The sequence below is a fragment of the Paraburkholderia madseniana genome, assembly GCF_009690905.1.
Taxonomy (GTDB): Bacteria; Pseudomonadota; Gammaproteobacteria; order Burkholderiales; family Burkholderiaceae; genus Paraburkholderia; species Paraburkholderia madseniana.
Window position 1 is genome coordinate 56,750 of sequence record NZ_VOSW01000010.1, and the last position, 57,671, is coordinate 114,420.

Annotated in this window: 50 protein-coding genes and 1 riboswitch (1 of these 51 cut by a window edge); of the genes, 28 read left to right on the plus strand and 22 right to left on the minus strand. The window is 61.8% G+C overall.

The genetic code is table 11. From position 1 onward, the window contains the following. A protein-coding gene (locus FSO04_RS07415) for an aminotransferase-like domain-containing protein (RefSeq protein WP_154559053.1) crosses the window boundary here: on the minus strand, positions 1-630 show its 5' portion. 762 nt of this gene lie to the left of the window's left edge; the window shows 630 of its 1,392 coding nt (coding positions 1-630); it begins with the start codon at positions 628-630; the stop codon falls past the left edge of the window. 347 nt (positions 631-977) lie between these two features. Here FSO04_RS07415 and FSO04_RS07420 point away from each other — a divergent pair, with 347 nt between their 5' ends. From FSO04_RS07420 to FSO04_RS07455, 8 genes are read left to right on the plus strand one after another with little or no spacing between them, the layout of a single operon-like run. Beyond that, complete coding sequence (locus FSO04_RS07420; protein ID WP_054040483.1) at positions 978-1,460, plus strand: MSMEG_0572/Sll0783 family nitrogen starvation response protein; 483 nt, start codon at positions 978-980, stop codon at positions 1,458-1,460. Positions 1,461-1,479: 19 nt separating this feature from the next. Beyond that, entirely contained in the window at positions 1,480-2,514 is a 1,035-nt protein-coding gene (locus FSO04_RS07425) for a Nit6803 family nitrilase (RefSeq protein WP_154559111.1), read from the plus strand. Then, positions 2,507-3,577 (plus strand): MSMEG_0568 family radical SAM protein, encoded by a 1,071-nt coding sequence (locus FSO04_RS07430; protein WP_154559110.1) that lies wholly within the window; start codon positions 2,507-2,509, stop codon positions 3,575-3,577. Before FSO04_RS07425 ends, FSO04_RS07430 begins: the two co-directional genes overlap by 8 nt. A gap of 2 nt (positions 3,578-3,579) precedes the next feature. Continuing rightward, entirely contained in the window at positions 3,580-4,179 is a 600-nt protein-coding gene (locus tag FSO04_RS07435; RefSeq protein ID WP_154559054.1) for an MSMEG_0567/Sll0786 family nitrogen starvation N-acetyltransferase, read from the plus strand. Further along, positions 4,176-5,162 carry a sll0787 family AIR synthase-like protein gene (locus FSO04_RS07440; RefSeq protein WP_154559055.1) on the plus strand — a complete coding sequence of 329 codons (987 nt, stop codon included), beginning with the start codon at positions 4,176-4,178 and terminating at the stop codon, positions 5,160-5,162. Before FSO04_RS07435 ends, FSO04_RS07440 begins: the two co-directional genes overlap by 4 nt. Then, complete coding sequence (locus FSO04_RS07445) at positions 5,159-6,334, plus strand: MSMEG_0565 family glycosyltransferase (protein ID WP_154559056.1); 1,176 nt, start codon at positions 5,159-5,161, stop codon at positions 6,332-6,334. Before FSO04_RS07440 ends, FSO04_RS07445 begins: the two co-directional genes overlap by 4 nt. Positions 6,335-6,351: 17 nt before the next feature. Then, a complete protein-coding gene (locus FSO04_RS07450; protein ID WP_154559057.1) occupies positions 6,352-6,636 on the plus strand; it encodes an MSMEG_0570 family nitrogen starvation response protein in 285 nt (94 codons plus the stop codon). A gap of 27 nt (positions 6,637-6,663) precedes the next feature. After that, complete coding sequence (locus FSO04_RS07455) at positions 6,664-7,953, plus strand: MSMEG_0569 family flavin-dependent oxidoreductase (protein ID WP_154559058.1); 1,290 nt, start codon at positions 6,664-6,666, stop codon at positions 7,951-7,953. 107 nt (positions 7,954-8,060) lie between these two features. Here the strand turns inward: FSO04_RS07455 and FSO04_RS07460 are convergent, their stop codons facing one another. The 4 genes from FSO04_RS07460 to FSO04_RS07475 form a co-directional block, all read right to left on the minus strand. Next, the gene (locus FSO04_RS07460) at positions 8,061-10,172 is read right to left on the minus strand and encodes a phosphocholine-specific phospholipase C (RefSeq protein ID WP_154559059.1); all 2,112 of its coding nucleotides are present in this window, start codon (positions 10,170-10,172) and stop codon (positions 8,061-8,063) included. Positions 10,173-10,251: 79 nt separating this feature from the next. Further along, positions 10,252-10,578, minus strand: coding sequence for a hypothetical protein (locus FSO04_RS07465; protein ID WP_154559060.1), 327 nt, complete (start codon positions 10,576-10,578; stop codon positions 10,252-10,254). A 137-nt stretch (positions 10,579-10,715) separates the two neighbouring features. Then, positions 10,716-11,177, minus strand: coding sequence for a RidA family protein (locus tag FSO04_RS07470; RefSeq protein WP_154559061.1), 462 nt, complete (start codon positions 11,175-11,177; stop codon positions 10,716-10,718). An 82-nt stretch (positions 11,178-11,259) separates the two neighbouring features. Next, positions 11,260-12,123, minus strand: coding sequence for an IclR family transcriptional regulator (locus FSO04_RS07475; RefSeq protein ID WP_154559062.1), 864 nt, complete (start codon positions 12,121-12,123; stop codon positions 11,260-11,262). A gap of 118 nt (positions 12,124-12,241) precedes the next feature. Between FSO04_RS07475 and FSO04_RS07480 the strand changes: the two genes are divergently transcribed. The 3 genes from FSO04_RS07480 to FSO04_RS07490 all read left to right on the plus strand — a co-directional run bounded on the left by FSO04_RS07480 (position 12,242) and on the right by FSO04_RS07490 (position 16,172). Next, positions 12,242-13,444 carry an aminotransferase class V-fold PLP-dependent enzyme gene (locus FSO04_RS07480; protein ID WP_154559063.1) on the plus strand — a complete coding sequence of 401 codons (1,203 nt, stop codon included), beginning with the start codon at positions 12,242-12,244 and terminating at the stop codon, positions 13,442-13,444. A 158-nt stretch (positions 13,445-13,602) separates the two neighbouring features. Further along, positions 13,603-14,721: a porin gene (locus FSO04_RS07485; RefSeq protein WP_154559064.1), complete on the plus strand. Its 1,119-nt coding sequence runs from the start codon at positions 13,603-13,605 to the stop codon at positions 14,719-14,721. An 80-nt stretch (positions 14,722-14,801) separates the two neighbouring features. Further along, positions 14,802-16,172 carry a GntT/GntP/DsdX family permease gene (locus FSO04_RS07490; RefSeq protein ID WP_154559065.1) on the plus strand — a complete coding sequence of 457 codons (1,371 nt, stop codon included), beginning with the start codon at positions 14,802-14,804 and terminating at the stop codon, positions 16,170-16,172. A gap of 150 nt (positions 16,173-16,322) precedes the next feature. On the opposite strand, the gene FSO04_RS07495 is transcribed toward FSO04_RS07490, so the two are convergent. The 4 genes from FSO04_RS07495 to FSO04_RS07510 all read right to left on the minus strand — a co-directional run bounded on the left by FSO04_RS07495 (position 16,323) and on the right by FSO04_RS07510 (position 20,936). Then, the gene (locus FSO04_RS07495) at positions 16,323-17,153 is read right to left on the minus strand and encodes an alpha/beta fold hydrolase (protein ID WP_154559066.1); all 831 of its coding nucleotides are present in this window, start codon (positions 17,151-17,153) and stop codon (positions 16,323-16,325) included. Positions 17,154-17,161: 8 nt separating this feature from the next. Continuing rightward, positions 17,162-18,754 (minus strand): benzoate-CoA ligase family protein, encoded by a 1,593-nt coding sequence (locus tag FSO04_RS07500; RefSeq protein WP_154559067.1) that lies wholly within the window; start codon positions 18,752-18,754, stop codon positions 17,162-17,164. Positions 18,755-18,849: 95 nt separating this feature from the next. Next, complete coding sequence (locus FSO04_RS07505; protein ID WP_154559068.1) at positions 18,850-20,448, minus strand: 3,4-dehydroadipyl-CoA semialdehyde dehydrogenase; 1,599 nt, start codon at positions 20,446-20,448, stop codon at positions 18,850-18,852. An 8-nt stretch (positions 20,449-20,456) separates the two neighbouring features. Beyond that, the gene (locus FSO04_RS07510) at positions 20,457-20,936 is read right to left on the minus strand and encodes a DUF4863 family protein (protein ID WP_154559069.1); all 480 of its coding nucleotides are present in this window, start codon (positions 20,934-20,936) and stop codon (positions 20,457-20,459) included. Positions 20,937-21,122: 186 nt separating this feature from the next. Between FSO04_RS07510 and FSO04_RS07515 the strand changes: the two genes are divergently transcribed. From FSO04_RS07515 to boxA, 4 genes are all read left to right on the plus strand, one after another. Beyond that, positions 21,123-22,127 (plus strand): helix-turn-helix transcriptional regulator, encoded by a 1,005-nt coding sequence (locus tag FSO04_RS07515; protein WP_154559070.1) that lies wholly within the window; start codon positions 21,123-21,125, stop codon positions 22,125-22,127. Between the two features lie 117 nt (positions 22,128-22,244). Next, positions 22,245-23,915 carry a 2,3-epoxybenzoyl-CoA dihydrolase gene (gene boxC, locus FSO04_RS07520; RefSeq protein ID WP_154559071.1) on the plus strand — a complete coding sequence of 557 codons (1,671 nt, stop codon included), beginning with the start codon at positions 22,245-22,247 and terminating at the stop codon, positions 23,913-23,915. Positions 23,916-24,011: 96 nt separating this feature from the next. Further along, positions 24,012-25,439, plus strand: a complete 1,428-nt coding sequence (gene boxB / locus FSO04_RS07525; protein WP_093643119.1) for a benzoyl-CoA 2,3-epoxidase subunit BoxB — start codon at positions 24,012-24,014, stop codon at positions 25,437-25,439. A gap of 65 nt (positions 25,440-25,504) precedes the next feature. Further along, positions 25,505-26,749, plus strand: a complete 1,245-nt coding sequence (gene boxA / locus FSO04_RS07530) for a benzoyl-CoA 2,3-epoxidase subunit BoxA (RefSeq protein ID WP_154559072.1) — start codon at positions 25,505-25,507, stop codon at positions 26,747-26,749. A gap of 78 nt (positions 26,750-26,827) precedes the next feature. On the opposite strand, the gene FSO04_RS07535 is transcribed toward boxA, so the two are convergent. Next, entirely contained in the window at positions 26,828-27,592 is a 765-nt protein-coding gene (locus FSO04_RS07535) for a TetR/AcrR family transcriptional regulator (protein WP_171927695.1), read from the minus strand. A 302-nt stretch (positions 27,593-27,894) separates the two neighbouring features. Between FSO04_RS07535 and FSO04_RS07540 the strand changes: the two genes are divergently transcribed. From FSO04_RS07540 to FSO04_RS07575, 8 genes are all read left to right on the plus strand, one after another. Continuing rightward, on the plus strand, positions 27,895-29,175 hold the full coding sequence (locus tag FSO04_RS07540; protein ID WP_154559074.1) for a Zn-dependent hydrolase: 1,281 nt from the start codon (positions 27,895-27,897) through the stop codon (positions 29,173-29,175). 136 nt (positions 29,176-29,311) lie between these two features. After that, positions 29,312-30,661 carry an NAD(P)-dependent oxidoreductase gene (locus FSO04_RS07545; RefSeq protein ID WP_154559075.1) on the plus strand — a complete coding sequence of 450 codons (1,350 nt, stop codon included), beginning with the start codon at positions 29,312-29,314 and terminating at the stop codon, positions 30,659-30,661. 67 nt (positions 30,662-30,728) lie between these two features. Next, the gene (preA, locus tag FSO04_RS07550; RefSeq protein ID WP_154559076.1) at positions 30,729-32,063 is read left to right on the plus strand and encodes an NAD-dependent dihydropyrimidine dehydrogenase subunit PreA; all 1,335 of its coding nucleotides are present in this window, start codon (positions 30,729-30,731) and stop codon (positions 32,061-32,063) included. A 124-nt stretch (positions 32,064-32,187) separates the two neighbouring features. After that, positions 32,188-33,699: an NCS1 family nucleobase:cation symporter-1 gene (locus FSO04_RS07555; protein ID WP_154559077.1), complete on the plus strand. Its 1,512-nt coding sequence runs from the start codon at positions 32,188-32,190 to the stop codon at positions 33,697-33,699. A gap of 73 nt (positions 33,700-33,772) precedes the next feature. Further along, entirely contained in the window at positions 33,773-35,224 is a 1,452-nt protein-coding gene (hydA, locus tag FSO04_RS07560) for a dihydropyrimidinase (RefSeq protein WP_154559078.1), read from the plus strand. Positions 35,225-35,578: 354 nt separating this feature from the next. Beyond that, on the plus strand, positions 35,579-36,361 hold the full coding sequence (locus FSO04_RS07565; protein WP_054040529.1) for an amino acid ABC transporter substrate-binding protein: 783 nt from the start codon (positions 35,579-35,581) through the stop codon (positions 36,359-36,361). 22 nt (positions 36,362-36,383) lie between these two features. Next, positions 36,384-37,061, plus strand: coding sequence for an amino acid ABC transporter permease (locus tag FSO04_RS07570; protein WP_154559079.1), 678 nt, complete (start codon positions 36,384-36,386; stop codon positions 37,059-37,061). Next, positions 37,061-37,834: an amino acid ABC transporter ATP-binding protein gene (locus FSO04_RS07575; RefSeq protein WP_154559080.1), complete on the plus strand. Its 774-nt coding sequence runs from the start codon at positions 37,061-37,063 to the stop codon at positions 37,832-37,834. Before FSO04_RS07570 ends, FSO04_RS07575 begins: the two co-directional genes overlap by 1 nt. 404 nt (positions 37,835-38,238) lie before the next feature. Here the strand turns inward: FSO04_RS07575 and leuA are convergent, their stop codons facing one another. Together leuA and FSO04_RS07585 are read right to left on the minus strand one after the other, a co-directional pair. Next, entirely contained in the window at positions 38,239-39,957 is a 1,719-nt protein-coding gene (gene leuA, locus FSO04_RS07580) for a 2-isopropylmalate synthase (protein ID WP_154559081.1), read from the minus strand. 323 nt (positions 39,958-40,280) lie between these two features. After that, on the minus strand, positions 40,281-41,159 hold the full coding sequence (locus FSO04_RS07585) for a class I SAM-dependent methyltransferase (RefSeq protein ID WP_154559082.1): 879 nt from the start codon (positions 41,157-41,159) through the stop codon (positions 40,281-40,283). A 265-nt stretch (positions 41,160-41,424) separates the two neighbouring features. Here FSO04_RS07585 and FSO04_RS07590 point away from each other — a divergent pair, with 265 nt between their 5' ends. After that, positions 41,425-41,754, plus strand: coding sequence for a hypothetical protein (locus tag FSO04_RS07590; RefSeq protein ID WP_154559083.1), 330 nt, complete (start codon positions 41,425-41,427; stop codon positions 41,752-41,754). Between the two features lie 168 nt (positions 41,755-41,922). Here FSO04_RS07590 and FSO04_RS07595 read toward each other — a convergent pair whose 3' ends face one another. After that, positions 41,923-42,693 (minus strand): cadmium resistance transporter, encoded by a 771-nt coding sequence (locus FSO04_RS07595; protein WP_233464765.1) that lies wholly within the window; start codon positions 42,691-42,693, stop codon positions 41,923-41,925. Positions 42,694-42,854: 161 nt separating this feature from the next. Between FSO04_RS07595 and FSO04_RS07600 the strand changes: the two genes are divergently transcribed. Continuing rightward, a complete protein-coding gene (locus tag FSO04_RS07600; protein WP_154559084.1) occupies positions 42,855-43,439 on the plus strand; it encodes a hypothetical protein in 585 nt (194 codons plus the stop codon). Positions 43,440-43,517: 78 nt separating this feature from the next. On the opposite strand, the gene FSO04_RS07605 is transcribed toward FSO04_RS07600, so the two are convergent. Then, the gene (locus tag FSO04_RS07605; RefSeq protein ID WP_154559085.1) at positions 43,518-45,389 is read right to left on the minus strand and encodes a glycosyl transferase family 1; all 1,872 of its coding nucleotides are present in this window, start codon (positions 45,387-45,389) and stop codon (positions 43,518-43,520) included. Positions 45,390-45,650: 261 nt separating this feature from the next. After that, the gene (locus FSO04_RS07610; protein WP_233464766.1) at positions 45,651-46,670 is read right to left on the minus strand and encodes a DUF3443 domain-containing protein; all 1,020 of its coding nucleotides are present in this window, start codon (positions 46,668-46,670) and stop codon (positions 45,651-45,653) included. Between FSO04_RS07610 and FSO04_RS47420 the strand changes: the two genes are divergently transcribed. After that, a complete protein-coding gene (locus FSO04_RS47420) occupies positions 46,669-46,908 on the plus strand; it encodes a hypothetical protein (protein ID WP_233464767.1) in 240 nt (79 codons plus the stop codon). The two genes, FSO04_RS07610 and FSO04_RS47420, sit on opposite strands and share 2 nt — an antisense overlap. 74 nt (positions 46,909-46,982) lie before the next feature. On the opposite strand, the gene FSO04_RS07615 is transcribed toward FSO04_RS47420, so the two are convergent. Then, a complete protein-coding gene (locus tag FSO04_RS07615) occupies positions 46,983-47,447 on the minus strand; it encodes a DUF2844 domain-containing protein (protein WP_154559087.1) in 465 nt (154 codons plus the stop codon). 458 nt (positions 47,448-47,905) lie between these two features. Here FSO04_RS07615 and bamC point away from each other — a divergent pair, with 458 nt between their 5' ends. Both bamC and FSO04_RS46280 read left to right on the plus strand, forming a co-directional pair. After that, positions 47,906-49,126 carry an outer membrane protein assembly factor BamC gene (gene bamC / locus FSO04_RS07620; protein WP_154559088.1) on the plus strand — a complete coding sequence of 407 codons (1,221 nt, stop codon included), beginning with the start codon at positions 47,906-47,908 and terminating at the stop codon, positions 49,124-49,126. Positions 49,127-49,313: 187 nt separating this feature from the next. After that, positions 49,314-49,469: a hypothetical protein gene (locus tag FSO04_RS46280; RefSeq protein ID WP_166618156.1), complete on the plus strand. Its 156-nt coding sequence runs from the start codon at positions 49,314-49,316 to the stop codon at positions 49,467-49,469. 582 nt (positions 49,470-50,051) lie between these two features. Here the strand turns inward: FSO04_RS46280 and FSO04_RS07625 are convergent. The 6 genes from FSO04_RS07625 to FSO04_RS07650 all read right to left on the minus strand — a co-directional run bounded on the left by FSO04_RS07625 (position 50,052) and on the right by FSO04_RS07650 (position 57,324). Next, positions 50,052-50,978: a DMT family transporter gene (locus FSO04_RS07625; protein WP_154559089.1), complete on the minus strand. Its 927-nt coding sequence runs from the start codon at positions 50,976-50,978 to the stop codon at positions 50,052-50,054. A 355-nt stretch (positions 50,979-51,333) separates the two neighbouring features. After that, positions 51,334-52,932, minus strand: a complete 1,599-nt coding sequence (locus FSO04_RS07630; RefSeq protein WP_154559090.1) for an L-lactate permease — start codon at positions 52,930-52,932, stop codon at positions 51,334-51,336. A 400-nt stretch (positions 52,933-53,332) separates the two neighbouring features. Continuing rightward, positions 53,333-53,863: a hypothetical protein gene (locus tag FSO04_RS07635; protein WP_154559091.1), complete on the minus strand. Its 531-nt coding sequence runs from the start codon at positions 53,861-53,863 to the stop codon at positions 53,333-53,335. Between the two features lie 260 nt (positions 53,864-54,123). Then, entirely contained in the window at positions 54,124-54,336 is a 213-nt protein-coding gene (locus tag FSO04_RS07640) for a glycine zipper 2TM domain-containing protein (protein ID WP_097389842.1), read from the minus strand. A 281-nt stretch (positions 54,337-54,617) separates the two neighbouring features. After that, positions 54,618-56,549, minus strand: coding sequence for a phosphomethylpyrimidine synthase ThiC (thiC, locus tag FSO04_RS07645; RefSeq protein WP_154559092.1), 1,932 nt, complete (start codon positions 56,547-56,549; stop codon positions 54,618-54,620). Between the two features lie 91 nt (positions 56,550-56,640). Next, a riboswitch (TPP riboswitch) is annotated at positions 56,641-56,759 on the minus strand. A gap of 154 nt (positions 56,760-56,913) precedes the next feature. Beyond that, positions 56,914-57,324, minus strand: coding sequence for a GreA/GreB family elongation factor (locus FSO04_RS07650; protein ID WP_154559093.1), 411 nt, complete (start codon positions 57,322-57,324; stop codon positions 56,914-56,916). Positions 57,325-57,671: the final 347 nt, after the last annotated feature.

Below are 57,671 nucleotides of genomic sequence, written 5' to 3' on the forward strand. Positions count from 1 at the left end.
CAGGGCTTGCAGACGTACGCCGAGCTGCGCGGCAATTGCCTTGATGCCGGGGTAAGCAAGCGTGTCGAGACAGATCGTGCCGCCGGGCCGTGCTAACTGCGAAACGAGCGCCACCAGCGCGCTATGAATGCCGGGGCACACCAGCACGTTCTGCGCGTCGCAATGCGGCACGCGACGCTTCAGCCATTCGGCGCCCGCGTCCTTGTCGGCGGCCGAGCCGCCGAAATCCTGATAGCGCAGCAACTGATACGGATCGCTGCCGCTCATCAGGCGCGCGGCCGAATCGCGCAAACGGGCCGCGTAATCGGGCGGCTCGGGTGGCGTATTCATCGACATCTCGATGCTGCTGCCGCCGGCGAGCGGCAAGGTAGCGGTGCGGCCACGCACGAAGGTGCCGCTGCCCGCGCGCGAATCGAGCAGGCCGCGCTTACGCGCCTCCGCATACGCGCGCGCCACCGTCGTGTAGTTCAGCGCGAGTTCTTCGGCCAGATCGCGCAGTCCCGGCAAGCGGTCGCGTGGACGCAGGCGGCCGGTGGCGAGATCTTCTTCGATCAGATCGGGAATCGCGAGGTAGGCCGGCTTGCGAGTGTCGGCGAGGCGTTTGATCCAGTGATGTGTCGGGCTGCTCATCGATAGCCTTCGGCTGGGGGTGATGATCATTGATCGCATTCGGATGCGATCAATGATCGGATTGATCGCCCGTGGTGAATGAGTGCACCACGCCGACTCGTCCCGGCAGACAAATCGCACCTGGCTGGTGCGATATCCCGGGGTCGGGGGTGATTGCCCGCGACGCCCCGGCTATATGCAAGCTTCACGCCAAAAAATTTTTCGAGTCGCATGTCGAATCGAGGCGGAATTGATTGCTGATTGATCGCATTTGTGTGAGCGATCAATGGCACGGCCGTTGCATTGAGAGAAGCGCGCACGGATGGAACGCGCCATCTTTTACTTAGCAAACCTGATCGGAGAGTGTTATGCCAGCCGTCAACAAACCGCTGCATCAGAAAGGCGATTACCTTGTCGACTACGAAGAGAAAGTCTTCGAAGACGTGAAGGCCGAACCAGGCGAGAAGGCACTCGTCACGTTTCATACGGTCGCGTTCGAGGGGTCGATCGGCTTCGTCAATCTGTTGCAAGCCACGCGTTTGCAACGCAAGGGCTTCGAGACGTCGGTGCTGCTTTACGGGCCGGGTGTCACGCTTGGTCTGCAACGCGGCTTCCCTACGCTTGGCGACGAAGCGTTCCCCGGCCACCTGAACTTCAACAAGCAACTGATGAAGTTCATGGAAGAGGGCGGCAAGGTGTACGCCTGCCGCTTCGCGCTGCAAGCCTTGTACGGGCACGGCGAAGCTTCGCTGATTGAAGGCATCCGCCCGATCAGTCCGCTCGACGTGCTGGATATCCAGTTACTTCATCGCAAGGACAACGCGCTGATCATCCACACCTGGACGGTTTGACGAGAGGCGAGTGACCACTATGTCCGACAAACGCATCGTGCGTGCCGCCGCGGTCCAGATCGCACCGGACTTCGAACGCAGCGGCGGCACCCTCGAGAAGGTATGCGAGGCCATCGAGAAAGCGGCACGCGAAGGCGTGCAACTGATCGTGTTCCCCGAAACCTTCGTGCCGTACTACCCGTACTTTTCTTTCGTGCGTCCGCCGGTTGCTTCCGGCGCCGATCACATGAAGCTCTACGAGGAAGCCGTGATCGTGCCGGGCCCGGTGACGCAAGCGGTGGCCGAGCGGGCGCGTTTGCATCGGATGGTGGTGGTGCTTGGCGTCAATGAGCGCGATCACGGCAGCCTCTACAACACGCAGTTGATCTTCGACGTGGACGGCCAACTGGTGCTCAAGCGTCGCAAGATCACGCCGACGTTTCATGAACGGATGATCTGGGGTCAGGGCGACGCGGCCGGCCTGAAAGTCGCGCAAACGGCGGTGGCGCGCGTCGGCGCGCTCGCGTGCTGGGAGCACTACAACCCGCTCGCACGCTATGCCTTGATGACGCAGCACGAAGAGATTCATTGCAGCCAGTTTCCTGGTTCGCTGGTGGGACCGATCTTCGCCGATCAGATCGAGGTGACGATCCGGCATCACGCATTGGAGTCGGGCTGCTTCGTAGTCAATGCAACGGGCTGGTTGACCGAAGCGCAGATTGCATCGGTCACACCCGATACGAATTTGCAGAAGGCGCTGCGCGGCGGCTGCAACACCGCAATCGTGTCGCCGGAAGGACAGCATCTGGCGCAGCCGCTGCGTGAGGGCGAAGGCATGGTGGTTGCCGATCTCGACATGGCCTTGATCACCAAGCGCAAACGCATGATGGATTCAGTCGGCCACTACGCGCGGCCGGAATTGCTGAGTCTTGCGATCAACCGGCGGCCGGCGGAAACCGTCGCGCCGATGCCGGCGTGGTCCGGTGCTTCGAGCACGGGTTTCAATTCAAACGAGGGATGGCACGATGAACTCCAGCGAGACACTGTCGGCAGCGAGCCGGCAATTGATGACTGAATTGCAGTCGGCCGGTTTGCGGCTCGTGTCTCCGGATGCGGGCGCGGCGAGCCGGCGCGGCGGCGCGGGACCCTCGGACCACAAGGCGGTGACGGTGGACGGCGTGACGATCATGGTGCCGGTGCATACGAGTACCGCCTGGCACTCGCCGTTCGTCGCAGAGACGCCGGATGCGAACGGCTCGAGCGCCTTGCTGCGCGGTACGATCCCGATTGCCAATATCAGCTTTCCCAAAGCACCACGCTTTTACGGCATGCAGACGCTCGACGGCGTGCCTTACTCGCACATTGCCGCGCTGCATAGTGCGGACGTGCTGGCCACGACGGTGCTGCAAACGTGCATCCGCTACGAGAGCCGTCGCAAGAGTTGCAAGTTCTGCGCGATTGGGCAATCGCTCGCAGCAGGCCGCACGATTGCGCGCAAGACGCCGGAGCAATTGGCCGAAGTGGCACGGGCAGCCGTATTGCTCGACGGCGTCAAGCATATGGTGCTGACCACCGGCACGCCGCCCACGTCCGATCGCGGCGCGCAGATCCTGTGCGAAAGCGCGTTCGCAATCAAAGCGGCGGTCGATCTGCCGATCCAGGCGCAATGCGAGCCCCCCGACGATGATCGCTGGTTCGCACGCATGAAAGCGAGCGGCATCGATACGCTCGGCATGCATCTCGAAGTGGTGACGCCCGCTTTGCGCGAACGCATCATGCCGGGCAAGGCGAGCGTGCCGCTGGCGCGCTACATGGAAGCGTTCAAGGCGGCAGTTGCGGTGTTCGGACGCGGTCAGGTGAGTACGTACATACTCGCCGGTCTTGGTGATAGCGCGGAGGCGATTCTGGCCATGTCGCGCGAGTTGATCGAACTCGGTGTCTATCCGTTCGTGGTGCCGTTCGTGCCGATCAGCGGCACGCCGCTCGAAGATCATCCTGCACCCACGCCTGAATTCATGAAGTCGGTTCTGCAACCGCTCGGCGCAATGCTGAACGTTGCTGCGATGCGCTCAAGCGATATCAAGGCCGGCTGCGGAAAATGCGGCGCGTGTTCGTCGTTGTCGTCGTACGAGGAGTGATCATGTTCGGTGAAGCGATTGCAGGCGAGGCGCTGGAAGGTGACATGAGTTTCGCGCCCTATGCGCCGAGCGAATTCCGCATCAAGTGGACGACGCTCGATTGGGAAGCCGATGAAGCGTACAAGTTGCGGCGCGCGGTGTTCTGCATCGAGCAGGGCATTTTTGTCGGCGACGATCGGGACGATATCGACACGCACGCGCAGCAACTGGTGGCAGTGAGCTGTGTCGCCGGCATGCCGGAGCAGGTGGTCGGCACGGTGCGCATTCATCGCGATGAAGGCAACGTGTGGTTCGGTTCACGTCTTGCTGTGCATGCAGCGTTTCGCCGCCACGGAAAAATTGGCGCGACGTTGATTCGTCTCGCGGTGAGCAGTGCCCATGCGCTCGGCTGCGAGACTTTTCTCGCCCACGTGCAGAGCCAGAACGTGCCGCTCTTTCGCGCGATGCATTGGGATGTGCTTGCAGAGGAAATGTTGTTGGGCCGGCCGCATCATCTGATGCAGGCGCAACTGGACTGGTATCCGCCGTGTGTGGCGCCGTATAGCGGCTTCGTGACTCATACGCAACCACACAGTGCGGCTTCCGCACGGAGCGCGGCATGAGGAGCGTGGCCGATCTCGTCGCCAGCCTGCGCGAAAGTCGCGGGTTTCGGCACAAGACGGATATCGTCGACGTGGTCAGCACACTCGCCCGGCGTCTGCCGGGGGGCACGCAGGATCTCGCGCAGGCTGTTGCACTTGGCGACGATTGCGCGGCCATTGCCGATGGCGATGGTTACCTGCTGTTCGCCATCGAAGGCATGGTCAGCGATTTCGTGAGCGCAATGCCGTGGTTTGCCGGCTACAGCAGCGTGATGGTCAACGTCAGCGATATCTACGCGATGGGCGGGCGGCCGCTGGCGGTGGTCGATGCGCTATGGAGTCGAGGCATCGACGCCGCCGAGGAGGTGCTTGCCGGCATGGCCGCGGCCTCCGTTGCTTATGGCGTGCCGATAGTCGGCGGTCATACGAATACGCGCAGCGATGCTGCGCAACTGGCGGTGTCGATCGTGGGACGCGCGAAAGCGCTGCTGTCGAGTTTCAATGCGAAGCCCGGCGACCGTTTGATGATGGCCGTCGATTTGCGCGGGCACTTCGAGGAACCGTATCCGTTCTGGAATGCGTCGGTGGGTGCGCCGCCTGAACGTTTGAGAGCGGATCTCGAACTGCTTCCGCGGCTAGCGGAAAGTGGCTTATGCGATGCGGCGAAGGACATCAGTATGGCCGGCACACTCGGCACTGCGCTGATGTTGCTCGAGTGCTCGCGGATGGGCGCACGGATCGATCTTGAGCGTATTCCGAAGCCAGCGGACGTCCCCTTGGAGCGTTGGGTTACCGCATTTCCGAGCTTCGGCTATTTGCTGTCGGTTCGGGAGGAGCAGGTGGACGCAGTGCAGGCGCAGTTCGATTCGCGCTCGCTCGCTTGCGCCGTGATTGGTACTGTCGATGCGTCGTCTGAAGTGGTTTTGCATCACCACGATGAGGCAGCGGTGTTGTGGGATTTCAATCGCGAGCCGTTCATGATCGCGAAGGACGGTTCGCGATGAATTCGTTGCGAATCGCGTTGCTGACGCATTCGGTCAATCCGCGTGGCGGCGTAGTGCACACGCTTGAACTGGCGACCGCGTTGACCGCGCTCGGTCATGACGTGACCGTCTTTGCGCCCGCTGCGCCGGGCGAGACGCTGTTCCGTCTGCCGCCGTGCCGCGTGGTCTATGCGCCGATCACGCTATCTCAGGCCGGCACGGTAGCCATGGTGGAGGCGCGTATTCATGCATTCAAGCAGACCTTGATGGAGCACGACGCGTGGTCGTTCGATGTGCTGCACGCGCAGGACAGTATCAGCGGCAACGCACTTGCCGAGCTGAGGGCGCAAGGGCTCATTCGCGGTTTCATGCGCACTGTTCATCACCTGGATCATTTCGACGATCCACGTCTCGCTGCATGGCAACGGCGGGCGTACGAGGATGCGGATCAAGTGTTGTGTGTCAGCGATACGTGGACGCGCGAGATGCGTTCGACTTTCGGTATTGCGGCGCTGACGGTGCCGAACGGTGTCGACATCGCGCGCTTCACGCCTGAGGAAGACGCGCACGATACGCAGATCAGGCGGCGCTTGGGCATTGATGACGGCCCGATCGTACTTTCAGTGGGCGGTATCGAAGCGCGCAAGAACACACTCGCGCTGCTCGAAGCCTTCGCGTTGGTACTACGCACGTTGCCGGGCGCGCAACTTGTGATTGCCGGTGGTGCGAGCCTGCTCGACCACGACGCCTACGCCCGCGGCGTGCTTAAGCGAGCGGCGGAGTTGGGGCTGTCGATTGGTCCACACGAAAGCGTGGTCGTAACCGGGCCACTCGAAGACGCCGCCATGCCCGCGCTCTTTCGCAGCGCGGACGTGTTGTCGATGGTGTCATTGCGCGAGGGCTTCGGCCTGGTGGTGCTGGAGGCGCTTGCTAGTGGCACGCCGGTGGTTGCCTCTGCAATCGCCCCGTTCACCGAATATCTCGACGACAGCACCTGTTACTGGGCAAATCCGGCCGATGTTGAGTCGATAGCGGCGGCGTTGCTACGTGCTCTCAGCGGTAGCGGTAGTCGTATTGATTTCGACCGGGCCGTGCCCGCGTTACTCGCGCGCTTTAGCTGGGCGGCAAGCGCACGGCGTCACGTCGATGTGTACCGCCAGTTGCTCGCAAAGCGCGCGCTAACTATTCATTGATCGATTGAGGATTTGCGATGCCTGTCATGCACTTTCGGATTCAGTGGCCCGATGGCGATGAAGCGAACTGTTATTCGCCGTCGCTCGTCATTGGTGATTTCTTCAAACCTGGCGAGGCTTATGCGTTGGACGATTTCGTCGAACGTTCGCGGCAGGCGTTAGGTATCGCTTCGGAGCGCGTGCGCGAGAAGTACGGCTTTGCCTGCTCGGCAGCGATGGATCAGCTCGCACAGATCGAACGCGATGCGGAGCGCTTTCGCGATCGGCCCGAGGCGATCGTCAAGGTTATCGAATTCAGCTAGGCGTTTATTTTTTGCAGAGGACGCATCATGTCGAATCCAACCCATCATGGGCGCGCTGACGGGCATCACAGCGTGCTCGTCATCGGCGGCGGGCAGGCTGGCCTGTCGGTTAGCTATTACCTCAAGCAGGCCGGCATCGACCATCTGGTTGTGGAAAGGAACACGGTGACGCATACGTGGCGCCAGCAACGCTGGGACGCCTTTTGTCTCGTGACGCCGAACTGGCAGTGTGCGTTGCCCGGTTACCCCTACCTGGGCGACGACCCGCACGGGTTCATGAAGAAGGACGAGATCATCGACTATCTCGATGGTTTCATCGCGCACGTCGAGGCACCGGTGATCGAGCATGCGGAAGTCAAACGCGTGAAGCAGCGCGATGACGGCGTCTATACGATCGTGACCGCGCAAGGCGATTTCACCGCGGATCAGGTCGTGGTCGCCTCGGGTGGGTATCACACGCCGATCGTGCCGCGGCTCGCCGAGCGCTTGCCCGCAAGCATCGTGCAGTTGCAATCGTCAGCGTATCGGAACCCGCAGGCTTTGCCCGAGGGCGCGGTCATGGTGGTCGGCACGGGGCAATCCGGCGCGCAGATCGCGGAGGACCTGCATCTGGCGGGGCGCAAGGTGGTGCTCGCAGTCGGTGAGGCGCCGCGCTGCGCGCGCTTTTATCGGGGGCGTGACGTGGTCGATTGGCTCGCCGACATGCAGTACTACGACATGCCGGTCGAAAAGCATCCGTTGCGCGAAGGCGTACGCGACAACACCAATCACTATGTGACCGGCCGCGACGGCGGACGCGACATCGATCTGCGCAAGTTCGCCGCCGAAGGCATGGAGCTGTACGGCAGGCTCGACGATCTGCGCGACGGGCAATTCCATTTCGCACCGACGCTCGCCGCCAATCTGGACGCCGCGGACGATACGTATAACCGGATCAACGCGAGCATCGACGGCTTCATCGAAAAGCATGGCATCGACGCGCCGGCGGGTGAAGTCTACGAACCGCTCTGGCGGCCAGCGGAAGAACGCACGATGCTCGATCTCCACACTAGCGGCATTTCGGCAATTATCTGGTGCATCGGTTTTACGCCTGACTTTAGCTGGCTCGACGCGCCGGTGTTCAACGGTCGCGGTTATCCGGCGCATACCCGTGGCATTACACCGATCGACGGTTTATATTTCGTCGGTTTGCCGTGGCTGCATACTTGGGGATCGGGGCGCTTCTCTGGTGTCGCACGCGATGCGGAGTTCGTCGTGCAGGCGATTTGCGAGAAAACACGCGAGCGTGAGTCGGTGAGGGCGGCTGTGGCGGCTTAAGATTTCGACTTACACATCACGACGCGAATGCATGAAAAAACGGCCGCTGCTTTTTATCGCAGCGGCCGCTTCTTTTCGTACGGACTGAATCGAAACCGAGCTGAAACTTAGCTCCCCAGTGCAGGATCGCTCATGCTGCTCCGGCCGGTTTCCACGTGTCCGGCGAAGCGTCGCGCGAACGACGGGTCCGTGTCGACGGTAATCACCAGGTCGTACCAGCCGTAGGCGTTGCGCAGATCGAGGTACAGCTGTTCAGTATCGCCGCCGCGCACCGAATGCTTGACCACGTTGTTCGCGTCGTAGGCATTGACGATGGTGAACTGGCAGCGTGCGCTGCCCACATTTTCCAGACGCAATTGCAGGTTGCCGTTGGCGACGTCGTAGCCTTCGGCGACTTCCGGCCGTGCAATATCGGAGCCGTGCCACCAGCTTCTCGCGACCGGCTTGCCCGCGAAGCGGCGCAGAAAGCCGTTCGGGCCGTAGACCGTGTAATCGTACGTGCCGTCGATATTCAACGGCAACTGATCCTGCAGCCGCTTGCCGGCTTCGACCGTATAGGTCAGCGGTGCGGCGAGACCATTGGCGGCATAGACGAGAAACACGGCGCCCGTGCGGCCTGAATTGACGAAACGCATCGTCAGCTTGTTCTCCGCACCTTCACCGTGCACGCGCACGAACAGTTCGTACGGCAGCGCGCGCGCCGGGCGCACGCCGGGTTCCTGCTTCGGTACGGCCTGCACGAGCGGCGGCAGCGGCACATAGTCCGGATGGCGATTCTGATCGGGCGGCACATAGCCGCTCGTGCTCGGCAGCGTCGGGAACGCGTCGTTCGGGGTGCTGAAGTTGAATGCCGACATCAGATCGCCGCACACCGCGCGACGCCACGGCGTGATGTTCGATTCGCCCAGATTGTGCTGCTGGCCGAAGCGCTTTTCGATAAAGCGGATCACCGACGTGTGGTCGAACAGTTCCGAGCACACGTAGCCGCCTTTCGACCACGGCGAGACCACCAGCATCGGCACACGCGGTCCGAGCCCGTACGGACCCGCCGGCGTATTGCCGCTGCCCGCATAGTTTTCATTGCTGGTGTCGACGGTCGACAAACCGTTTGCGCTCGATGCTGGCGCGAACGGCGGCGCCATATGATCAAAGAAGCCGTCGTTTTCGTCGTAATTGATCAGCAGTACCGTCTTGCTCCATACCTCGGGATTCGACGTGAGAATCTGCAGAACCTGATCGATGTACCACGCACCGTAGTTCGACGGCCAGTTCGGGTGCTCGGAATACGCTTCCGGGGCGACGATCCACGAGACTTGCGGCAGGGCGTTGTTCTGCACGTCGCGCTTGAGGATGTCGAAGTAGCCGTCGCCGTTGGCGGCGTTCGTGCCCGTGCGGGCGTTGTCGTACAGCGGGTTGCCCGGCTGCGCGTTGCGGTACTGATTGAAGTAGAGCAGCGAGTTGTCGCCGTAGTTGCCGATGTACGCGTTCTGCGTCCAGCCCCACGAGCCGCTGGCGTTGAGTCCCGTACCGATGTCCTGATAGATCTTCCACGTGATGCCGGCGTTCTGCAGCACTTCCGGATACGTGGACCAGCCGTAGCCGAGTTCCGAGTTGTCGATCACCGGGCCGCCGCCGTTGCCGTCGTTGCCGACCCAGCCGCTCCACATGTAGTAACGGTTCGGGTCGGTCGGGCCCATCAGCGAGCAGTGGTACGCGTCGCAGATCGTGAAGGCGTCGGCGAGTTGATAGTGAAACGGAATGTCGTCGCGCGTGAGGTAGGCCATCGTCGTGGTGCCCTTGGACGGCACCCATTGATCGTAGCGGCCGCCGTTCCATGCTGCGTGCGTGCTGGTCCAGTCGTGCGCGAGGTCTTGCAGGAATTGCAGACCGAGGTTCGGCGCGGTGGGGCGGAACGGCAACACATAGCCGACGTCCGCGGCAAGCGGCTGGTACCACACCGGCTTGCCATTGGGCAGGTTGATTGCGCGCGTGTCGCCGAAACCGCGGACGCCCTTGAGCGTGCCGAAGTAATGGTCGAACGAGCGGTTTTCCTGCATCAGCACGACGATGTGCTCGACGTCGCGGATCGTACCGGTCTTGTTGTTGGCGGGAATGGCGAGTGCGTTGCGAATGCCGAGCGGCAGCATGCTCAACGCGGTGGCGGAACCGGCGGCGTGCGCGGCGGAGCGCAGAAAATCACGGCGATTTTTTGAAGTCATGGTTTTGGCTTTCGATCTTCATAAGAGGAACGAACCATGCGGCGCGAGCGTGAGCTACGCGTCGCGTGGGGCGCGGAACTCAATCTACGGTGTGGATGACGGGTGTGGCGAGCGGCGTCGAAGCGGCAGCGGACAGCGCCGCGTCGGCGCTTGATGCGGGCAGTGCTGGGGTTTGAATCGTGACTGCGGGTAACGCTGGTGAAGCGGAAGAAGGATTCGCTGACAGGACCTGTGAAGCGCCGCCGTTATCGCCGGCGGCGTCGGTAGAACTCGTGGTGCTCGTGTCCGGTGCTTTATCGTCGTCGTTGCCGCAAGCGCCGAGCAGCATGCAGAGCGACACGGCGGCCAGCGCGCCCGCCAAACGTTTGCGATAGAAGGCAATGGACGGCTTCGACACAACAGACATGGCAATGTCTCCGGCACGGGGAGGATGCGCCAGGGCATCCACGTGCCCAGGTCAGCGATGCGCAAGAATAGTCGCTTACCTGTGTAACTTTTGTGAAGATGTGGAAATTTGGGTATTTGTTGAGAATTGGGCGGCCGTCAATCCTGGATCGCGACGATGGCTTCGATCTCGACGGTAATATTGCCCGGCAGCGAGCCCACGCCGACCGCCGAGCGCGAATGCCGACCGGCATCGCCGAATACATCGACGAACAGATCCGAGCAGCCGTTGATCACGCGCGGATGCTCGGTGAAATCCGGCACGGCGTTGACCATGCCCAGCAGCTTGACGACCTGCTTCACGCGCCGCAAATCGCCTAGTTCGTTATGCAGCACGGCGAGCAGATTCAGGCCGACCATCTGCGCGTGCTGGTACGCTTCGTCCGCGCTGACGGTGGCGCCGACCTTGCCGGTCATCAGCGAGCCGGATTCGTCGAGCGGACCTTGGCCCGATAGAAACAGCAGATTGCCCTCGCGCGTGCAGTGCGTGAAATTGCCGATCGGCGTCGGCACTTGCGGGAGCTTGAGGCCGCGCGTGTGCAGCCGGTCGTAGCAGTTCATCGATGGGGAAGTGATGGTGAGCGGTCTTTAAGGAGTCAGCGTTGCGCGCGGGGGGATTTAAGGTTTCGGGTTTGGCGCGGCCTTACGCCGCCGGGTCCTGCTCGCGATGCCGCCAGCCGAGGCGCGCTTCGATACGGGCGGCCACCGCCTGCACAGCTTGTGCGAACCGTTCGGTGCCGAGCTCGGCTTTCGCCTCGGGCATCACGATCGAAATCGTGAAGACGCACGCGCCGGTGTTATCGAGCACGGGTGCCGCGAGACACGCCACGGACGCATCCGATTCGCCGATCTGAATCGACAGCCGCGCCTCCAGCGCCTCGCGGGCAATCTGCGCGAGCACTTGCGGCCGGGTTTCCGCGCGACCGGTGGGCGAGCTTTGCGCGTGCTGCGCGAAAAACGCGACCCGTTCGGCATCCGGCAGGTGCCCGACGAGCAAGCGTCCGGACGCGGTCCAGTTGAGCGGCACGCGGCTGCCCACCCGCGAGGTCACACGGAAATGCCCCGGCCCTTCGGCCATTTGCTGTACGACCATCATGCCGTCTTCGAGTCCGCAGACCTGCACGGTCTCTTCGACTTCGGCGGAGAGCCGCTCCATTTCTTCATGAGCGACCGCGAGGTAGTCGAGCGAGCTGGCGTACGTCAAACCGTAACCGTACAGCCGCGAGCCGAGCCAGATCGTGCCGTCCATGCGCCGCGCCAACAGGTTCTTCTCGACCAGATCGTTAATGATCGAATACACGGTGGACAGCGGCGCACCGACCATGCGTGCGACTTCATACGCAGTAGCGGGGCGGTTTGCCTGCTGGAGCGCGTCGAGAATCTGCACGGCGCGCTCGATCGCACTGGTGCGCGTGCGCGGCGCAGCAGCTTCAGCCTGTGCTTCGGCGCCGGCTGAAGGCGCCGCGGGTACTGCTTCGGACGCGGAAGGTCGGGACGTGCGAGCCATCGTGCTCCTCTGACGCGAGATGTTTTTGTCCAGTTGACGCAGGGTGATTGTATGCTAGACTGATCCGTAATTACAACATATATTCCATAATTAAGAAATACCCGGTCGGAGGCGCTTCATGGACATTCGCTCTCGCTTTGGCTTACGCCCTGTCATCAATGCTTCAGGCACGATGACGAGTCTGGGTGCGTCCATTGTCAGCGCACCGGTAATCGACGCGGTGGCGCAGGCGTTGCCGCAATTCGTCGAGATCGACGATCTGCAACGCAGAGCCTCGGCGGCGATTGCCGAGGCGTGCGGCAGCGAAGCCGGGTATATCACCGCGTCGTGCTCGGCGGCGATTACGCTCTGCATCGCCGCCACCATGACGGGCGACGACCACGGCCTGATCGAACGGCTGCCCGACACGACCGCCCTGCAGCGCAACGAAGTCGTGATTCAAACCGGCCACCTTGTCAATTATGGCGCACCGGTGGACCAGGCGATCCGTCTGTCCGGCGCGCGCGTCGTGCCGGTGGGTGCGGCAACCGAAGCGCACGGCTACCAGTTGAATAGCGCCATCACCGAACGCACGGCTGCAGCGCTTTACGTGGTTTCACATCATACGGTGCAATTCGGCATGATCCCGCTCGAAGAATTTATTGCGGTCGCGCACGCGAAGGGCGTGCCCGTGATCGTCGACGCGGCTTCCGAATACGACCTGAAGCGTTTCATTGCGGCCGGCGCGGATCTCGCGCTCTACTCGGCGCACAAATTTCTCGGTGGACTGACCGCCGGCATCGTCGCGGGTAAGAAAACGCTGGTACGTGCCGCGTATTTCCAGAACGGCGGCATTGGCCGCGGCATGAAAGTCGGCAAGGAAGGCATTGTGGGCGCGATTGCCGCGCTCGAACAATGGCAGCAGCGCGACCATGTCGCGGTTCGCGCTCGCGAACGCGGCTACCTCACGCTGTGGCGCGAGACCTTGAATCGTTGCGACGGCGTCTGGGCTGAGATCGACGCCGATCCGACCGGCAATCCGCTCGATCGTCTGAAACTGCATATCGATCCCAGGCAGGCACGTATCACTGCGTGGGATCTCGCCGATGCGCTCGCGCGGCCACCCGAGGGCGAGGCGCCGGTGATCGTGCGCGATCATGAAGCGGAACTGCATTTCTTTTTCGTCGACCCGTGCAATCTGCACCCGGGCGAAGAGCAGACCGTACTGGCACGGCTTACTGCCGAACTCGAGCGCGCACGACAGTCGCCCGAACCCGTCGTTACGCCGTTTTACCAGCGCGACGCGCGCCGCATTGCCGCGCGTTGTAATTGGCCGGATTGATTCTTCCCCGGTTCATTTCGATTCACCGATGACCGTTGTTTGACCGTAGCGCCGGATTCCATTCCGGTGCCGCTTTGACTTGCCCGCTTAGTACTACTTATATCGCCGGAACATCACCGTGTAACCGGCGTTCGTTTTTCTTTCGACTTGAGGAAACCATGATGCACAAGCAGATTCTTCGTACGGCTATCGCGTTCGCTGCCGCCGGACTCGCCGCGCAGGCCGCCCACGCGCAAAGCAGCGTGACGTTGTACGGCATTGTCGATGCCGGCTTTACCTTCACCAATAACCAGAAGGGTGAGAAGGCTTATCAGGCGACGCAGGGCAACGTGCAGGGTTCGCGCTGGGGCCTGATCGGTAGCGAAGATCTGGGCGGCGGCAACAAGGTCCTGTTCAAGCTCGAAAACGGCTTTAGCCTGGAGAGTGGCGCAGCCGGTCAGGGCGGCCGCATGTTCGGCCGTAGCGCATGGGTAGCGCTCTCCAACAGCAAGGCGGGTACGATCACGCTCGGCCGTCAGTACAACAGCGTGCAGGACTATCTGTCGAACATGCAGATCAATGGCGTCGGCGCGATGAGCCAGTACGGCAATGCGATCTACGACAACGACGATATCAACAACACGTACCGTACCGACAACGCGGTCAAGTACACGACGCCGACGTATGCAGGCTTCACGGCAAACGCGATGTACGCATTCTCGAACACGGCGGGCCAGTTCGCCAACAACCGCGCATGGAGCGTCGGCGCCGACTACGTGAACGGTCCGCTGCACCTTGACGCGGCCTACTCGCTGGTCAATCAGCCGGCTACCAACACCACGGGCGCGGCGCCGTCTGATAACTACTACAGCACCAGTTCGTCGATCATCAGCGGCGTGAAGCGCAACCAGGTGTGGGGCGCGGGCGGTTCGTACGTGTTCGGCCCGGCAACCTTCCTGTTGCTGTACACGAACTCGCAATTCCAGTTGCTCAGCGGCGGCAGCCTGCACTTTGCCAACTATGAAGCCAGCGTGAAGTATCAAGTCACGCCGGCCGCGCTGCTCGCGCTCGGTTACATCTACACGACACAGAACACGAGCCGGACCACGGCCACTAATGCCCATTACAACCAGCTAAGCGTGGGCGGCGAGTACTTCCTGTCGAAGACCACCGATCTCTACCTGAACGGTATCTACCAACGTGCGTCCGGTTCGCACGCATGGGTCGAAGGTATTTCGAATCCGTCGAGCAACAACGGCCAGTTCGTGACCGTCGCCGGCATCCGCCACAAGTTCTAAGTCCGCCGCCCGCGCCGCTGCGCATGCAACATTCCGCTCAACGGAGGCTGCGGCGCGGTTCTTTCTTTTCAGGAGCACCTATGGCGACCGTTCAAGGAAGTCTGTTACTCGTCTATGCATTGATTGCCATCATCGCGCTGGTCGTGCTGATCGCGCGCTTCAAGATGAACCCGTTCATTACGTTGATGATGGTGTCGGTGGCGTTGGCACTCGCCGTCGGCATGCCGGCGACGTCGATTCTCAAGTCGTTCGAAACGGGCGTGGGCGGCACGCTCGGCCACATTGCCATCGTGGTCGGGCTCGGTACGATGCTCGGCAAGATGATGGCCGAATCGGGCGGCGCGGAACGTATTGCGCGTACGCTGATCGACCTGTTCGGGCCGAGGAACGTGCATTGGGCGATGATGTGCATCGCGTTCCTCGTCGGCCTGCCGGTGTTTTTTGAAGTCGGTTTCGTGCTGCTGATTCCGATCGCATTCAACGTCGCTCAACGGACCGGTACGTCGATGATTCGCGTCGGCATTCCGATGGTGGCGGGTTTGTCCGTCGTGCACGGTCTGATTCCGCCGCACCCGGCTGCGTTGCTCGCGGTCACGGCGTACAACGCGGATATCGGTCATACGATTTTCTACGCGCTGATCGTCGGCATTCCGACCGCGGCGGTGGCCGGCCCGCTGTTCTCCAAGCTGATCGCGCGCTTTGTCGTGCTCGACGGCTTTAACCCGATGGCGCAGCAGTTCATCGAACAGGACGCGAAGCGCTCGCATCAGGAACTGCCGGGCTTCGGCATCACGTTGTTGACGGTGTTGTTGCCGGTGTTGTTGATGCTGGTCGGCAGTTGGGCGGATTTGATCGTGCCGGCCAAAACGTCGATGAACAACGCTCTGCGTCTGATCGGCCATCCGGATATGGCTTTGTTGCTGGCCGTGTTGTTGAGCTTCTACACGTTCGGCAAGTCACGTGGCTTTAATCGCGAGCAGATTCTCAAGTTCACCAACGAGTGTCTGGCGCCGACTGCGAGTATCACGCTGGTGGTGGGAGCGGGCGCGGGCTTCGGGCGCATTCTGATCGATAGCGGCGCGTCGAAGGCGATCGTCGATGTGGCGACCGGCGCGCACGTGCCGCTGCTGATTCTCGCGTGGCTGGTGGCGGCGTTGATTCGTGTGGCGACCGGTTCGGCAACGGTCGCGATGGCGACGGCGGCCGGCATCATTGCACCGATCGCGGCAGCGGCGGTGGGCACGGCGGGCGGCGTGCGGCCCGAGTTGCTGGTGCTCGCCACCGGCGCGGGGTCGCTGATTCTGTCGCACGTGAACGACGGCGGGTTCTGGCTGGTGAAGGAGTACTTCGGTATGACTGTGCCGCAAACCTTCAAGACGTGGACCGTTTGCGAAACGATTATTTCGGTGACGGCGCTGGTGTTGACGTTGGGGCTTTCGACCGTGATTTGAGCGGGGAGGCTTTGTCGCGGCGTGTCATTCATTAGACGCGCCGCGATTTCACATTGCGCTCCCATTCGCGCGACTATCGCCGCGATCTGCTGGCTAAAGAAGGCGCGATAACTTGCGCGCGCGAGTGAGAGAGGGGGGGCGTGGCGACGTTCAACGCTGCCGTGAGATGAACGCTGCAATCGCGTCATTCAGCGCATCCGGTGCATCGCGATGCGGCGAGTGTCCGCAAGCATCGAGCTTCACCAGTTGCGCATGGGGAACGCGTTCGCCGATTGCATCAATCTGCGCCATGGTACCGTAGTTGTCGTCATGACCTTGCACCGCGAGCACCGGTTGCCTGATGGCAGCCAGTTCATCGACGATGCGCCATTCCCTGAACGCAGGATTCAGCCAGATATCGTTCCAGCCGTAGAACGCGGAATCGACGTCTGCGTGATAGCGGCTTAGCTTGCTGCGCAGATCAGTGGTTTCGTAGAGCTGCTTGGTTTGCGCAATGCTTTCCACAGAGATGTCTTCGACGAATACATGTGGTGCGATCGCTACCGCACCGGCCAATTCATCCGGATGCTGCGCCGCGTAGAGCAGCGCGATCGACCCGCCGTCGCTATGCCCGATCACCCACATGCGCCTGCGTTCCTGCGTGCCGATATCGAGCGCATCGAGCAAAGCGGGCAGGATATCGCGCGCTTGTGCGGTCATGAAGTCGACCGGCCATTTGACGTCGTGCGCACGCGGTGTGGATAGTCCATAACCGGGTCGCGAATAAACGAGACCACGCATGCCGAGCCGCTCGCACAAGGCTTGCGGCCAGTCGCGCCACATCGCGATGGAACCCAGTCCTTCGTGCAGGAAGACGGCGATAGGTGCATCGGCCGCCGCTTCATTCACCCAACGATATTCGATGCGCAACGGCCCGTGCGATGCCGTGGCGGCCAATTCTGCGAATTCGCTAGCAAGGGTTGCGGTTGCGGGCTTCTGCATGGATCACCTTATGACTGTTCGCGCAGTTTGAAGCGTTGAATCTTGCCGGTAGCGGTTTTAGGCAAATCGTCGATGAACAGGATATCGCGCGGATACTTGTGCGGCGCGAGCCGTTCCTTGACGAAAGCCTTCAACTCATCCGCGAGTATCTCAGACGGCGTGAATTCACGCTTCAACACTACGAATGCGCGGGTCTTCACGAGGCCGCCGTGATCCACGCCGACCACCGCGGCTTCCAGCACTGCGCCGTGCTGCACCAGGACCATTTCCACTTCGACGGGCGATACGTATTGACCGCTCACTTTCAGCATGTCGTCGCTGCGGCCCGCATACACGTAGCAGCCGTTCGCGAGACGGCGGTATTTATCGCCGCTGCGGATCCATTCGCCAAGGAACGTCGCGCGCGATTTCTCGCGATTGCTCCAGTACATGAGTGCCGCACTCGGTCCTTTGATAAACAGATCGCCGACTTCGTCGTCGGGCACCGGATGTCCGGCTTCGTCGCGCAGTTCAACTTCGTAGCCGGGCACGGGGCGCCCCGTGGTGCCGTACTCGACTTCACCCGGGCGGTTTGACAGGAAGATATGCAGCATCTCAGTCGAGCCGATGCCGTCGAGAATTTCGCAGCCGAAGTGCGCGGTGAAGCGCTCGCCAATTTCGCGCGGCAGCGCTTCGCCCGCCGACGTGCACACGCGCATCGCGACATCGGCGCGCGCGGGCAGGTTGGGTGAGACGAGCATGCTCGCGTAGAGCGTCGGCACGCCGTAGAAAATGGTCGGACGATGCTGTACGAGGCGAGTGAAAATCGCGTCGGCGGTGGGACGTTCAGCCATCAGTACGGCCGTAGCGCCGACCGAAAGCGGGAACGTCAAACCATTACCCAGACCGTATGCAAAGAACAACTTGGCCGCAGAGAAAACCACATCGCTTTCGACGATCCCAAGAATCGGCTTCGCGTACAACTCGGCAGTCCAGTAAAGATTTGCATGCGTGTGGACGGTGCCTTTCGGTTTGCCAGTCGACCCGGACGAATACAGCCAGAACGCGATATCGTCGCAACCGGTCGTGGGTGCCTTGATGGCCGGCGCGGCTGCATCGATCAGATCTTTAAGCAACGGCGCCGTCAAAGACTCGCCTTCAGGCGGCTGTGAAACGATCAACTGGCAACCGTCGTGTTCGGTGGTATCCATCGCCTGCGTGACATTCGGCAGCAATGCGCCGGATGCGATCACGGCGCGCGCATGGCTGTGCGTCAGCATGTACACATAGTCGGCCGTGGTGAGCAACGTGTTCGCGACGACCGGCACGACGCCTGCATAGAGCGCACCGAGAAAGGCAATCGCCAGTTCGACGGTATCGAGCATCACCAGCAGCACGCGTTCTTCCGGATGCACGCCGAGTGTGCGCAATGCGCTCGCGAAGCGCCTGGCCCGTTCTTCGAGTTCGCCGTAGGTGGTGGTGCCGGTGTCGTCGATATAGGCGGTCTTGGCGGCGCGCGCTTCATTCAGTCCAAACAGATAGGCCGCGAAATTGAATACCGCGGGCGGCGGTTCGACAGTCGGGGCGGGCCGACTCGCAGCCGTTTCCAGCAGGGCTTCCATGTGTCTCCTCCATCGGGTGGGGGCGGTCCGGCGGTTATGTGCTCTTGATCCGCGCGATGCTTACTGTCTGATTGCTTGAAGCCTGTCTCGTCCCGCTATGCTGCGGGCAAATGGGTGGTTTGCGTCAGTGCGTCGATTGCAGCGCTCGATGCCTGAACGGCAGAGCGCCTGTGATAGAACCCCAGTGCGCGCAGCCCGCCGAGTTCTTCTCCGCCACCCGCGCGGCCCGGCCCGCCATGCAGCGACATCGGCATCACGTTGCCGTGGCCGGTTTGACTCTGCTGGACTGCAGGCGAGATCGCGTGGACACGTCCGTGCGAGTCGGCGAGTTCCAGTGCGAGCTTGGCGAGATGCGCGTCGTCGTTCGAATAGATCGAGGCGACGAGCGAGCCTTGGCCGCGTCGCGCGAGTGCGACGGCGTGCGCTTCGGGAAGGGCGCCGTTTGCTGCGGTGGCGACGCGATAGGGCGCCACGGTCGCCACTGGCCCGAATACTTCGACGTCGTGCAGCAGCGTCGCGCTATCGGGATCGTTGACCACGAACAGATGCGGCGCGACGCAGGCGGCAATCGTTGCGTCCGCATCGATAAGCGGCGCAGCCGAGCCGTCGTATGCGAGCACGGCTTCCTCGCGCAACGCCGCGACGCCGGCCAGAACGTTCTCGTATTGCTCGCGGCTGACGAGCGAACCCATCCGCACGGCGTCGTTGCGTGGATTGCCGACGGTAATTTTCGCGAGCTTTGCTTTGAGCGCTTCGAGTACCGCTTCGAGCGATGCTTCAGGCACGAAGGCGCGCCGGATCGCCGTGCATTTCTGACCGGACTTCACGGTCATTTCCCGCACCACTTCCTTGATGAACAGTTCAAAGGCCGGCGTATCGGGTGTTGCGTCGGCACAGAGAATTGCGCTATTGAGGCTGTCGGCTTCGACATTCAGACGCGCACCATGCTCGACGAAAGCCGGATGCGCGCGCAGTGTCGCGGCGGTTTCCGCTGAGCCGGTGAACGACACCACGTCGAATGCCTGAATCTGATCGAGCAGACCTGCGGAACTGCCGCAGATGACGGACAACGCGCCGGGCGGCAGAATGCCTGCGTCGACCACATCGGCAACCATGCGTTGCGTGAGCCATGCCGTCGCCGTGGCGGGTTTGATAATGACGGGCACGCCGGATAACAATGCGGGCGCTGCTTTCTCCCACAAACCCCACGATGGAAAATTGAACGCGTTGATGAAGAGCGCGACGCCGCGCGTTGGCGTGAGCACGTGCTGCACGCTGAACGATTGGTCCTTGCTCAACGAAGCGGTATTAGCGTCGCGCAGCGCATGTACATCACCGAGCGACGCACCGAGTTTCGCGTAGTACGACAGTGTGAAGATGCCACCGTCGATGTCGACCGCCGAATCATTGCGCGTGGTGCCCGAGTTCGCAGTCGCGATTGCATAGTAATCGTCGCGTTTGGACTGCAGCAGTTTGACGATCTCGGCCAGACGCGCAGCGCGCTGTGCATAGGTCAGTGCACGCAGGGCCGTGCCGCCTTCTTCCCGAGCGAAACCAAATGCATGGTTGAGATCCAGGCCCTGGCTCGACACGCGCACGAGCGCTTCGCCGGTGATCGGGTCGGTCAGCGTCACGCCTTCACCGTCGCCCGCGACCCACTGGCCCGCAACGTAGTTCTTCAATAGTTCGGTCATAGCGAGTCTCAGGCGGAAGGTGAGCTGGGAGTGAATTCGATCGCGCCTTGCGGCAGCAGATACAGCACCAACGCCTGCCCATTCTCAACGGTCGGTCGATGCGCGCTGCCGGGGCCGTACACGCACCAGCCGGCCGGATGACCGTCGAAGGTAGCGCCTTCGGTGAGCGGCATGATCAGATCGATTTCGCCGTTGGGATGCACATGATGCGGACCGGCAATATCCTTCATATCGACCACGTCGACGGAAAAGCCGTGGGTTTCCGGCAAGGCCTTGAAGATCCGGCCATAACGAATGCCGCCGCCTTCGCGGTTGCACAGCCAGCCTTCGGCCACGCCGGCGCGGCAGGCATCCGCCAGTTCGCGGAAGGTCGCGCCATCCGCGGGATACGTGTCGTTGAGCCACGTGGCCAGCGTGCCGTCGAGCGGGCGGCCGGCGAGTTGCTCGGTCACGCCCGCAATCAGGCGTTGAAAGTCATGTGGGGACATGCAAGCCTCCAGATCAGCGCGCGCGCACGCACCTTAATTCATACGTGCTGTTGCGCTGTCTCCGTGACGCTGCCGAAAAACCTCGACAGCGTTTGTTATTAGATCAATATTTGGCGAAAATTAACTGTTCACCAGAGCCCTGTCAAGCACTATAGTACATGTAACGTATTCAATAGGCAGTTAAACATGAATCAAAATTACTCTTCCGCGCCGCTGGACGATCCTGCCGATGAGGACGCGAGCCGCTCCGCTGGGGCCAACCGCGGAGCGGACAGCGGGGCCGAGCGTGGGACGGAGCGCGAGGAACGCGATCCTTTTCTAACGGCAATGGGTGATCGCGTGCGCTTGCTGCGTGCGCGCCGTGGCATGACGCGCAAGACGCTGGCGACTGAAACCGGCTTGTCGGAGCGTCATCTGGCGAATCTGGAATCGGGCGTGGGCAACGCATCGGTGCTGGTGTTGCGGCAGATCGCGGCGACGCTGAACTGCCCGCTGGCCGAAGTGATCGGCGACGAAACCACTTCTTCCGCCGAATGGCTGCTGATCCGCGAACTGCTGCAGGGGCGCGACCAGGCGGCGCTACAGCGCGCCCGCGTGGCGCTTGCCGAGATGTTCGCGCAGGCGCCGCGCGACCCGCATCGCAAGGACCGGATCGCGTTGATCGGCCTGCGTGGGGCTGGTAAGTCGACCTTCGGCCGGATGCTGGCGCAGGAGCGCAAGGTGCCGTTCGTCGAGCTGACGCGCGTGATCGAGCAACTCGCCGGTTGTCCGCCGTCGGAGATTCATTCGCTTTATGGTGCGAGCGCTTACCGGCGTTATGAACACCGCGCGCTGGAGGCGGTGATTCACGAGCACGAGCGCGCTGTGATCGCGTCGCCGGGCGGGCTGGTGTCGGAGTCGGGCACCTTCAACGCATTGCTGTCGCACTGCTTTACCGTATGGCTGCAGGCCACACCGGAAGAGCATATGCGCCGCGTCGTCGCGCAAGGCGACCTGCGGCCGATGTCCGGCAACAAGGAGGCGATGGATGATCTTAAGCGCATCCTGGCGGGGCGCAGCGAACTATACGGCCGCGCCGACATGACCTTCGACACCAGCGAAAAAACCTTGGCCGACGCCTACTTGCAGTTGCGCGACCGGCTGGCTGCAAGGCTCGCGGCGGAATCGCCGGACGAAGTGCGGGTGAGCTGAAATGCAGTGCGAGCCTAGGGTTTACTAGCAAACATGCACTAAAGTGCTTTACTCGGGGATGACGATGCACTATTGTTCAAAAAACAAGTTTTGCATCGTCCAGTCAGGAGACGCCCCATGTCCACAGCAGAAACCGCCATCGCGCCGGTCGACTACCGCACCGATCCTTCGCAGTACAAGCATTGGAAGCTGAGTTTCAACGGTCCTGTCGCGACCCTTGGCATCGATATCGCCGAGGACGGCGGGATCCGGGACGGCTACAAGCTAAAGCTGAATTCATACGACCTTGGCGTCGACATCGAACTGCACGACGCGATACAGCGCATCCGCTTCGAGCATCCCGAAGTCAAAACGGTGGTGCTAACGAGCCTGAAGGACCGCGTGTTCTGCTCGGGCGCAAACATCTTCATGCTGGGACTGTCCACGCATGCGTGGAAGGTCAACTTCTGCAAGTTCACCAACGAAACGCGTAACGGTCTCGAAGACTCGTCGCGTCATTCAGGTCTGAAGTTTCTCGCCGCCGTGAACGGTGCATGCGCCGGTGGCGGTTACGAACTCGCGCTCGCTTGCGACGAAATCTATCTGGTCGATGACCGCTCGTCGTCGGTTTCGCTGCCGGAAGTGCCGCTGCTGGGCGTGCTGCCGGGTACGGGTGGCCTGACGCGTGTTACCGATAAACGCAAGGTGCGTCACGATCGTGCAGACATCTTCTGCACGGTGGTCGAAGGCATCCGCGGTGAACGGGCGAAAGCATGGCGTCTCGTGGATGAAGTCGTGAAGCCGAATCAGTTCGATCAGACGATTCATGCGCGCGCGCTGGAACTTGCCGAACAAAGCGATCGTCCGTCGGACGCACAAGGCGTCATGCTCACGCGTATCGAACGCACCAACCGCGAAGACGGCCTGACTTATAAAACGCTCGACGTTACGATCGATCGTGCGAAGCGCATCGCCACCTTCACGGCGAAAGCCCCGCAAGCGGGACAACCCACGGAGATCGACGCGATCGTCGCCGCAGGCACGAGTTGGTGGCCGCTGCAGTTCGCCCGCGAACTCGACGACGCGATTCTGTCGATGCGTACCAACGAACTCGAGGTCGGCACCTGGGTCTTCAAGACCGAAGGCGACGCCCGTAACCTGCTCGCTACCGACGCCACGCTGATGCAGCACAAGGACCACTGGTTCGTGCGCGAGACCATCGGCCTCCTGCGCCGCACGCTGGCACGTATCGACGTGTCGTCGCGTTCGCTGTTCGCACTGATCGAACCGGGTTCGTGCTTTGCCGGCACCTTCGCGGAACTCGCGTTTGCTTGCGACCGCAGCTATATGGCCGCACTGCCGAGCAACGAAGACGAAGAGCCGGCGATCACGCTGTCGGAAGTCAATTTCGGTCTCTATCCGATGGTTACGCATCAATCACGTCTCGCTCGTCGCTTCTATGAAGAAGTCGAACCGCTCGACGCGGTGCGCTCGAAGATCGGCCAGGCGATCAAAGCTGTTGAAGCCGAGCGCCTTGGTCTCGTGACCGCATCGCCCGACGATATCGATTGGGCCGACGAAATCCGCATCGCGCTCGAAGAACGCGCGGCGATGTCGCCGGATGCATTGACCGGACTGGAAGCGAATCTGCGCTTCAACGGCCCGGAAACGATGGAGACGCGTATTTTCGGGCGTCTCACCGCATGGCAGAACTGGATCTTTAACCGGCCAAACGCAGTGGGCGAGAAGGGCGCGCTCAAGGTGTACGGCAAGGGCAGCAAGGCGCAATTCGACGTCTCGCGCGTTTGATTCTTTCGACGCGACGCAACGTAACTGAAAGCGACGCCACCTGCCTGATACGCGCCTCTCATCCGCAAGCTCTGTATTCCGACCAAGGAACCGACCATGTCTACGATCAACTACAGCGAAAAGATTCCGAACAACGTCAATCTCGCCGACGACCGTGCACTGCAACGCGCGCTCGAACAATGGCAGCCGAATTTTCTGTCGTGGTGGGGCGATATGGGCCCGGAAGGCTCGCACGGCTATGACGTGTATCTGCGCACGGCGGTGAGCGTCGACGCGGGCGGCTGGGCGCATTTCGATCACGTGAAAATGCCCGACTATCGCTGGGGCATTTTCCTCACCCCCGGCGAACAGGATCGCAAGATTCATTTCGGCGAGCACAAGGGTGAGGCCGCGTGGCAGGACGTGCCCGGCGAGCATCGCGCGAATCTGCGCCGCATCATCGTCACGCAAGGCGATACGGAGCCGGCTTCGGTCGAGCAACAACGGCATCTGGGTTTGACCGCGCCGTCGATGTACGACCTGCGCAACCTGTTTCAGGTGAATGTAGAAGAAGGGCGACACTTGTGGGCGATGGTGTACCTGCTGCATCGCTACTTCGGCCGCGACGGTCGCGAGGAAGCCGAAGCGCTACTCGGCCGCCGTTCGGGCGACGAAGACAATCCACGCATTCTCGGCGCTTTCAACGAGAAAACGCCGGACTGGCTCGCGTTTTACATGTTCACGTACTTCACCGACCGCGACGGTAAGTTCCAGTTGTCGGCGCTCGCCGAGTCGGGCTTTGATCCGCTTGCACGTACCACGAAGTTCATGCTGACCGAAGAAGCGCATCACATGTTCGTTGGCGAATCGGGTGTGTCACGCGTGATCCAGCGCACGGCGCAAGTGATGAACGAACTGGGCACGGACGACGTCGCGAAGATTCGCGCTGCTGGCGTGATCGATCTGCCGACCATCCAGCGGTACTTGAACTTCCATTACTCGGTGACGATCGACCTGTTCGGCGCTGATCATTCGTCTAATGCGGCCACGTTCTATAGCTCGGGCCTGAAGGGCCGCTATGAAGAGAACAAGCGCGACGACGACCATCAACTGAACGGCCAAAGCTACAAGCTGCTCGACGTGCAGGACGGCAAACTGGTCGAGCGTGAAGTGCCGATGCTCAACGCCATGAACGAAGTGCTGCGCGACGACTACATTAAAGATTCGGTGGCGGGTGTCGGCCGCTGGAACAAGGTACTCGAAAAGGCCGGCATCGATTTCCGCATGACAGTGCCGCATAAAGCGTTCAACCGGCAGATCGGCACGTTTGCAGGTACGCGTGTGTCGCCGGACGGCCGCGTGATCAGCGAAACCGAATGGGCCGCCAATGAAGCGAAGTGGCTCGCTTCACCGGAAGACCGCGCGTATGTCGCCTCGCTGATGGGCCGCGTCGTAGAGCCCGGCAAGTTCGCGAACTGGATTGCGCCGCCGGCAATGGGTGTGAACCGTCAGCCGGTCGATTTCGAATACGTGCGTTTTAACTGAGCACGGCGATTGAAAACGTGCGGCGTGCGGCGTCGTATTCGCACGAATATCTGGTGGAGGATGTCATGAACGGCCCAGTATCGATCGAAGTTCTCAGGCAGCATCTGATCGATCCGGAAATCTGCATTCGCTGCAATACCTGCGAAGAGACGTGCCCGGTCGATGCGATCACGCACGACGAGAACAACTATGTGGTCAAGGCGGATGTCTGCAACGGCTGCATGGCGTGCGTGCCACCGTGTCCGACTGGCTCGATCGATAACTGGCGCACCGTGCTGAAAGCCAATGCGTATTCCATCGACGAGCAGTTCAAGTGGGACGTGTTGCCCGAGCAGAACACGATGGCTGTGGCGGCTGCTGAAGATGAATCGGTTGCGGCCGGAGCGTCAGGCGATGCGCCGACGGACGCAAGCGGTATTGACGTCGATACCGTACGCGGGTCGGTCGTGCCGCCGTGGTCCGCGGCGAAACCGTACGTGAATCTCTACACGCACAAGGCGCCGACTACCGCGACGGTGGTCGGCAACTACCGGCTCACCGACGGCTCCACCGATAGCGACATCCATCACATCGTGCTCGATTTCGGTTCGATGCCTTTCCCTGTGTTGGAGGGGCAGTCGATCGGCATCCTGCCGCCAGGCGCGACCGCCGATGGCCGCACACATCACGCGCGGCAGTATTCGATCGCGAGTCCGCGCGATGGCGAACGGCCCGGCTATAACAACGTTTCTCTCACCGTGAAGCGCGTGTCCCAGCAGCACGGCGACGCGCTCGATGGAGTCTGCTCGAATTATCTGTGCGATCTGAAGAAGGGCGACGTGGTCAGCGTGATCGGCCCGTTCGGCGGTACCTTCCTGATGCCGAATCATCCGAACTCGCATTTGCTGATGATTTGCACGGGCACCGGCTCGGCGCCGATGCGCGCGATGACCGAATATCGCAGGCGTCGTCGTCTGAAAGGCGCAACCGGCAAGCTGATGTTGTTCTTCGGCGCGCGTACGAAAGAAGAGTTGCCGTACTTCGGGCCGCTGACGAATCTGCCCAAGGATTTCATCGATACGAATCTGGCGTTTTCGCGCACGCCGGGCCAGCCGAAGCGTTACGTGCAGGACGCGATGCGCGAGCGCGCGGTCGATGTCGCGCAGATGCTCAAAGACGACAACACGCATATCTACGTGTGCGGGTTGAAGGGGATGGAAGACGGCGTGCTGCAAGCGCTCAAGGATATCGGCGAACAGCACCAGCTCGACTGGGAAGCGTTGTGGTTGAAGTTGAAGCGGGAAGGGCGGCTACATCTGGAGACGTATTGAGCCGCTAAGTCTCGGGAGAGGCATCACACAGCGGCGCGAAGGCCCGGCTGCTTTTAAAAAACGCAGCCGGACTTTTTTTTATCTCGAGGGATCCGCGCCGTCTTCGTGCTGCGACGGCGACACCGCCCCACACGCACGAATCACCAACTGCACGACTTCCTCCGTCGTCACCTCAAACGCTTTCTGCGTCAGCGCGCGTTTGCCTTTAAGCGCGCGAATCTGCGCGTCGAAGTCGGCGTAATGCTGGGTAGTCGCCCAGATCATGTACATCAGCGTTTGCGCATCCACCGGCGCCAGCAGCCCGCGCGCGATCCAGTCGTCGATCACCTTCACCCGGCTGTCCAGCCACGGCTTCACGCGCCCCGTGAGAATGTCCTCCATATGCTCCGCGCCGTGAATGATCTCGCTTGCCCACACCTTCGAGCCTAACGGCCGGCGGCGCGACAACTCCATTTTCGCGCGTACGTATCCGCCAATCGCTTCGACCGGATCGTCGCTGCATTCGAACGTGTCCGCCGCGCGATGCCAGTCTTCGAACAGATCTTCCAGCACACGCCGGTACAACGCGAGTTTTGTCGGGAAGTAGTAATGCAGGTTAGCTTTCGGTAAGCCTGCACGCTCCGCGATCATCGCCGTGCTGGTTCCGTCGAGTCCTCGTTCGGCGAAAACCGCTTCGGCGCACGCCAACAAATGCGCTTCATTCGACTCGCGAATGTGCGCCTTGCGCCGCCGCAAAGGTGCGCGAGTTTCGTCCAGTGTCTCGTCGTTTTCCGTGATGTCGGCAGCCACGTTGTCGTCTCTCATGTTGGCCTGCATCGGCATGTGTGCCGCGTCGCGCTTCATTCTAGTCGTTTGAGCGCGGATGGACACGCGCATTCGAGGTCGTCGAAAAATGCGTGCTGCAGTGCAATGGCACGCTTCTCGCTATGTTTCCTACCGTACGAAAGGTGTTGATTTGGCGGGCTTAATCGTCTACAACCTGTCCAACTGGACAGGATTGAGAGAGCGGGAGATGCCCCAGGGTTTGCCCTCTGTAAAAGAGGCGATCAAAGGCATCGAGTGTGCACCGCCGCCGTGCGGACACGCCCCAAAACCCGCCGCCGATGCACCAGTTTCATGTCGATTCACCGAAAGGAGCGAGACGAATGAACGCGGTATCCGAAGCGCTGAAGCACGCAGAACCCGCTACGTCGATCAAGGTCGACGGCAAGCGGCTGTGGGACAGCCTGATGACGATGGCGAAGATCGGCGCGACGCCCAAAGGCGGCGTCTGCCGATTGGCGTTGACCGACCTCGACAAACAGGGGCGCGACCTGATCGTCAGTTGGGCGAAAGAAGCGGGTTGCACGGTCAGTGTCGATCAGATGGGCAATGTGTTCATGCGCCGCGCTGGGCGTAACCCCGATGCGTTGCCGGTCATGACCGGTTCGCATGCGGACTCGCAGCCGACCGGCGGCCGCTTCGACGGTATCTACGGTGTGCTCGGCGGACTCGAAGTGATCCGCAGTCTGAACGATCACGGCATCGAGACCGAGCATCCGGTTGAAGTGGTGATCTGGACCAACGAGGAGGGCTCGCGCTTTGCGCCCGCCATGGTTGCCTCAGGAGTGTTCGCCGGCGTCTTCACACTGGACTACGGCCTCTCGCGCAAGGACGTGGATGGGAAGACCATCGGCGAGGAGCTCAAACGTATCGGCTATGCGGGCGATCTTCCTTGCGGCGGTCGTCCCTTGCATGCCGCGTTCGAATTGCATATCGAGCAAGGGCCGATTCTCGAAGCCGAGCACAAAACCATCGGCGTGGTGACCGATGCGCAAGGTCAGCGCTGGTACGAAATCACGCTGACGGGACAGGAGGCTCACGCGGGTCCGACGCCGATGCCGCGCCGTCGCGATGCATTGCTCGGGGCCGCGCGCGTGGTCGATCTGGTCAATCGAATCGGGCTGGATAACGCGCCGTTCGGCTGCGCAACGGTCGGCATGATGCAGGTCTATCCGAACTCGCGCAATGTGATTCCGGGCCGCGTGTTCTTCACCGTCGATTTCCGTCATCCGGACGACGCGGTGCTCGCAAAGATGGATGTGGCGCTACGTGAGGGCGTGGAGAAAATCACCAGCACCATCGGTCTGGAAACCGAACTCGAGCAGATCTTTTACTACGCGCCGGTCGCTTTCGACGAAGCCTGCGTGAAGTCAGTACGCGCCGCGGCCGAACGCTTCGGCTATCCGCATCGCAACATGGTTTCAGGCGCGGGACACGACGCCTGTTATCTGTCGCAAGTCGCGCCGACTTCGATGGTGTTCGTGCCGTGCGTCGACGGGATCAGTCACAACGAGATCGAGGACGCGACCTTCGAATGGATCGAAGCGGGCGCCAACGTTTTGCTGCACGCCATGCTCGGACGAGCGTGCGAGCCGGTTTCATAACGCTTTAGCGGTTGTAGTTGCGGGTTTTAGTTGATTCCCTAGCCTCACCGTAGTGCCCATAAAACATGCCGCCCCGGCTCCGCTTCAGCGCAGCCGGCGGGACCGGCTACGTCCTCACATCGAAGAAGGAACGTGTATGGCCATCAAGCAAACCGGCGATATTGCGGCTCAACGCCTATCGGCCGCTCAACTCTCGTGCGAGTTCTCCGATATCGCACCGTTGCTCGACGCGAGTGCCGCGGCTGCAGCAGCGAGCCGCTGTCACTACTGTTACGACGCGCCGTGTGTGAACGCGTGTCCGACACAGATCGACATTCCCAGTTTCATTCGCAAGATCAGCAACGGCAATCTGAAGGGCGCGGCCGTCGACATTCTGTCTGCGAATCCGCTGGGCGGTATGTGCTCGCGCGTTTGCCCGACCGAGATTCTTTGCGAGGGTGCTTGCGTGCGCAACCATCAGGATGCGAAGCCGGTGGCGATCGGCGCGCTGCAACGTCATGCGACCGATTGGGCGATGGCGCGCGGCGAAGTGCTGTTCAAACGTGCGGCTGAAACGGGTCGGCACGTCGCGGTGGTCGGTGCGGGACCGGCTGGACTGGCGTGTGCGCATCGGCTTGCATTGGCCGGCCATAACGTGACCATCTACGACGCGCACGAGAAAGCGGGTGGTCTGAACGAATACGGCATCGCTGCCTATAAAACCGTCGATGATTTTGCGCAACGCGAAGTGGCGTGGCTGTGCTCGATCGGCGGCATCGAGATCAAGCACGGCGTGGCGCTTGGACGTGACGTGGAGCTCGACGCGCTGCGCAAGCAGCATGATGCGGTCTTCCTCGCGATCGGTCTCACGGGCGTGCGCGCATTGGCGATGGACGGTGAGGACCTGAGTGGCGTGATGAACGCAGTGGATTTCATCGAACAGGTGCGCACGGCGAGTGACTTCGGCACGGTGCCGGTGGGCCGGCGAGTCGTCGTGATCGGCGGCGGCAATACGGCAGTGGATGCAGCCGTGCAAAGCCACAAGCTTGGCGCGACGTCGGTGACGATGGTGTATCGGCGCGGCGTCGAGTCGATGAGCGCGACGTGGGCCGAGCGCGATTTCGCGCAGACCAACGGCGTCACGCTCGTCACGCATGCAAAGCCGATGCGTTTGATCGGAGACGGCGGCGTGGTGACCGGTGTCGAATTCGAGCGCGCGTTAGGCGATGGCAGTCAGGAGCGCTTCGTGGTCGAGGCCGACATGGTGTTAAAGGCAATCGGGCAGACGCTGGTGCCGGTCGGCATCGAGCGCGAACTGTTGACACTGGACGGCAGCCGTATCGCAGTCGATGCCAACGGACAAACCTCGTTGCCCGGCGTATGGGCGGGTGGCGATTGCGCGGCGACTGGCGGGGTCGATCTGACGGTACAAGCGGTGCAGGACGGCAAGGTCGTCGCCGCCGCGATTGACGCCCAGTTCGCCCGCACAGCAGTCAAAGCCGCGTGAGACTGCACAGAGCCGCTTAAGCCACGCATCACACCAAGATAAAACAGAAGTCCCCAAGGAGCCGAACATGGCCGATCTGCGCTGTACGATTGCCGGCATTACGTCGCCGAATCCCTTCTGGCTCGCTTCCGCGCCGCCGACCGACAAAGCCTATAACGTGAACCGCGCGTTCGAAGCGGGCTGGGGCGGGGTCGTGTGGAAGACACTGGGCCTCGACCCGCATGTAGTGAACGTCAGCTCACGCTATGGCGCGGTGCAATGGAACGGCCAGCGCATCGCGGGCCTGAACAATATCGAACTGATCACTGACCGTCCGCTCGACGTCAACCTTAAGGAAATCGCCCAGGTCAAACGCGACTGGCCGGATCGCGCGATGATCGTCTCGCTGATGGTGCCGTGCAACGAGCGCGACTGGAAGTGGATTTTGCCGCTTGTCGAAGACACCGGCGCCGACGCGGTGGAATTGAATTTCGGCTGCCCGCACGGCATGAGCGAGCGCGGCATGGGTGCGGCGGTCGGTCAGGTGCCCGAGTACATCGAGATGGTCACGCGCTGGGTCAAGGAGGGCTCGAAGTTGCCGTGCCTCGTCAAGCTCACGCCGAATATCAGCGACATCCGCCTCGGTTCGCGCGCGGCCTATAAAGGCGGCGCGGACGGCGTGTCGCTGATCAACACGATCAACTCGATCGTCGCGGTGGATCTCGACGCGATGTCGCCGCTGCCGATGGTCGACGGCAAAGGCACGCACGGCGGCTATTGCGGTCCGGCGGTCAAGCCGATCGCGCTGAACATGGTGGCCGAAATTGCACGCGACGTGGAAACGCCGAATCTGCCGATCTCCGGCATCGGCGGTATTTCGACGTGGCGCGATGCGGCCGAATTCATGGTGCTCGGCGCAGGCAGCGTGCAGGTCTGCACGGCGGCGATGCACTATGGATTCCGTATCGTCTCCGATCTTGCGGATGGTCTTTCAAACTGGATGGACGAAAAAGGCTACGCGACGCTCGACGACATTCGCGGCCGCGCTGTGCCGAACGTCACCGACTGGAAGTACCTGAACCTCAAATACGACATCAAGGCGCGCATCGATCAGGACAAATGCATCCAGTGCGGCCTCTGCCATATCGCCTGCGAAGACACCGCACACCAGGCGATCATGAAAGAAAAAGATGGCGTCCGGCATTTTGAAGTGATGGACTCCGAATGTGTCGGCTGCAATCTGTGCATGCATGTGTGCCCGGTCGAGCAGTGCATCACGATGGAGCGCGTGGACAGCGGCGAGTATGCGAACTGGACCACGCATCCGAACAACCCTGCACGGGTGGATGCTGGTGAAAGCGACAAGTCAGACGCCGTTGAAACCGCCGAGCATGCCCATGCCCACGCAGCAAAAGCAGCTTGAAACCTGAGCTACCAGTAGGAAAAGAAACGAAGCGAAGCGCTTGTACTGAACCTGTAATTTTCCCTCAAGGCCTGACGCGCCATCAGAAGCCGCGCAGGCCTCAACGATCAGTGGAGATCTTTCGATGAAGCAGACAGCGCAACCCGTCGATCCGCAGTTTGCGGCCGGCGCGCAGGGCAGCAGTCTTTACAACGACGACCTTGCGCCGACCGGCGTCGCACAGCGCACGTGGCGGTGGTATCACTTCGCCGCGCTGTGGGTGGGGATGGTGATGAACATCGCGTCGTACATGCTCGCGGCCGGTTTGACGGAAGAAGGCATGTCGCCGTGGCAGGCGGTGGCAACCGTGTTGCTCGGCAATCTGATCGTGCTGGTGCCGATGCTGCTGATCGGGCATGCGGGCGCGAAGCACGGCATTCCCTACGCAGTGCTGGTGCGTTCTTCCTTCGGCACGCAAGGCGCGAAACTGCCGGCGATGCTGCGGGCGATCGTCGCGTGTGGCTGGTACGGCATTCAGACATGGCTGGGCGGCAGCGCGATCTACACGTTGCTGAACATTCTGACTGGCAACGCGCTGCACGGCGCGGCCTTGCCTTTCCTTGACATCTCGCTCACGCAGCTCGCGTGTTTCCTGGTGTTCTGGGCGTTGCAGATCTATTTCATCGTGCACGGCACCGACTCGATTCGTTGGCTCGAAAGTTGGTCCGCGCCGATCAAGATCGTGATGTGTATCGCGCTGGTGTGGTGGGCCACCTCGAAGGCGGGCGGCCTCGGCTCGATGTTGTCCGCGCCGTCGCAGTTCGTGCCGGGCGGCAAGAAGGAGGGCATGTTCTGGGCGACTTTCTGGCCCGGCCTCACGGCGATGGTGGGCTTCTGGGCGACGCTCGCGCTGAACATCCCCGACTTCACACGCTTTGCTAAAACGCAGCGCGACCAGATTATCGGCCAGTCGATCGGTTTGCCGGTGCCGATGGCCTTGCTCTCGGTGATCTCCGTGGTGGTGACGTCGGCGACCGTGGTGATCTACGGCAAGGCGATCTGGGACCCGATCGACCTGACGAGCCGCATGACCGGCATCGGCGTCGGCCTTGCACTGATCATCCTGACGCTGGATACGATGTGCTGCAATCTGGCGGCTAATCTTGTTGGGCCGGCTTATGATTTTTCGAGCCTGTGGCCGAAGGGCATTTCGTATCGCGTCGGTGGCATGATTACCGCGACCATCGCCATTGTGATGATGCCGTGGAAGATTCTTGCCACCACGCAGGGCTATATCTTCACGTGGCTGGTTGGATACTCGGCTTTGCTCGGTCCGGTAGCGGGCATTCTGATGGTCGACTACTTCCTCATTCGCGGCACACGGCTGGACCCGCGCGAACTGTTCGACGAGCATGGCGAGTACAGCTACACCGGCGGCTGGAATATCGGCGCGGTGGTGGCGCTCGTGATCGGCGTGCTGCCGAATTTGCCGGGTTTCCTGCACACCGCGTTTCCGGCGTCATTCCCGAATGTGCCGGCGATTTTCAACACGCTCTATACGTATGCCTGGTTTGTCGGACTCGCGTTGGCGTCGATCGTATACAGCGCGTGGATGAAGCTGAGCAAAGGACCGAGTGCGCGCGTGGCGAGTGCCTGAGTGTCCATAAGCCACGCACGAGGCAAATGAAGTACGTAGCACCAAAACCAGCAGTTCATAAGGAGGCGGCACCATGACGACCCTGATTCGCGGCGGCACGATTATCGACGCGGAGAACACGTATCGTGCGGACGTGTTGTGTGCGGACCCGCAGGACGGCGGCACGATCCTGCAGATCGGAACGGACCTGGAGGCGCCGGCCGGCGCCACGATCGTCGATGCGGGCGGGCAGTATGTGATGCCCGGCGGTATCGATCCGCATACGCATATGGAATTGCCGTTCATGGGCACCACGGCCAGCGACGATTTCTATACAGGCACGGCCGCGGGTTTATCCGGCGGCACGACCAGCATCATCGACTTCGTGATTCCGAGCCCGAAGCAATCGCTGATGGAGGCCTTCAAGGAATGGCGCGGCTGGGCCGAAAAAGCGTCGGCGGATTATGGCTTTCACGTTGCGGTGACGTGGTGGGACGATTCGGTCTATCGCGACATGGGTACGCTGGTACACGAACACGGCGTGTCGAGTTTCAAGCACTTCATGGCCTACAAGAACGCGATCATGGCCGACGACGAAGTGCTGGTGAACAGCTTCTCGCGCTCGCTCGAACTCGGCGCGTTGCCCACCGTGCATGCGGAAAACGGTGAGCTGGTGTTTCAGTTGCAGCGTCAGTTGCTTGCCAAGGGCTTCACGGGACCGGAGGCGCATCCGTTGTCGCGACCGCCTGAAGTGGAGGGCGAGGCCGCCAATCGGGCGATTCGCATTGCGCAAGTGCTCGGCGTGCCGGTGTATATCGTCCACGTGTCCGCGAAGGATGCGGTCGACGCGATTGCGCGTGCCCGCAGCGAAGGCCTTCGGGTATTCGGTGAAGTCTTGCCGGGTCATCTGGTGATCGACGAAGCGGTGTATCGCGATCCCGACTGGACCCGCGCGGCGGCGCACGTGATGAGCCCACCGTTCCGTTCCGCGGAGCATCGCGAAGCATTGTGGCGGGGTTTGCAAGCGGGCCAATTGCACACCACCGCGACCGACCACTGCGTGTTCTGCGCGTCGCAGAAGGCGATGGGCCGTGAGGACTTTACGAAGATCCCGAACGGCTGCGGCGGCGTGGAAGATCGTATGGCGGTGCTCTGGCATCACGGCGTGAATTCGGGGCGTCTCACGCCGAACGAATTCGTGCGTATTACCTCAACCAACGCCGCGCAGATTTTCAACCTGTATCCGCGTAAAGGTGCGGTCCAGGTGGGCGCGGATGCCGACCTGGTCGTGTGGGATCCGCAGGCAAGCAAGACGATTTCGGTGAAGACGCATCACCAGAAGGTCGACTTCAACGTGTTCGAAGGCATGACGGTGCAGGGCGTGGCGATGCACACGCTCACGCGCGGCGCGCTGGCATGGACCGATGGTGAACTGCGGGCAGTGCGTGGCGCAGGGCGTTATCTGAAGCGCCCGCCGAATCCGGCTTACTTCGACGCGATCCGGGTGGCCAATAAGCGGAAGGAGCCGCATCCAGTGGAGCGGTAAGCCGTTTGCAATCTGACGGGCGGCCTCGCAATGCCGCCCGTACCGACTATTTTTCAACGCCGCGCGTTCGCCGCGGCGATACCCCTCCCGCGTTTTCCCCGATGGCGCCCGGCACGTGTTCCGTGGTGCGATGCATGCCGCGTCTGCCATATCTGCTGTAAAGTCGAATTCGACGTTGTATGAGCCACCTTGGCTGTCCGCTTAGCACGCAAGCGCATATTGATCGGAAACCTGATCCTTTGTAAAAACGCAAACCGTTTGCTACAGTCCGCCCACTCTGCCGGGTCTGACCGCCGACGGAATGCCGCACACAAAACCATGCAACTGACGTAGCAAACTTTACGGAGCCACCAGATGAAGTCGATTCGTTCCATTCTGCTGATCGCGCTGCTGCAAGCGGTGACCCTGAGCCCGGCCTTCGCTGCTGACGAGCTCGCGCAGATCAAGTCCGCGGGCGTGTTCAAGATCGGCACCGAAGGCACCTACGCACCGTTCACGTACCACGATGAATCCGGCAAGCTGACCGGCTTCGACGTCGAGATCGGCACCGAGATTGCAAAGCGCCTGGGCGTCAAGCCGCAATTCGTCGAAGGGAAATGGGACGGCCTGATCGCCGGTCTCGATGTGAACCGCTACGACTCGGTGATCAACGAAGTTGCTGTCACCGACGCACGCAAAGCGAAATACGATTTCTCGGACCCGTACATCACCTCGCACGCGGCGCTGATCGTGCGTTCGGACAACACTACGATCAAGACGTTTGACGACCTGAAGGGCAAGAAGTCGGCGAATACGCTGACCAGCAACTTCGGTAAGATCGCGGCTGCACACGGCGCCGAGGTGATTCCCGTGCAGGGCTTCAACGAATCGGTCGACCTGCTGACCTCGGGCCGCGTCGATGCGACCGTCAACGATTCGCTGTCGTTCCTCGACTTCAAGAAGCACAAGCCGGATGCGAAGGTGAAGATCGCCGCGCTCGATACGTCGGCTGATAGCAGCGACAAGTCCGCGGTGCTGATCCGCAAGGGCAGCCCGGAATTGCAGGCGGCCATCAACAAGGCGCTCGCCGACATCAAGAAAGACGGCACTTACGCGAAGATTTCGCAGAAGTACTTCGGCAAAGACGTCTCCCAATAAGCGTCATCTGCGAGTCTGAATCATGCCGGCATGGTTGCATCTGATGGCGCAGTCGCTGTGGCCCCTGCTGTATGCGGGGCTCGTCTTTACCGTGCCGCTCACGCTCGCGTCGTTCGCGATTGGAATCGTGCTCGCGTTTATCGTCGCGCTGGTCCGGCTATTCGGGCCGCGGTGGGCGATCGCGTGCGTACGCTTCTACGTATGGCTGTTTCGCGGCTCGCCGTTACTGGTGCAACTGTTCGTGATTTTCTACGGACTACCGAACGTGGGCATTGTGCTCGATCCGTTGACGGCGGCGATCATCGGCTTTTCGCTGAATGTCGGCGCATATAACTCGGAAGTGATACGTGGCGTGATCGAGTCGATCCCGAAGGGCCAGTGGGAGGCGGCGTACTCGATGGGTATGACGCGTGAGCAGGCGCTGCGTCGCGCGATCTTGCCGCAGGCGGCGCGCGTCGCGCTGCCGCCGCTGTCGAACTCGTTCATTGCGTTGGTGAAGGACACATCGCTTGCCGCGGTGCTGACGGTACCTGAGGTATTTCAGGCGGCGCAGCGAATCGCGTCCGTGACCTATGAACCGTTGATTCTCTACACGGAGGCGGCGCTGGTTTATCTGGTGTTCAGTTCGGTATTGTCGTCGGCGCAAGTCCGGCTCGAGCGCAAGTTCGGCCGTCACGCACTTTTCCATGCGGGCAACTGATGATTCGACTGGAAAAAATCGACAAGTACTTCGGCGAGAATCGGGTGTTGAACTCGGTGGATCTGCAACTCGCCTCGGGCAACGTCACCGCGCTGATTGGCCCATCCGGCAGCGGCAAGAGTACGCTGCTTCGCTGCGTGAACCTGCTGGAAATCCCGGAAGCTGGATCACTTCAAGTTGGCGACCAGCGCCTCGAATTCAGCCGCGACCACAAGCCGCCGCGTGAGGAGGTGCTGACGATCCGCCGCCGCACCGGCATGGTATTCCAGAACTTCCAGTTGTTTCCGCACTTGACGGTACGACAGAACGTCATGGAGGGCCTGCTGACCGTCCTGAAGTGGGACAAGGAAAAAGCGCGCGTACGTGCGGACGAATTGCTGGAGAAAGTCGGCATCGCACAAAAAGCGGACGCATGGCCCTCGACACTGTCCGGCGGCCAGCAGCAACGCGTGGCAATAGCGCGGGCGCTAGCCCCGTCGCCGGAGGTATTGTTGTGCGACGAACCCACCTCGGCCCTCGATCCCGGACTGGCCGCGGAGGTAGTAGACGTACTCAAGCAACTCGCGACAGAAGGCATGACGATGTTGATGGCAACGCACGATTTGCGTCTAGCCGCGACGATCGCGCGAGACGTGGTATTTCTGAACAACGGCGTAGTGATCGAGGCGGGCCCATCACGGGACATTTTCATGAATCCGAGCCAACCGGAAACAGAGCGCTTCGTATCGACGCTGACGCACAGCTTGCCGGACGCATGGACAGAGCGGGGCTGACCGGAGAGAGGGAAGGGCGGGAACAAAAACCCGTGCATCGATCTCCAGCGGCGTAGCAAAAAAGAGGGGCGCCGAAGCGCCCCTCAAGAAAAATGTACAACAGTCCCAAACCTAGCCCACTGGTTTTCTAGCAGACTCTTCCGACGAGCACACAGTGCGAGTCGGGAAGTATGACTCCCTTGTCACTAGCGTATGCAGGGGCACAAACACAGATTCCAGATGCACCACTACCCGTTGCAAACCACGGTGCCCACTTAGTCAGTAGCGGTTTGAGCCGCTTTCTTTTGCCTACTTTTCTTTGCGGCATGCAAAGAAAAGTAGGTGCCGCCCCGCACAGGGGCAACGCTAATAGACCACTAACAATTCAAGGAAAGGCACCAAAGGCCAGACCAGGGAAAAAAACCTCAAACCGCCACACGCTCCGCGTCATTAGCGAGCGCGACCTCAAAAAACCGCTCCTGCGCAGCGGAACTAGCGCGTTCATAGGCCCGATTAACCCCACTAATAACAGCCCGAATAGAAGCAGTCACCAGATTGGCATCAATCCCAACCCCAAACGCGCTCCCAGCCACATCAGCCCCAGCCATTTCAGCGACAGCAACAGCCCGCGCATCAGCGCCTTGAGTCAGAGCCCGCTCCTCATAGTGCTGAATCCGCACCGGCACCCCAATAGCATGCATCAACGCATCAAGCGGCCCATTCCCTTCACCGCTCAACACGCGCCGCGAGCCATTAATATCGACAGTGAGCTTGATATGCTCCCGATCGCCACGCTCCGACAGACTATGCCCAACATAATGAATCGGCTCAGCACTATGCACATACTCCTGCTGGAACAATTCCCAGATCTGCGAGGGCGTCACTTCCTGCCCGCTATCATCCGTATAGCGCTGCACGGCCGAGCTGAAATCAACCTGCAAGCGCCGCGGCAACACAACCCCATAACCCTGCTCGAGCAAATAAGCGATTCCACCCTTGCCTGACTGGCTATTCACCCGAATCACCGAGTCATAGGTGCGCCCAAGATCGCTAGGATCGATCGGCATATAAGGCACTTCCCAGACCGCGTCCGGTTTCTGCACGGCAAAACCCTTCTTGATCGCATCCTGATGGGAGCCGGAGAACGCGGTGAACACCAGATCGCCGACATACGGATGGCGCGGATGCACCGGCAACTGCGTGCATTCCTCAGCAGTCCGCGCGACTTCATTGATATTCGAAAAATCGAGCTCAGGATCGACACCCTGCGTGTACAGATTCAACGCGAGCGTCACGAGATCGACATTGCCGGTACGTTCGCCATTGCCGAACAAACACCCTTCGACACGATCCGCTCCCGCCATCACCGCCAGTTCCGCGGCAGCCACGGCCGTGCCCCGATCGTTATGCGGATGCACGGAAACGATCAACGAATCGCGACGCGCGAGATTGCGATGCATCCATTCGATCTGGTCCGCGTAGACGTTCGGCGTAGCCATTTCGACGGTAGCGGGCAGGTTGACGATCGCCTTATGCTCGGGCGTCGGTTGCCAGATATCGAACACCGCATCGCATACTTCCTTGGCGAATTCGAGTTCGGTGCCACTGAACACTTCCGGGCTGTATTGCAGCGTGAAGTGCGTTTCCGGCGTGGCGTCGGCGAGACGCTTCATTGTGCGCGCGGCGTTTTGCGCGAGTTCTTTCACGCCGCTCTTTTCGAGGCCGAACACGATGCGGCGGAATTCCGGCGCGGTGGCGTTGTACAGGTGGACGATAGCGCGCGGCGCGCCACGCAAGGATTCGAAAGTGCGTTCGATCAGGTCGTCGCGAGCTTGCGTCAACACTTCGATGGTGACGTCGTCGGGGATATGGCCGCCTTCGATCAACTCACGCACGAAATTGAAGTCGGTCTGCGAGGCAGACGGGAATGCGACTTCAATTTCCTTGAAGCCGATCTGCACCAGCGTCTTGAACATGCGCATCTTGCGTTGCGCGTTCATCGGCTCGAACAGCGCCTGGTTGCCGTCGCGCAGATCGGTACTCATCCAGATCGGCGCACGCGTGATGACGCGCGACGGCCACTGTCGGTCGGTCAAATTGATGGGCTTGAACGAGTGGTACTTGGCAGCAGGGTTCTTCAACATTTTCATCATCCTTGGGATCGATCAACCTGGGTTGTCGACCGGACGACGAAAAGACAAAGCATGGCCGCCGGTCGGAAACCGGGGCTGGGTCAGTTACTGGGGAATTGAGCGGTGCTTCGGGTGTATCAGATGGAAGCGCGCAGCAGCAGACCTAGCCCGGTAGAGCGGGCTAGTAGTAGCGATAGGATGGTCTGGGCGCGGTACATGGTGCGCAATAGGAACATATTATTGGGATCGCGTCAAGCGCAGTGCGGTGAGGCGCACGCCGGCCGGAAGCGCCTATCCCGACCGGCGCGCGCTGAAAGCCAGGCCGGTCATGCGTGTCACCTGGGTTTCACGAAGCGCAAGGTCATGCGATCCGATTCGCCGATCGCGGCGTACTTCGCCCGGTCGACGTCGTGGCCTTCATACGTGGGCGGCAGCGACCACACACCGTGTGGGTAGTTTTTCGTGTCGCGCGGGTTGCTGTTCACCTCGCTTTGGGCCGCCAATTCGAAACCTGCCGCTCGCGCATGTTCGATGACATAGGCTTCGGTGACATAGCCGCTGTCGATGGTCTGTTGCAGTGAAGTGCCCGGCGCCGCGCGATGTTCCTCGACCCCGAGGATGCCGCCCGGCTTGAGTGCCGTGTAAAAGGCGCGCAGATTGGCGTCGATCTGGCCGTCCTTGATCCAGTTGTGGATATTGCGGAAGGTCAGCACCTGGTCAACGCTGCCGTCGGCCGGAAAGCCGCTGAATTGACCTGCTCGCAGCGTACCGACCACGACATTGCCGTAAATAGCCGGTGTGGCCGACAGCTTGCGCGCGAATGACGCCCGGCCAGCCTGCTCTTCTGCCAACGACGCAGCGTCCGGGCTGTCGTATTGCGCCTCGTACAGCTTGCCGTGGTCGTGCAGATAGGGCGCGAGTATCTCCGTGTACCAGCCGCCGCCGGGCGCGATCTCCAGGACGGTTTGCGACGACGCCACGCCGAAGAACTGCAGCGTTTCCTTCGGATGACGGTAGACGTCGCGTGCACGATTCTTGTCGCTACGCTGCGGCCCCGAAATGGCGGCATCGAGCAAGGCGGAATCAGTTGCCGAGAAAGAGGTCGATGCCGTCGGAGCAGCGCAGGCGGCCATGAGCAGCGCCGCGCTCAGTGCCACGAGCGCGGAACGCAGCGCGCGGGCTTGGGGAGTGGGGTGGGTGTTCATGGCAGCCATTATCGGGCGCGATCCGCCTGAAAAGAAATCGCCAATCGGCATAACGATATGCGCTTGCGGTATTTGCTGTGATCCCGTGTCCCCATGGCTTCGGTCAGCGCACGGGGCGCGCCAGTTCGGCATTTTGCGGTGGGCGGGCAGATTTTGCCGAATCCGAAAGACGAGGTAGCGCGTATAAATGATGTGATCAGCGTCTGGGGCGCCTGGACTGGAATCGCGGACATGATCGCCTTTCATTTCACTTTGCACTTTGCCGGAGGTCGGTATGAAACGAACATCGGGGACGTCGAGGGTAGCGGGGGTTCTGCTGTGCGCGGTCGCTTGCGGCGTCGCCGCGCAGGCTGGCGCACAGGGCCTGAGCGTTCAGGACGACATCAACGCGCCGCAAAACAGTACGCGCGTGATGCCGAACGCGGCGCGCGGCAGCGAATATCCGACGCACGGCAACCAGCAGGCGGGCGAGTTGAATCTGAATCCGACCGATCCGCGCGCGCAACTGGTCAATGGGTTGCCGAACAACACCCAGTCAGGTGGCTACGGTTCGCCGCTCGCCGGCGTGCGCACCTACGTGCAGCCGCAAATGCCGTCGAACTGAGCGTTCGCGCGGGCGACAGTCGGTCGTGCTGCATCGCGCGCTGGTAGCAGCGCATCCCGGCACGGACCGTAGTGTTTCTGTTTTGGACTCAGGCTCAGGCCCAGGCTTTCAGGCCGAGGCGTGGCCACCCCACCGCCCGGCGACTGGATCGCCGGCTGCAGGTCCGCCTCACATACCGAACACGATCCGCAAGGTATCGTTCTGCACGATCACCGAGACGCCAATTACCAGCAGGATCAGTGGCAGCAACGCGGTACCGTAGCGCCGGATCGGCGCGCCCAGCAACGGATGCGCCACCAGCCACACGGCGCCTGCGCACCAGAGACCGATCATGGCGACGAACACCAACGAGATGAACATGCCCTCACTATGCGAATGACTCGCGTACAAAGGCACGTAGACCGCGAGATTGTCTGAGCCGTTGGCGACCGCGACGCACGCGACTGTCCACCATGACGAGCCTGCGCCGGCCGTAGCCGGCGCGGCGGCTGGTGAACGCGTGCACGCCTTGGCCCGCGCCTCTTGCACCTGATCCGCGTTGCCTGGGCGCAAGCGCGCCCATGCTTTGCTCAGCCCCACGCCTATCGGCAAGATACCGAGCAGACCGACATAGCCGGCAGGTAATCGCGTCAACAGGGCGGCGAGCAGAATCGAGCCTGCGATCAAGGTCAGCGAACCGGCAAACTGCCCGGCGATCACGCGCCGACGCTGGCCGCCCGTTTCCGCAAGGAAGGCGAGCAGCACGAAAAGGTTGTCGATATTGGTGGCGGCGTAAGCCGCGACGGCGATTAGGGCAAGGCTGAACATGCGGGAAAGCCGGTCAATGCGCAGTGGGAAAACGGATCCGCGCCCATGAAGCGGGTACGGCTGAAGAGGCTGCGGCGCGCCGCAGGCATGGCGGCCGGTCAACACGATGCCGATACGAAGCGTCGCGGTCAAGCTGTCTCGTTGTCTTGTGCGATGTGTGGTTTGGCACGTCCTTGCGCGGTGCCGCGTCACTGTCTGTGTGCTTATCCCTGTGCCGTCCCCGTGGGCGGCGGCGGTGCCGATCCCCCAGCCCGTAAGCTACAATTGCCGACGGCTTGCAAAACGGAACATCAATGAAGATTCGGATTCTCTCTATCGCCTGCGTCACGACCGCTGCCGCGCTGCTGGCGGCCTGCACGGCCGTCTACAAGAACTCGGATGCATGCGAGCAGTTGATGCGAAGCAAGCTGGCTGAAACATCGTCGCCGGATACGCTGAAGATCGCTCATACGGGCGCCGGTATCGACGGCTCGCGGGTGGTCGTCGAAGGATCGATCGAGCATGTGATGACGGCTTCGGAGGTTGCGGCCGCCTCGGCGGCCTCAGCGGCTTCCGCCGCGAAACTGGCGAACGCGCCTCATCCGACTTCGGGCGTGCGCGCGGCGTCCGTGCCGCAGGGGGCTTCCTCGGCTTCGGCCGCTGCGGCTGCCTCCGGCGTGATGGCTGGAGCGGCTTCAGGTGCAATGGCCGCTTCGGCGAGCCTCGCTGCCTCGGGGGGCGACGCAGCTTCGCTCAAATCGACCAAGCCGAAGAAGATCAATACGGCCGCGGCCGCCGAGTGCACATTCCACGGCTCCGCGCTGAGCGTATTTAGCTGGTTGGCGCCGGCAAAGCTCGCCACGCCGGCCCCTGCTGCTGCGAGCGAAGTCGCCGAGTAAAGCCTTGCTCGAAACGGGCGCAGGCAGTTTTGGCCAGCGCCCGCTTGACCGCAAACCGCAAACCGCGAATCTTAACCCTCAAGCCGCCCCATTCGCGAGGCGGCTTTTGTTCTCACGCATCAGTTTCAGCACGCTTTCGCCGAAGGCCTGCGGCCGCCCCTCGAAGCAGCGCTGCACCGCCTGCGTATCGATCAGGCGTTGGCGCAGCGCCGCGCGCTCGTCGTGCTGGTCGATCATGCGCACGGCCGCAGCGACATACGTCTCGACGCTGTCCGTGGTGGTCCACGAGGGCATGCCCACGCGCTCGAACAGCGCGCCGTCGATCCGCTCGAACACTTCCGGCCCGCGTTTGCATACACCTGGCAAGCCGAGCGTCAATGCATCGACGATACCGTTGGTGTTGCCGAACGGAAACGGACTGAGGAACAGGTCGGCCTGGTTGACGCGCGCCAGATACGCGGCGTAGTCGTGAAAGTCGTGCACGATGGCGCCCGGCACCGCGCGCGCGATGACGTCGCGCAGACGGTCGAACGGCAGAGCCGACGGCACACCGGTCATGAAGTGAAACTCAACGGGCGTCGCAGCACGCGCGCCGATCTCGCGGCACGCGTCGAGAAAGCCGGGATTGAGTTTCATCGCGCTGGCGGTGATGACGATCTGCAGCGCCTCGCGCTGTGACGGAATCTGCGCGACGATGTCCGGCAACGCGACGGACGGGCGGTACGGTTGACCGTCTTTCGGCAACTTCATCAGGCGTTCGCTGAAGCAGGCCGGGTCGCCGACATAATCTTCCTCGACGCTGATGTAGTCGATCTTGTCTGAATGCGTGGTAGCGGGATGGCCGAGCGCCGCGATTTGCAACGGCGCGATGCGTAGATTGGACATGAACACCGTTAGCACGAACATGCCGACGCTCGGCATGTACAACACGTCCGGCTGCTCGGCCTCGGCGAAGTCGCGAATCGTTTTCAGGCACTCGCCGATGTAGTCGGGCTGTTCCAGTTCGATGAAGCGGTCGAAGACGTCCTGCCCCACGTCGTCGAGCGCGTAGCCGAAGCCGAAGCCCACCACCTCGAAATGTTCGCGTGCGGCTTCGAGCGTACGCGAGTGCGTGCGGTAGATCGAATGGGCGCCGCTGAACCATTCCAGCACCACCACCATCAGCGGCTTCTTGCCGCGCTGCGTTTTGCCTCTGGCACGCTTGGGTTTCGATGCGGACAAGTCAGTCAGGCCGAGTTGTTCCAGCTTGCGACGCACCAGCACGTTGATGTCCTGCTTGATCGCGTGCCGCCGCGGCGTATCGGCATAGCTGCAGAACATATAGGCGTTGTGCAGCACGGCCGATGGCAGATCGTCGAGATCGTCGATGAGCTGCAGCCTGCCGGGCAGCCACTCCAGCAGCGCCTCGCGTTTGAGATGCGCGCTTGGCGAGCCCTTGAAGACCGGTGCCAGCAAAGCGAGGGCGAGACAGGCCGCGATGGTTTTGTCGTACGCCCAGAGCGCGGCGAAGTCGAGTTCCAGTTCGGACTCGGTCGAATAGAGCACGCATAGCTTCTCGATGAAGCTGTCTCCCGGCAGAAACTGTGCGTCCGCCGCGCCGCGAGGATTCAGATGACGGATGACGTGGTCCGCATTGCCAAACGCCGTGGCCGAGAACAGCGTGCCGATCCATTCATGCAGCGTGAAAAACAATCTGAGGCACGCGGTGGGTGGCCGGAAATCCGGGTCGGCGAACAACGTAGACGCCGCGCTTGTCAGACGCGTGCAGAAACGCTGGCGTTGCTCATTGGGAGACAGGTCGATCATGCCCGAGGCTTTGAAGCTCGCGTTCAACTCGCCGCGCGTTTGTTGAAGGAGTGCGAGTGCCGCGATGAGCTGAAGCGAGGCTTGCGTATGCTGCCGCGTGTAGACGAGTTGCTCGAAATCGTCGAGCGAAAAGGTGACTTCCATCGTTTCACTATTATTAGATTATGCAGAGCTAACGATATCGAGATCACGCTAGCCGGAAACGACGATTATTGCAGTCAGGGCATATCAAATAAGCGGGGGATGAGAATTTGGGAATTTTCCGCGCGGAGAAATCCGAGCGGACTGTAGGATTTTTCTGTTTGAGGCGGGAGTTTGGCGCTCGATACGCCACGTATGCTCGGGCACTCAATCGAACCCGCCCAACGCGGCTGTCTGCGCAAGGCGGGCCCCGACATCGAGCACTCAGAACGCGTAATACGGACCTGGCCCGGCCGACGTCACGCTCGATGCAATCGCCGTGTAGACGCGTCGTCCGAAGAAGAAGGGCAGGCCCCAGCCGAAGCTGTTGCTGGCAATGCCGGCCAGGTTGTCGAAGGCGTTATTCGACGAGCCAAACAGTGCGCTCGAATTGCCGATCGAAAATGATACCGTACTCGACACGCCATCCGTGCCGGAGATCGAGGCGCTTGCTGTTTGCGTGGAACTCGGGCAGTACCAATAACCGCATCGGGGCAATTGGCTATTGTTGAAGAACAGGCCGTTCGAGCCACTGTCGAGGTAGCTCTGCCCATAAGTCTGGCCGGCGCTGGTAGTGCGCACATAGCCCCTCTGCGTGTTGGTCCTGAAGACGGTCGCACCGCCCAGTGTGTTATTCGCCTGAGTGCCGATGCCGAATATCAAGGAGCCTGACACGCTGGGCGCGCCCGCGTCGGCGATTGCCGGCAGGTCGATCACCACGCCGTTGTTGTCGAGGGCGAAGCGGCTGACTGGATTGGTCACCTGCAGGGCGAGCGCTTGCGTGCCCGCGAGGCAGGCGCCACTGGCGTCGCAGTTGTAATACCAGCGTGGCAGGGCCGAATTGACGCAGCCACTGCCGCAATCGGCCGAGAACAGGCCGACGCCGAGAATGCCGTTGGCGCGCAGGCTCGCGACGGTCAGCATCGCGGGTCCGGAGCCGGCACAGTCGGTGGGCACGTTGGGCAGGGTGGGGTCAGCGATCAACTGGATCGGAATCGAGGCGGCCAGTTGGCCGGCCATGTGTACGTCCGCGCTGCGGACCGCGCCCCACGCATAGCCGCCGCCGAATACCGCGCACTCGCCCGTGACGCCGCTGCCTGAGGCCACGGCAGCAAGCGGAAGGCCGGCCGGCAGCGCCGAGGCGAGAATCCGCAAGCCCTGCGAGCCAGTGTCGACCTGAATATTGTTGACAGTCGCGCAGTTGCTGGTGCCGGGCTGGCAGACGGTGACGCTAGTGGTCAGCATGTTGCGCGTCAGGCCAGGCGCAGCGCTAACGGTGATCGGCTGGACATTCGGCGTGCTCGACTGCGGCACGGAGTTCGTCACGCTGGCGCCAGCGGGTCCGGACGGCGCGCTCGCGGCGTTCGGGCTGCTGGCCGGGCTCGTCGAGCCCGCCTGGGTGGAAGCCGCCGGCGTACTGCTTCCACCGCCGCCACCGCAACCAGTGAGCACGGCGCAAGTCAGGAACAGGGCGCGGAGATGAGAAGAGGTCTTCATGGCGTGTTGACGGTAGTTTTTCTGGGCGGTTTATTGCTGGCCTGCCCGCGTCAGCGGAGGTCAGCGGAGGTCGTCGGAGGTGACGCCGGCGGGCAGCGCCGCCGGCAGCCACGCGCGTCCGACATAGCCGCGCATCGGACCACCCGATTCCACGATCACATCTGGCCTGACAACCCGCGAGGCGTGCAGATTGCCGTCTGGCGCCGACGCGGCAGCGCCCGCCCTGTAGGAGTCGGCGTACTTTCCCAGCAGCGCGCGCAGATCCGGCATGGTCGGGCCTTGCCATGTGTAAGCGATGATCTGGCCGGTATTCGTCGCGTACTCGTTGAGGGTCGTGTTGCCTGCGTCGGTCAGCGTGCGCAGGCGTAAGGCGCCGTTCAGCAGGGTTTGGGCCGCCGCGGCCGTCGAATTCGCCTGGCTGGGCATTGTGCCGCCCAATTCGGCATGCGCGTCGGCACTGGCACACAGCAGGGCGGCCACCATTGCCGGGACGGCGAAGGCTGGTAAGAAAGAGGCATTTGGCATGGCAACCTGTCTCGCAGTTGGGGCGCTCAAGTTTTATTGATATGTCCAATTCAAGATAACACTCAGGTTTCCTGATCGTTGTCATGAGGGGCTCGCGGCGCTTCAGCCAATCTCGAAAATAGCGTGTGGCGGGGATGGAAAGTGTCTTTTAAAACAATGATCTGACAAGAAGCTGGGTCATGCCCTACAGGCGTTTGAGAAGTGTTGTGAACTGTTAAATTTGCCGCTGATGGGCATGATCGCCGCCGTGAGGCAGGGCGTTTTTCTGCGAAAGGAGGGGCGCGCTTCGCAGCGATTCATCGGTATGCCGACCCTTCGATGCAACCCGGGATTTGCCGTCCGCGCTCTGCTCAATTCACGGGCAAACCCGGGTTTTTGCACATGACTCGCCGGGATCGGTAAAATGTTGGGTTGATCCACGGAAACTTGCCGTGGCGTAGCGGAAGGATTCCCCGAACATGACTGATCTTCGTCTTACCAAGCGGTTTGCAGTAATGCTGATGGCAGGCGGTCTGGTCGCCGGCTGCGGCACCTCGTCGCCGACCAAAATCGACTACAAAAGCGACTCGAAATCGAAGCAAGTGTCACTTGCCGTACCGCCGAACATGATCGATGAGACGTCCGATCAGCGTTCGTTGCCCCCGCAAGGCGGCCAAACCTCGCTGTCCACGCTCCAGCAGGTCCAGGCGCAAGCACCGGCCGCCAACACCCTGACGGTGGTGCCGCAGGTGAACGGCATGCACATCCAGCGCGACGGCACGGAAAGCTGGCTTGTGATCGACAACAAGGCGCCCGACCAGGCCTGGGCGCCAATCCGCCGTTTCTGGCAGGAACAGGGCTTCCTGCTGGTGGTCGACCAGCGCGACAAGGGTGTGATGGAAACGGACTGGAACGAAACGCACGCTTCGATCAACGAGGGGCTGATCCGCGATACGTTGTCCAAGGCAATGGGCAACAGCTATGTGAGTTCTGAGCGCAACAAGTACCGCACGCGTCTCGAAACGGCGCCGAACGGCGGTACCTATGTGTTCATCAGCCAGAAGGGCATGCGCGAGGCGATCAGCGGCACGAACAACGAGTCGACCAAGTGGGAAGCCAAGCCGAACGATCCGGGCCTCGAACAGGAATATCTGAAGCGCTTGATGGCAGCGCTGGCGCTGGCCGATTCGCGCAACACGCAAAGCGCCGACCTCTCGCCGGCGGGGTCGCAAACTGCGCCGAACGCGGCTACGGCGGGTGCGAAATCGGCGGCTGCGGCCACGGCGGCGCGAAACGTGGCGTTGTCGGCGCAACAGCCCATGCCGGATGACGCGGCGAACACCACGGCGGCACAGTTCTCGTCCACCGAGCTGACGCTGAGCGAGCCGTATGACCGTGCATGGCTGCGCGTGGGCCTCGCGCTCGATCGCAGCAACTTCACGGTCGACGATCGCGATGCGAGCCGCGGTCTGTACTTCGTGCGCTACGTCGATCCGAAAGATCTGACATCGGCAGAGCAGGGCTTCTGGAGTCAGGTGTTCCACGGCAAGAAGGAAAAGGTCGCCAAGCAGTATCTCGTGAACGTGCGCGCGGTGACGCCTGACCAGACCCGCGTGGCGGTGGTTGACGACAAGGGGGCTATCGATCAGAGCTCGCAGGCCAAGCAGATCATGGGTCTGATGGTCGACCAGTTGCACTGAACGAAGGTATAGCAAGCAGCGAACGCTGTCTGAAAACCCGCCCGGAAGGCAATTCCGGGCGGGTTTTTTTATGCCCGCAATTTATCGCCGGCGCAGTAAGCCGTAGACCGCTATCGCGGCGTGCACGCGTTTTGCTTTCCGTCTGAAACACCGGTATGAACCGGCGACGCTTAACGGGGAGATGGCCATGTTCGACGTGATTCCTTACTGGATGTGGGCGGCGAGCTTGCTCGTCCTGGCGCTTGTCTGCGGCGCGGCCCTGGAGCGGCGCGAGACGCAGCGGCCAACGGGCTTGCGGGTCCGGCATACGGCCACGCAACGCACGAAATGGCCGGTGCGGTGATGGTCGACTCGCTTCAAACGCATGAAGCGAGTTCGCGCGGCCGCCCCTGTGCGGCCGCATGTAACGTGACGTTACCCCGGTGACGTAACTCGCGAAGCCCCTTCCGCAGACCCTGTCAATATTCCTTCTTCGCAAAATAATGTAATAAAAATCAATGATTTGCGAACAATTTCTTGTAAATCGCTATAACTGGCACGCAAGCTGCTTTTAAAGACTCATGGGGCCGGATTCGTAACATCCGACGTGAGTTTGCGGCGAGTGTCCAATCGGCGATTCCCAGACCCTTTCCGCACCGGCGAACGAACCGGTGCTTAGCCCGATGATGGCCTGCGCGCATGGCGCGCGGCCTCGGTGGCCCCGTCGCCTATCCTCGTAGGGCGACGGTTTCGCCCGCACTCCAACGGAGTGCGGGCTATTTTTTTGGGTGCCCGGAATGGGTCGCCAGGCCGCTGACGCGGCGAGCGGTGCAAGACGGGAAGGCCGCGACCTTGAAGGCGTCGCGCGAGGCGGTGTTCCTGTGTCCGCGCGGCCCTCGCGGGGGCGGGAAGCGGACTGCGCCGAACGTATCGTGCGAGGCGGCGTTCAGGTGTCGGCGCGGCGCGGCCCGACCCACGGCAGACGTTTGACCACGCCGGTGGCAAGTGCGGTGCCGACGAGAATCACGCCGCAGCCTTCCAGCATGCCCGGCGACACGGTTTCGCCGAGAAACAGGGCACCCCAAAGAATGCCGAAGATCGGAATCACGAAGGTCACGGTAATCGCGCGTGCCGGCCCGGCCACCGCGATCAGATGGAAGAACAGCATGTACGCGACGCCGGTACACGCGATGCCTAGCGCGATGACCGCGCCCCACGCGTGCAGCGAGATCGGCGCGGCAGGCCAGTAGATCACCGCGAGCGGCAGCAGCACGATGGTGGCGCCGGTCATCGTGCCGGTCGCGACGGTCAATGCGTCGACGCCGGTCAGATGGCGCTTCGTGTAATTGGCGGCGATGCCGTAAAGCAGCGTGGCACCGAGCGCGGCGGCGGCCGCGAGCGCGGTGGTCACCGGGGTGGCGGCCGAGCCGTTCGGCGTGGCGATCTGATCCCACACCAGCATCAGGACGCCGAGAAAGCCGATCACGAGACCGAGCGTGCGCAGCGCGCTCAGGCGGTCGCGCAGCCACAGGAAGCCGACGAGCGCGCCCCACAGCGGGGTGGTCGCATTGATCACGGACGTTACGCCCGCCGACAGCGTCAACTCGGCATACGCGAACAGGCAGAACGGCGCCGCCGAATTCAGGATACCGACCACCAGCAATGGAAACGCGCGCGTGCGCAGGATCTTCGCGGACTCGCGCAGCGGCCGCCGCGCAATCAGGACGACGGCTAGAAAGGCCGCGCCGATGCCGACGCGCAACGCCATCAGCGGCGCGACGCCGAAGTCGGTTACGCCGACGCGGATAAACAGAAACGAGGCGCCCCACAGGGCGGCCAGGATCAGCAGTTGCAGCAGGTTTTTGGCATTCATTGTGTCGTGCGCCGCGCGCGGTTGAGTCGAGACGCCTGTGCATCGTAGCAGCGCGATTGCGCGAAACGTTTCAGGCTGGAATGAAACGGCAAGATTCGGGGGATGGAGGACGTCTGGTAGTCGTTATCGTATGCGCGGTCGAGCCGACCGCAAAACGAGCAATTCTCACGCTAATGTGAGAAAAATTGCGATGAGATCGGTGAGGTGAGTTATCAGGTGTAGGCCCGACGGGGTTGGCGCCTGTGAAGCGTGAATTATATTGCGGCAACGCACCAGTGATCCTGGCCCATCACGCAAGTTGCCGCTTCAAGGAATTAGCAGGCGCGTGCCATTACGTCGATGGGCCAGGCGCGTCTCAGTGCGGGATCATCCCCTGCAGGAAGTTCTGCTGCAGCCAGACCAGCACGCCGAGGATCACCGTCAACAGAATCGAATGCTTGAAGGTCTTGGCGAACACGACGCCTTCCTTGCCTTTGAGGTCGGTTGTCGCCACGCCGGTCGAGATGTTTTGCGGCGAGATCATCTTGCCCATCACGCCGCCCGACGAATTGGTCGCGGCCATCAGGATCGGGTTCAGATTCAGTTGATGGGCCGCTACCACCTGCAGGTTGCCGAACAGCGCGTTGCCCGAGGTGTCGCTGCCGGACAGGAATACCGCGACCCAGCCGAGGAACGCCGACACCAGCGGAAAGAACGGTCCGACCGACGCGACGCCGAGCCCGAGCGTGTAGGTGAGGCCCGAGTAGTTCATCAGATAGGCGAGCGCGACGATGGTCGCCACCGTCAGAATGGCGATGCGCGTCTGGACCCACGTGTCGGCAATGGCCTTGCCGAATTCGCTCGCTCCCAGACCCGTCACGAACGTCGTGATGATGGCGGCCACCAGAATCGCCGTGCCGGTCGCGAGCGGCTGGAAGTCCCACACCGCGCCGTATGGCGTGTTGTACAGCGTGATGAACACGGCCTTGTCGAGGCCCGGCCACGGTACCTTGACGTCGCCGATCAGGAAGATTTTGGCGATGGTCCAGACGATAACGACCGCCGAGACGATGATCCATGGATACCAGCCCTGGCCGCCGCTGATCTTGCCGCGTACCTCGCCCACGCGATCGATGTTGATCGCGAACTTTGGATCGACGGCGGGCCTCCATACGCGCAGGAACGCGATGGTGAGAATCAGCGACACCATCGACGACAACACGTCGGTCAGGCTGTAGTTCACGTAGTTCGACGCGACGAACTGGGTCAGCGCGAAGCTCGCACCGGACACCAGCAGGACCGGCCACACGCGCAGCATGTTACGAAAGCCCGCATAGACGCCGATCACATAGAACGGCAGCAGGAAGGCGAAGAACGGCAACTGGCGGCCGACCATCTTGGCGAGCGAATCGGCCGGCAGGTGCGTGACCGCGCCGAGCACGGTGATCGGCACGCCGAGCGCGCCGAAGGCAACCGGCGCGGTGTTGAAGATCAGCGTGAAGGTGAGTGCTTCGAGGGTCGGAAAACCGAGCAGGATCAGCAGCGAACTGGTGATCGCGACCGGCGTGCCAAAGCCGGAAATGCCTTCTAGCAGCGCGCCGAACGAAAAGCCGATCACCACCAGCACGACGCGGCGGTCGTTCGGCAGGTTATCGATCATCCACATGCGGAAGGCGGCGAAGCGGCCCGAGCGCTGCGAGATGTTGTAGAGCAGGATCGCGGTGAACACGATCCACATCACCGGCCAGCAGGCGAACACCGCACCGTTGGCCACTGATGCGGCCGCGAGTCCGACCGGGAACTGCCAGACGAAAATCGCCACGATCAGCCCGACGATCAGGCCCGCGAGCGAGGCCTGCCAGGCTGGCCGGCGCGCCCAGCCGAGCAACAGCAACACGACGATGATCGGCAAGGCCGCGACCAGGAACGAGAGCGGTAGCGAATTGCCGACGGGTGTGAGTAGTTGGTGAAACATCACGTCTCCTTCTTTGTTGTTCGATTCGACGCGGGACTACGCACTACGGGGCGCGTCGCTCTGGCAGGACCGATGGGCGCCGGCGGCGCGTCGAAGACGTGCCGGGTCGCTTATTTAAACAGGTACTGCGTGTGGCTTTCCCAAGCATAGGGCCCGATTGGAGCGCGTCAAGAAGGGAAAGTACGGGCGAAGGAGAGAAAGGGGCGCCGCGTCTTGCTTGGCGGGATCGTCGCGGCGTGATGCGCGTGAGGCCCGTCTGGCGCGGCATGGCCCGTGCTGGCGGGTAGGCCGACTTTCGGGCAGCGGGGTTGCGCGAGTTGTGAGGCATGGGTCTGTCCCGCGCCTGACAGTCGCGGGCACGGGACAGTCAAAGCAGATCAGCAAGATCCGGCTGCGAGACTCAGTGCCAGTGACCGTGGCCACCCCAGCCACCATGGCCACCCCAGCCACCATGGCCTCCCCAGCAGCAGCCGAAACCGACGCCGATCGAAACCGACGGGCCATACCAGCCCGGATAGCCGTAATAAGCCGGATAGGCCGGGTAGACCGGCGGCGGATAGTAGACGGGATAAGCGGGGGCAACGTACACGGGCGGCGGCTGAGCCACCGCGTAAGTGGCCGGCTGGGATTGCGAATTGGCTCGCGCCTGCTGCGCCGCCTGAGCCTGCGCCTCGGCCTGCTGCTGTTGCGAGGTGGCCGAATCTCCGGCCGTCCCGAGGGGGACTTCCTGCTGGACGCCATTGGCCGGAACGGTGCCGTAAGCGTAATAGGGGTAGTAGCCTGGATAGTAGCCGTACGGGTAGTAGCAGCCGGACAGCGTCAGCACACAGGCCACGCCGGCCAGCGCGATGCCAGTTTGGGAAAGACGGGGCAAGCCGCGCGGCAGCCGCTGGCTGATTGCGCAAAGAGAGTTGATGACGGGGGACTTCATGACGTGCTCCTGGTTACATCGGACGCCGCCATCCGGGGCGTAGTGGCTTGAGCTTACGCCGCGGCAGCGCCAACAGGATTGCAAAACCGTAACGGCTTATTTCACGTCATTGCAAAGCATTTTGCGAAGCACCCGGCATGGCGCTGGTCGCGTACGCAATGTGCCCGCACGCCCGTCGGTGCGGGCAAGTTCGTTGTTGGCAGTTGATACATTTGATGTCCTGCGCGGGCGTCCCTTGAACGCGTCGCCAGTGCTTGCGCTTACTTGCCGACCTGATTACCTATGATGCCGCCTGCTGCCGCACCGCCAATCGTCGACAATGCATTGCCGCCGATCAGCCCGCCTGCGGCGCCGCCTACACCCGCGCCGATCACCGTATCGCGTTGCCGCGTGGTCATGTTGTCACACGCGGAAAGACTTGCGACAACCGCGACGATCGCAGCGAACGTACCGAGTTGACGAATCGATTTCATGATGCTGACTCCATTCATTGTGTTTGGAAAATGCTTCGTGGAAGTGGACAAATCACCCCCGTCCTTACATTTGATCTTATCGCCGCAGCCCGTATCCGGATGTGTGAGCTTGTCAGCAAGGTGTCGGTTTCGTAATCAAATGTTTCCCTTCTATCAGCATGCGGCGTGCCTGCCCGCGCAGAAACGCAAAAAGCCCGCCAGTGGCGGGCTTCGGTGCTGCAATACCGTGACGCAGAAGGTTCGAATGGCGGGCGCGCGCTAATGCGCCCGCGATCCCTACCTTACTGCCGCTGATAGATCTCAGCGCCTTTCTTCATGAACTCGATCGACTTCACTTCCATGCCTTTTTTCAGCGCGTCGTCGTCGGAGAGACCTTGTTGCGCGGCGAATTCGCGCACGTCCTGCGTGATCTTCATCGAGCAGAAGTGCGGGCCGCACATCGAACAGAAGTGCGCGACCTTGGCCGAATCCTTCGGCAGCGTTTCGTCGTGGAATTCGCGTGCCTTGTCCGGGTCGAGACCGAGATTGAACTGGTCTTCCCAACGGAATTCGAAACGAGCCTTCGACAATGCGTTGTCACGCACCTGAGCGCCCGGATGGCCCTTCGCCAGATCGGCGGCGTGCGCGGCGAGCTTGTACGTGATGATGCCGGTCTTGACGTCGTCCTTGTTCGGCAGCCCAAGGTGTTCCTTCGGCGTGACGTAGCAGAGCATCGCCGTGCCGAACCAGCCGATCATCGCAGCGCCAATGCCCGAGGTGATGTGGTCGTAGCCCGGCGCGATATCAGTGGTCAACGGTCCCAGCGTGTAGAACGGTGCTTCGTCACACCATTCCAGTTGCAGGTCCATGTTTTCCTTGATCAACTGCATCGGCACGTGGCCGGGGCCTTCGATCATCGTCTGCACGTCGTGCTTCCACGCGATCTGCGTGAGTTCGCCGAGCGTCTTCAACTCGCCGAGTTGCGCTTCGTCGTTGGCATCGTAGATCGAGCCGGGACGCAGGCCGTCGCCGAGCGAGAAGGCTACGTCATACGCCTTCATGATTTCGCAGATGTCTTCGAAGTGCTCGTACAGGAAGCTTTCCTTGTGGTGAGCGAGGCACCACTTCGCCATGATCGAGCCGCCGCGCGAGACGATACCGGTCATGCGTTTCGCCGTCAGCGGCACGTATTGCAGACGCACACCCGCGTGAATCGTGAAGTAGTCGACGCCTTGTTCGGCCTGTTCGATCAGCGTGTCGCGGAAGATTTCCCACGTCAGGTCTTCAGCCTTGCCGTTGACCTTCTCCAAAGCCTGATAGATCGGCACCGTGCCGATCGGCACCGGCGAATTGCGGATGATCCACTCGCGCGTTTCGTGAATGTGCTTGCCGGTCGAGAGATCCATCACCGTGTCGCCGCCCCAGCGGATCGCCCAGGTCATCTTGTCGACTTCTTCGCCGATGGAGGAGGTCACCGCCGAGTTGCCGATGTTCGCATTCACCTTCACGAGGAAGTTACGGCCGATGATCATCGGCTCGCTTTCCGGGTGGTTGATGTTGTTCGGGATGATCGCGCGGCCGCGGGCGACTTCTTCGCGCACGAATTCCGCGGTGATTTCTTTCAGTCCGTCGGGACCGAAGGCGCTCGCGCCGAACGCCTGGCCCGGATGCTGGCGGCCCATCATCGCGGCGAGCTTTTCGCCGTTCGGACCGCTCGTCTTCAGGGTCTCCAGATACGCGGCGCGTTGCTGGTTCTCGCGAATCGCGATGTATTCCATCTCCGGCGTGATGATGCCTTGACGCGCGTAGTGCATCTGCGAAACGTTCTTGCCGGCGATGGCGCGGCGCGGCGTGCGGTGCAGGCCTTTGAAACGCAGATCGGCGGTCGCGGTATCGGCGGCGCGTTCGCGGCTGAAGTCGCTCGACAGGCCCGTCAGCGCTTCGGTGTCGCCGCGCTCTTCGATCCAGGTTTGACGCAGCGCGGGCAGACCGGCGCGGATGTCGATTTTGGCTTCCGGGTCGGAGTAGGGGCCCGACGTATCGTAGACGAAGACCGGCGGATTCTTCTCGCCGCCGAAGCTATCCGGCGTATCCGCCTGGGAAATTTCGCGCATCGGCACGCGGATATCGGGGCGCGAGCCGGTCACGTAGACCTTGCGGGAATTCGGCAGCGGCGCGACAGCGGCGGCATCGACGTGGGCGTCGGCGGAAAGGAACTTCGGATTGGCGTTCATGCGTATCTCCTCTGCAAAGCAATGTAGGGCCGCTAAGCAGGAGACGAGACGGAAGTTGTCGGAATTCGCGAGGGATGAAACGGTAGACCAGGTGCGAAATCCGTACGCTTCCCTGCGCTGGCATTATCCAGATCAGGTTCAAAGGGTATTTCTCACCCACGCAACACGGACCTCCAACCTCCGCGCTACGCAGGACCCCCGCGTTAGCAGCGCACACGATACACCGCCCGGGCGTTGCTTGGCAACCCGTCTTGAAAAAGTCAGATGTCGGAGATAACGCCGGTCAGCCACGCACTATTCTTATTGTGATAGGGCTGCCGGGGATGATGCGGCGCAGCAGTTCTGCGTCGCGAATGCGCTTCGCTTACAGCGTGAAATCGTCGGCAGCTTCGGGCTGGAACAGGATTTTTTCGAGCTTCAACACTTTCTCCGTGCCGCTCGGCGGCGTGAAGCGGATGCGTTCGCCGCGTTTGGCGCCGAGCAGCGCAAGACCGACCGGCGAAAACACGTTCAGGCGGCCGTGTGCGAAGTCCGCGTTGGGCGGATAGACAACCGTCCAGGTCATCTGCTCGCCGCTGGCTTCGTCGACCAGCGTGGCTTGCGAATTCATCGTGACGACGTTCGCGGGGATGTCGCGCGATTCGACGATCACGGCGCGTTCCAGGACGTCGTCGAGCATGTCTTGCAATTTGGCGTCGGCGCCGGGCGCGGCCGCGTGCTTTTCAAGACGGGCGACGTCGAGTTCGGTGAGGTAACAGGTTTTCGTCTTTTTCATGACGGGTTCTCCAATTCGATCTGCATGTAAAGGGACAGCGTGCGGATGAGATTTGCCCGGAGCCCGACGACGCGGCCCCGGTAATGGAGGGGAATTGCGTCAGGTCGGGCGCCGGGCGGCGAGAAGCGGGAGCGTTCGGGACGGCTGGCCGGCGTGAAGCGTCGCGATGTCCGCGCGCGCGCAACCGGTTGCGCGGCGGGGGCGCAAGCGGGTGATGGCTCGGGAGAACGGAACGCGCATCGGGATAGCCGGCAGAGTGCGAAAAGTATTGGGGGAGCGTCGGAAGAAAAGCCTGATCGACGCAATCGAAAGGTGAATGTTAGCACGGGCCGGGTGTCTCTTTAATT

Coding starts and splice junctions, on each gene's coding strand:
- FSO04_RS07420 (WP_054040483.1), top strand. CDS start 978: ATGCCAGCCGTCAACAAACCGCTGCATCAGAAAGGCGATTACCTTGTC.
- FSO04_RS07425 (WP_154559111.1), top strand. CDS start 1,480: ATGTCCGACAAACGCATCGTGCGTGCCGCCGCGGTCCAGATCGCACCG.
- FSO04_RS07430 (WP_154559110.1), top strand. CDS start 2,507: ATGACTGAATTGCAGTCGGCCGGTTTGCGGCTCGTGTCTCCGGATGCG.
- FSO04_RS07435 (WP_154559054.1), top strand. CDS start 3,580: ATGTTCGGTGAAGCGATTGCAGGCGAGGCGCTGGAAGGTGACATGAGT.
- FSO04_RS07440 (WP_154559055.1), top strand. CDS start 4,176: ATGAGGAGCGTGGCCGATCTCGTCGCCAGCCTGCGCGAAAGTCGCGGG.
- FSO04_RS07445 (WP_154559056.1), top strand. CDS start 5,159: ATGAATTCGTTGCGAATCGCGTTGCTGACGCATTCGGTCAATCCGCGT.
- FSO04_RS07450 (WP_154559057.1), top strand. CDS start 6,352: ATGCCTGTCATGCACTTTCGGATTCAGTGGCCCGATGGCGATGAAGCG.
- FSO04_RS07455 (WP_154559058.1), top strand. CDS start 6,664: ATGTCGAATCCAACCCATCATGGGCGCGCTGACGGGCATCACAGCGTG.
- FSO04_RS07460 (WP_154559059.1), bottom strand. CDS start 10,172: ATGACTTCAAAAAATCGCCGTGATTTTCTGCGCTCCGCCGCGCACGCC.
- FSO04_RS07465 (WP_154559060.1), bottom strand. CDS start 10,578: ATGTCTGTTGTGTCGAAGCCGTCCATTGCCTTCTATCGCAAACGTTTG.
- FSO04_RS07470 (WP_154559061.1), bottom strand. CDS start 11,177: ATGAACTGCTACGACCGGCTGCACACGCGCGGCCTCAAGCTCCCGCAA.
- FSO04_RS07475 (WP_154559062.1), bottom strand. CDS start 12,123: ATGGCTCGCACGTCCCGACCTTCCGCGTCCGAAGCAGTACCCGCGGCG.
- FSO04_RS07480 (WP_154559063.1), top strand. CDS start 12,242: ATGGACATTCGCTCTCGCTTTGGCTTACGCCCTGTCATCAATGCTTCA.
- FSO04_RS07485 (WP_154559064.1), top strand. CDS start 13,603: ATGATGCACAAGCAGATTCTTCGTACGGCTATCGCGTTCGCTGCCGCC.
- FSO04_RS07490 (WP_154559065.1), top strand. CDS start 14,802: ATGGCGACCGTTCAAGGAAGTCTGTTACTCGTCTATGCATTGATTGCC.
- FSO04_RS07495 (WP_154559066.1), bottom strand. CDS start 17,153: ATGCAGAAGCCCGCAACCGCAACCCTTGCTAGCGAATTCGCAGAATTG.
- FSO04_RS07500 (WP_154559067.1), bottom strand. CDS start 18,754: ATGGAAGCCCTGCTGGAAACGGCTGCGAGTCGGCCCGCCCCGACTGTC.
- FSO04_RS07505 (WP_154559068.1), bottom strand. CDS start 20,448: ATGACCGAACTATTGAAGAACTACGTTGCGGGCCAGTGGGTCGCGGGC.
- FSO04_RS07510 (WP_154559069.1), bottom strand. CDS start 20,936: ATGTCCCCACATGACTTTCAACGCCTGATTGCGGGCGTGACCGAGCAA.
- FSO04_RS07515 (WP_154559070.1), top strand. CDS start 21,123: ATGAATCAAAATTACTCTTCCGCGCCGCTGGACGATCCTGCCGATGAG.
- boxC (WP_154559071.1), top strand. CDS start 22,245: ATGTCCACAGCAGAAACCGCCATCGCGCCGGTCGACTACCGCACCGAT.
- boxB (WP_093643119.1), top strand. CDS start 24,012: ATGTCTACGATCAACTACAGCGAAAAGATTCCGAACAACGTCAATCTC.
- boxA (WP_154559072.1), top strand. CDS start 25,505: ATGAACGGCCCAGTATCGATCGAAGTTCTCAGGCAGCATCTGATCGAT.
- FSO04_RS07535 (WP_171927695.1), bottom strand. CDS start 27,592: ATGAAGCGCGACGCGGCACACATGCCGATGCAGGCCAACATGAGAGAC.
- FSO04_RS07540 (WP_154559074.1), top strand. CDS start 27,895: ATGAACGCGGTATCCGAAGCGCTGAAGCACGCAGAACCCGCTACGTCG.
- FSO04_RS07545 (WP_154559075.1), top strand. CDS start 29,312: ATGGCCATCAAGCAAACCGGCGATATTGCGGCTCAACGCCTATCGGCC.
- preA (WP_154559076.1), top strand. CDS start 30,729: ATGGCCGATCTGCGCTGTACGATTGCCGGCATTACGTCGCCGAATCCC.
- FSO04_RS07555 (WP_154559077.1), top strand. CDS start 32,188: ATGAAGCAGACAGCGCAACCCGTCGATCCGCAGTTTGCGGCCGGCGCG.
- hydA (WP_154559078.1), top strand. CDS start 33,773: ATGACGACCCTGATTCGCGGCGGCACGATTATCGACGCGGAGAACACG.
- FSO04_RS07565 (WP_054040529.1), top strand. CDS start 35,579: ATGAAGTCGATTCGTTCCATTCTGCTGATCGCGCTGCTGCAAGCGGTG.
- FSO04_RS07570 (WP_154559079.1), top strand. CDS start 36,384: ATGCCGGCATGGTTGCATCTGATGGCGCAGTCGCTGTGGCCCCTGCTG.
- FSO04_RS07575 (WP_154559080.1), top strand. CDS start 37,061: ATGATTCGACTGGAAAAAATCGACAAGTACTTCGGCGAGAATCGGGTG.
- leuA (WP_154559081.1), bottom strand. CDS start 39,957: ATGTTGAAGAACCCTGCTGCCAAGTACCACTCGTTCAAGCCCATCAAT.
- FSO04_RS07585 (WP_154559082.1), bottom strand. CDS start 41,159: ATGGCTGCCATGAACACCCACCCCACTCCCCAAGCCCGCGCGCTGCGT.
- FSO04_RS07590 (WP_154559083.1), top strand. CDS start 41,425: ATGAAACGAACATCGGGGACGTCGAGGGTAGCGGGGGTTCTGCTGTGC.
- FSO04_RS07600 (WP_154559084.1), top strand. CDS start 42,855: ATGAAGATTCGGATTCTCTCTATCGCCTGCGTCACGACCGCTGCCGCG.
- FSO04_RS07605 (WP_154559085.1), bottom strand. CDS start 45,389: ATGGAAGTCACCTTTTCGCTCGACGATTTCGAGCAACTCGTCTACACG.
- FSO04_RS47420 (WP_233464767.1), top strand. CDS start 46,669: ATGTTGCGCGTCAGGCCAGGCGCAGCGCTAACGGTGATCGGCTGGACA.
- FSO04_RS07610 (WP_233464766.1), bottom strand. CDS start 46,670: ATGCTGACCACTAGCGTCACCGTCTGCCAGCCCGGCACCAGCAACTGC.
- FSO04_RS07615 (WP_154559087.1), bottom strand. CDS start 47,447: ATGCCAAATGCCTCTTTCTTACCAGCCTTCGCCGTCCCGGCAATGGTG.
- bamC (WP_154559088.1), top strand. CDS start 47,906: ATGACTGATCTTCGTCTTACCAAGCGGTTTGCAGTAATGCTGATGGCA.
- FSO04_RS46280 (WP_166618156.1), top strand. CDS start 49,314: ATGTTCGACGTGATTCCTTACTGGATGTGGGCGGCGAGCTTGCTCGTC.
- FSO04_RS07625 (WP_154559089.1), bottom strand. CDS start 50,978: ATGAATGCCAAAAACCTGCTGCAACTGCTGATCCTGGCCGCCCTGTGG.
- FSO04_RS07630 (WP_154559090.1), bottom strand. CDS start 52,932: ATGTTTCACCAACTACTCACACCCGTCGGCAATTCGCTACCGCTCTCG.
- FSO04_RS07635 (WP_154559091.1), bottom strand. CDS start 53,863: ATGAAGTCCCCCGTCATCAACTCTCTTTGCGCAATCAGCCAGCGGCTG.
- FSO04_RS07640 (WP_097389842.1), bottom strand. CDS start 54,336: ATGAAATCGATTCGTCAACTCGGTACGTTCGCTGCGATCGTCGCGGTT.
- thiC (WP_154559092.1), bottom strand. CDS start 56,549: ATGAACGCCAATCCGAAGTTCCTTTCCGCCGACGCCCACGTCGATGCC.
- FSO04_RS07650 (WP_154559093.1), bottom strand. CDS start 57,324: ATGAAAAAGACGAAAACCTGTTACCTCACCGAACTCGACGTCGCCCGT.